Origin of the sequence: Leclercia sp. GLN_9 (genome assembly GCF_043105735.1) — a bacterium.
GTDB lineage: Bacteria > Pseudomonadota > Gammaproteobacteria > Enterobacterales > Enterobacteriaceae > Enterobacter > Enterobacter adecarboxylatus.
On sequence record NZ_JBICLV010000028.1, the window covers coordinates 1 to 53,447 of the forward strand.

50 protein-coding genes, 1 rRNA gene and 1 pseudogene are annotated in these 53,447 nt (G+C 57.3%); 17 read left to right on the forward strand and 35 right to left on the reverse strand.

The window, feature by feature from the left end:
• The first annotated feature begins 24 nt into the window (after nt 1-24).
• The 6 genes from rrf (at nt 25) to ACF8PE_RS18750 (ending at nt 7,640) form a co-directional block, all read left to right on the forward strand.
• Nucleotides 25-140 (forward strand): 5S ribosomal RNA (gene rrf, locus ACF8PE_RS18725).
• 211 nt (nt 141-351) lie between these two features.
• Entirely contained in the window at nt 352-1,380 is a 1,029-nt protein-coding gene (murB, locus tag ACF8PE_RS18730) for a UDP-N-acetylmuramate dehydrogenase (RefSeq protein ID WP_151586688.1), read from the forward strand.
• Nucleotides 1,377-2,339 carry a bifunctional biotin--[acetyl-CoA-carboxylase] ligase/biotin operon repressor BirA gene (birA, locus tag ACF8PE_RS18735; protein ID WP_032615053.1) on the forward strand — a complete coding sequence of 321 codons (963 nt, stop codon included), beginning with the start codon at nt 1,377-1,379 and terminating at the stop codon, nt 2,337-2,339. The genes murB and birA overlap by 4 nt, the downstream gene beginning before the upstream one ends.
• 196 nt (nt 2,340-2,535) lie before the next feature.
• A complete protein-coding gene (hmsP, locus tag ACF8PE_RS18740; RefSeq protein ID WP_392495165.1) occupies nt 2,536-4,542 on the forward strand; it encodes a biofilm formation regulator HmsP in 2,007 nt (668 codons plus the stop codon).
• Between the two features lie 158 nt (nt 4,543-4,700).
• Nucleotides 4,701-5,987, forward strand: a complete 1,287-nt coding sequence (gene dctA / locus ACF8PE_RS18745) for a C4-dicarboxylate transporter DctC (RefSeq protein WP_392495166.1) — start codon at nt 4,701-4,703, stop codon at nt 5,985-5,987.
• Between the two features lie 225 nt (nt 5,988-6,212).
• Entirely contained in the window at nt 6,213-7,640 is a 1,428-nt protein-coding gene (locus tag ACF8PE_RS18750) for a pitrilysin family protein (protein WP_051916086.1), read from the forward strand.
• A 71-nt stretch (nt 7,641-7,711) separates the two neighbouring features.
• Here ACF8PE_RS18750 and ACF8PE_RS18755 read toward each other — a convergent pair whose 3' ends face one another.
• Nucleotides 7,712-8,641 carry a sugar kinase gene (locus ACF8PE_RS18755; RefSeq protein ID WP_150872665.1) on the reverse strand — a complete coding sequence of 310 codons (930 nt, stop codon included), beginning with the start codon at nt 8,639-8,641 and terminating at the stop codon, nt 7,712-7,714.
• Between the two features lie 232 nt (nt 8,642-8,873).
• Here ACF8PE_RS18755 and pdeH point away from each other — a divergent pair, with 232 nt between their 5' ends.
• Nucleotides 8,874-9,644 (forward strand): cyclic-guanylate-specific phosphodiesterase, encoded by a 771-nt coding sequence (gene pdeH, locus ACF8PE_RS18760; protein WP_032615048.1) that lies wholly within the window; start codon nt 8,874-8,876, stop codon nt 9,642-9,644.
• A 116-nt stretch (nt 9,645-9,760) separates the two neighbouring features.
• Complete coding sequence (locus ACF8PE_RS18765; RefSeq protein ID WP_059307003.1) at nt 9,761-11,803, forward strand: AsmA family protein; 2,043 nt, start codon at nt 9,761-9,763, stop codon at nt 11,801-11,803.
• Between the two features lie 90 nt (nt 11,804-11,893).
• Here ACF8PE_RS18765 and ACF8PE_RS18770 read toward each other — a convergent pair whose 3' ends face one another.
• The 3 genes from ACF8PE_RS18770 to ACF8PE_RS18780 all read right to left on the reverse strand — a co-directional run bounded on the left by ACF8PE_RS18770 (nt 11,894) and on the right by ACF8PE_RS18780 (nt 15,483).
• Nucleotides 11,894-13,216 carry an MFS transporter gene (locus ACF8PE_RS18770; RefSeq protein ID WP_032615045.1) on the reverse strand — a complete coding sequence of 441 codons (1,323 nt, stop codon included), beginning with the start codon at nt 13,214-13,216 and terminating at the stop codon, nt 11,894-11,896.
• A gap of 272 nt (nt 13,217-13,488) precedes the next feature.
• Complete coding sequence (gene yhjD / locus ACF8PE_RS18775; RefSeq protein ID WP_032615044.1) at nt 13,489-14,532, reverse strand: inner membrane protein YhjD; 1,044 nt, start codon at nt 14,530-14,532, stop codon at nt 13,489-13,491.
• 51 nt (nt 14,533-14,583) lie between these two features.
• Complete coding sequence (locus ACF8PE_RS18780) at nt 14,584-15,483, reverse strand: LysR family transcriptional regulator (protein ID WP_059307004.1); 900 nt, start codon at nt 15,481-15,483, stop codon at nt 14,584-14,586.
• Between the two features lie 119 nt (nt 15,484-15,602).
• On the opposite strand from ACF8PE_RS18780, the gene ACF8PE_RS18785 reads away from it, so the two are divergent.
• The gene (locus tag ACF8PE_RS18785; protein ID WP_392495167.1) at nt 15,603-16,361 is read left to right on the forward strand and encodes an SDR family NAD(P)-dependent oxidoreductase; all 759 of its coding nucleotides are present in this window, start codon (nt 15,603-15,605) and stop codon (nt 16,359-16,361) included.
• 32 nt (nt 16,362-16,393) lie between these two features.
• Here ACF8PE_RS18785 and ACF8PE_RS18790 read toward each other — a convergent pair whose 3' ends face one another.
• Nucleotides 16,394-16,921 carry a GNAT family N-acetyltransferase gene (locus ACF8PE_RS18790; RefSeq protein WP_392495168.1) on the reverse strand — a complete coding sequence of 176 codons (528 nt, stop codon included), beginning with the start codon at nt 16,919-16,921 and terminating at the stop codon, nt 16,394-16,396.
• 153 nt (nt 16,922-17,074) lie between these two features.
• On the opposite strand from ACF8PE_RS18790, the gene ACF8PE_RS18795 reads away from it, so the two are divergent.
• Nucleotides 17,075-18,673, forward strand: a complete 1,599-nt coding sequence (locus tag ACF8PE_RS18795) for an STY4199 family HEPN domain-containing protein (RefSeq protein WP_155167518.1) — start codon at nt 17,075-17,077, stop codon at nt 18,671-18,673.
• Between the two features lie 12 nt (nt 18,674-18,685).
• On the opposite strand, the gene ACF8PE_RS18800 is transcribed toward ACF8PE_RS18795, so the two are convergent.
• Nucleotides 18,686-20,335: an alpha,alpha-trehalase gene (locus ACF8PE_RS18800; RefSeq protein ID WP_032615038.1), complete on the reverse strand. Its 1,650-nt coding sequence runs from the start codon at nt 20,333-20,335 to the stop codon at nt 18,686-18,688.
• A gap of 238 nt (nt 20,336-20,573) precedes the next feature.
• Nucleotides 20,574-21,290 carry a hypothetical protein gene (locus ACF8PE_RS18805; protein ID WP_336995206.1) on the reverse strand — a complete coding sequence of 239 codons (717 nt, stop codon included), beginning with the start codon at nt 21,288-21,290 and terminating at the stop codon, nt 20,574-20,576.
• Between the two features lie 188 nt (nt 21,291-21,478).
• Here ACF8PE_RS18805 and ACF8PE_RS18810 point away from each other — a divergent pair, with 188 nt between their 5' ends.
• Nucleotides 21,479-21,883: a hypothetical protein gene (locus tag ACF8PE_RS18810; protein WP_148569946.1), complete on the forward strand. Its 405-nt coding sequence runs from the start codon at nt 21,479-21,481 to the stop codon at nt 21,881-21,883.
• A gap of 16 nt (nt 21,884-21,899) precedes the next feature.
• Here ACF8PE_RS18810 and ACF8PE_RS18815 read toward each other — a convergent pair whose 3' ends face one another.
• The 3 genes from ACF8PE_RS18815 to ACF8PE_RS18825 all read right to left on the reverse strand — a co-directional run bounded on the left by ACF8PE_RS18815 (nt 21,900) and on the right by ACF8PE_RS18825 (nt 24,641).
• A complete protein-coding gene (locus tag ACF8PE_RS18815) occupies nt 21,900-22,169 on the reverse strand; it encodes a hypothetical protein (RefSeq protein WP_051916084.1) in 270 nt (89 codons plus the stop codon).
• Nucleotides 22,170-22,375: 206 nt separating this feature from the next.
• Nucleotides 22,376-23,728, reverse strand: coding sequence for a glutathione-disulfide reductase (gene gorA / locus ACF8PE_RS18820; protein WP_032615035.1), 1,353 nt, complete (start codon nt 23,726-23,728; stop codon nt 22,376-22,378).
• A 70-nt stretch (nt 23,729-23,798) separates the two neighbouring features.
• Nucleotides 23,799-24,641 (reverse strand): 23S rRNA (adenine(2030)-N(6))-methyltransferase RlmJ, encoded by an 843-nt coding sequence (locus ACF8PE_RS18825; RefSeq protein ID WP_032615033.1) that lies wholly within the window; start codon nt 24,639-24,641, stop codon nt 23,799-23,801.
• Between the two features lie 203 nt (nt 24,642-24,844).
• On the opposite strand from ACF8PE_RS18825, the gene prlC reads away from it, so the two are divergent.
• A complete protein-coding gene (prlC, locus tag ACF8PE_RS18830) occupies nt 24,845-26,887 on the forward strand; it encodes an oligopeptidase A (protein ID WP_392495169.1) in 2,043 nt (680 codons plus the stop codon).
• 7 nt (nt 26,888-26,894) lie between these two features.
• Nucleotides 26,895-27,659: a 16S rRNA (guanine(1516)-N(2))-methyltransferase RsmJ gene (rsmJ, locus tag ACF8PE_RS18835; protein ID WP_032615031.1), complete on the forward strand. Its 765-nt coding sequence runs from the start codon at nt 26,895-26,897 to the stop codon at nt 27,657-27,659.
• Between the two features lie 81 nt (nt 27,660-27,740).
• Here the strand turns inward: rsmJ and uspA are convergent, their stop codons facing one another.
• Entirely contained in the window at nt 27,741-28,178 is a 438-nt protein-coding gene (gene uspA, locus ACF8PE_RS18840; RefSeq protein ID WP_032615029.1) for a universal stress protein UspA, read from the reverse strand.
• A gap of 282 nt (nt 28,179-28,460) precedes the next feature.
• On the opposite strand from uspA, the gene uspB reads away from it, so the two are divergent.
• A complete protein-coding gene (gene uspB, locus ACF8PE_RS18845) occupies nt 28,461-28,796 on the forward strand; it encodes a universal stress protein UspB (RefSeq protein WP_032615027.1) in 336 nt (111 codons plus the stop codon).
• Between the two features lie 54 nt (nt 28,797-28,850).
• Here uspB and ACF8PE_RS18850 read toward each other — a convergent pair whose 3' ends face one another.
• From ACF8PE_RS18850 to pitA, 3 genes are all read right to left on the reverse strand, one after another.
• Complete coding sequence (locus ACF8PE_RS18850) at nt 28,851-29,258, reverse strand: hypothetical protein (protein ID WP_032615025.1); 408 nt, start codon at nt 29,256-29,258, stop codon at nt 28,851-28,853.
• Complete coding sequence (locus tag ACF8PE_RS18855) at nt 29,236-29,625, reverse strand: polymorphic toxin type 44 domain-containing protein (RefSeq protein ID WP_032615022.1); 390 nt, start codon at nt 29,623-29,625, stop codon at nt 29,236-29,238. The genes ACF8PE_RS18850 and ACF8PE_RS18855 overlap by 23 nt, the downstream gene beginning before the upstream one ends.
• 175 nt (nt 29,626-29,800) lie before the next feature.
• On the reverse strand, nt 29,801-31,297 hold the full coding sequence (gene pitA, locus ACF8PE_RS18860) for an inorganic phosphate transporter PitA (protein ID WP_392495170.1): 1,497 nt from the start codon (nt 31,295-31,297) through the stop codon (nt 29,801-29,803).
• A 230-nt stretch (nt 31,298-31,527) separates the two neighbouring features.
• On the opposite strand from pitA, the gene ACF8PE_RS18865 reads away from it, so the two are divergent.
• Nucleotides 31,528-32,724, forward strand: coding sequence for an NAD(P)/FAD-dependent oxidoreductase (locus tag ACF8PE_RS18865; protein ID WP_032615018.1), 1,197 nt, complete (start codon nt 31,528-31,530; stop codon nt 32,722-32,724).
• Nucleotides 32,725-32,900: 176 nt separating this feature from the next.
• The gene (locus ACF8PE_RS18870; RefSeq protein ID WP_392495171.1) at nt 32,901-33,926 is read left to right on the forward strand and encodes a TerC/Alx family metal homeostasis membrane protein; all 1,026 of its coding nucleotides are present in this window, start codon (nt 32,901-32,903) and stop codon (nt 33,924-33,926) included.
• 82 nt (nt 33,927-34,008) lie between these two features.
• Here ACF8PE_RS18870 and ACF8PE_RS18875 read toward each other — a convergent pair whose 3' ends face one another.
• From ACF8PE_RS18875 to ACF8PE_RS18975, 21 genes are all read right to left on the reverse strand, one after another.
• A complete protein-coding gene (locus tag ACF8PE_RS18875; RefSeq protein WP_072250917.1) occupies nt 34,009-34,671 on the reverse strand; it encodes an HAD family hydrolase in 663 nt (220 codons plus the stop codon).
• A gap of 95 nt (nt 34,672-34,766) precedes the next feature.
• On the reverse strand, nt 34,767-35,561 hold the full coding sequence (locus ACF8PE_RS18880; protein WP_032615014.1) for an SDR family NAD(P)-dependent oxidoreductase: 795 nt from the start codon (nt 35,559-35,561) through the stop codon (nt 34,767-34,769).
• 53 nt (nt 35,562-35,614) lie between these two features.
• The gene (gene acpT, locus ACF8PE_RS18885) at nt 35,615-36,196 is read right to left on the reverse strand and encodes a 4'-phosphopantetheinyl transferase AcpT (RefSeq protein ID WP_163604108.1); all 582 of its coding nucleotides are present in this window, start codon (nt 36,194-36,196) and stop codon (nt 35,615-35,617) included.
• A gap of 2 nt (nt 36,197-36,198) precedes the next feature.
• Nucleotides 36,199-37,428, reverse strand: a complete 1,230-nt coding sequence (locus tag ACF8PE_RS18890; RefSeq protein WP_163604107.1) for a beta-ketoacyl-ACP synthase — start codon at nt 37,426-37,428, stop codon at nt 36,199-36,201.
• Nucleotides 37,425-38,156 (reverse strand): 3-ketoacyl-ACP reductase FabG2, encoded by a 732-nt coding sequence (locus ACF8PE_RS18895; RefSeq protein WP_151586673.1) that lies wholly within the window; start codon nt 38,154-38,156, stop codon nt 37,425-37,427. The genes ACF8PE_RS18890 and ACF8PE_RS18895 overlap by 4 nt, the downstream gene beginning before the upstream one ends.
• A complete protein-coding gene (locus tag ACF8PE_RS18900) occupies nt 38,153-38,626 on the reverse strand; it encodes a 3-hydroxy-fatty acyl-ACP dehydratase (RefSeq protein ID WP_130588118.1) in 474 nt (157 codons plus the stop codon). Before ACF8PE_RS18900 ends, ACF8PE_RS18895 begins: the two co-directional genes overlap by 4 nt.
• Complete coding sequence (locus tag ACF8PE_RS18905) at nt 38,623-39,789, reverse strand: beta-ketoacyl-[acyl-carrier-protein] synthase family protein (protein WP_392495172.1); 1,167 nt, start codon at nt 39,787-39,789, stop codon at nt 38,623-38,625. Before ACF8PE_RS18905 ends, ACF8PE_RS18900 begins: the two co-directional genes overlap by 4 nt.
• A 1-nt stretch (nt 39,790) precedes the next feature.
• The gene (locus ACF8PE_RS18910; RefSeq protein ID WP_032615002.1) at nt 39,791-40,375 is read right to left on the reverse strand and encodes a DUF3261 domain-containing protein; all 585 of its coding nucleotides are present in this window, start codon (nt 40,373-40,375) and stop codon (nt 39,791-39,793) included.
• A complete protein-coding gene (locus ACF8PE_RS18915) occupies nt 40,372-42,693 on the reverse strand; it encodes an MMPL family transporter (RefSeq protein WP_392495173.1) in 2,322 nt (773 codons plus the stop codon). Before ACF8PE_RS18915 ends, ACF8PE_RS18910 begins: the two co-directional genes overlap by 4 nt.
• Nucleotides 42,662-43,267, reverse strand: coding sequence for an outer membrane lipoprotein carrier protein LolA (locus ACF8PE_RS18920; protein ID WP_103793275.1), 606 nt, complete (start codon nt 43,265-43,267; stop codon nt 42,662-42,664). Before ACF8PE_RS18920 ends, ACF8PE_RS18915 begins: the two co-directional genes overlap by 32 nt.
• The gene (locus ACF8PE_RS18925; protein ID WP_103793274.1) at nt 43,264-43,686 is read right to left on the reverse strand and encodes a thioesterase family protein; all 423 of its coding nucleotides are present in this window, start codon (nt 43,684-43,686) and stop codon (nt 43,264-43,266) included. The genes ACF8PE_RS18920 and ACF8PE_RS18925 overlap by 4 nt, the downstream gene beginning before the upstream one ends.
• Nucleotides 43,687-43,689: 3 nt before the next feature.
• Entirely contained in the window at nt 43,690-45,381 is a 1,692-nt protein-coding gene (locus ACF8PE_RS18930) for a glycosyltransferase (RefSeq protein ID WP_144884115.1), read from the reverse strand.
• Nucleotides 45,372-45,725: a hydroxymyristoyl-ACP dehydratase gene (locus ACF8PE_RS18935; RefSeq protein WP_103793272.1), complete on the reverse strand. Its 354-nt coding sequence runs from the start codon at nt 45,723-45,725 to the stop codon at nt 45,372-45,374. Before ACF8PE_RS18935 ends, ACF8PE_RS18930 begins: the two co-directional genes overlap by 10 nt.
• A complete protein-coding gene (locus ACF8PE_RS18940; protein ID WP_392495174.1) occupies nt 45,712-47,073 on the reverse strand; it encodes an AMP-binding protein in 1,362 nt (453 codons plus the stop codon). Before ACF8PE_RS18940 ends, ACF8PE_RS18935 begins: the two co-directional genes overlap by 14 nt.
• The gene (locus ACF8PE_RS18945; RefSeq protein ID WP_117386032.1) at nt 47,066-47,653 is read right to left on the reverse strand and encodes a hypothetical protein; all 588 of its coding nucleotides are present in this window, start codon (nt 47,651-47,653) and stop codon (nt 47,066-47,068) included. The genes ACF8PE_RS18940 and ACF8PE_RS18945 overlap by 8 nt, the downstream gene beginning before the upstream one ends.
• A gap of 6 nt (nt 47,654-47,659) precedes the next feature.
• Entirely contained in the window at nt 47,660-47,914 is a 255-nt protein-coding gene (locus ACF8PE_RS18950) for an acyl carrier protein (RefSeq protein ID WP_032614985.1), read from the reverse strand.
• A 13-nt stretch (nt 47,915-47,927) separates the two neighbouring features.
• Entirely contained in the window at nt 47,928-48,185 is a 258-nt protein-coding gene (locus ACF8PE_RS18955) for a phosphopantetheine-binding protein (RefSeq protein WP_032614983.1), read from the reverse strand.
• Nucleotides 48,166-48,981, reverse strand: coding sequence for a lysophospholipid acyltransferase family protein (locus ACF8PE_RS18960; protein ID WP_392495175.1), 816 nt, complete (start codon nt 48,979-48,981; stop codon nt 48,166-48,168). Before ACF8PE_RS18960 ends, ACF8PE_RS18955 begins: the two co-directional genes overlap by 20 nt.
• On the reverse strand, nt 48,978-49,700 hold the full coding sequence (locus ACF8PE_RS18965; RefSeq protein WP_032614979.1) for a beta-ketoacyl synthase chain length factor: 723 nt from the start codon (nt 49,698-49,700) through the stop codon (nt 48,978-48,980). Before ACF8PE_RS18965 ends, ACF8PE_RS18960 begins: the two co-directional genes overlap by 4 nt.
• Nucleotides 49,701-49,759: 59 nt before the next feature.
• Nucleotides 49,760-50,821, reverse strand: a complete 1,062-nt coding sequence (locus ACF8PE_RS18970; RefSeq protein ID WP_151586660.1) for a methyltransferase — start codon at nt 50,819-50,821, stop codon at nt 49,760-49,762.
• Nucleotides 50,822-50,932: 111 nt separating this feature from the next.
• Nucleotides 50,933-52,006, reverse strand: coding sequence for an AI-2E family transporter (locus tag ACF8PE_RS18975; RefSeq protein WP_051916081.1), 1,074 nt, complete (start codon nt 52,004-52,006; stop codon nt 50,933-50,935).
• A 108-nt stretch (nt 52,007-52,114) separates the two neighbouring features.
• Between ACF8PE_RS18975 and ACF8PE_RS18980 the strand changes: the two are divergent.
• A pseudogene (locus tag ACF8PE_RS18980) lies at nt 52,115-53,357 on the forward strand (MFS transporter).
• Nucleotides 53,358-53,447 lie beyond the last annotated feature (90 nt).

A 53,447-nucleotide genomic window follows, 5' to 3' on the forward strand; every position in this document is an offset into this window, starting at 1 on the left:
GAGGCGGCCCGGAAACAGAATTTGCCTGGCGGCTGTAGCGCGGTGGTCCCACCTGACCCCATGCCGAACTCAGAAGTGAAACGCCGTAGCGCCGATGGTAGTGTGGGGTCTCCCCATGCGAGAGTAGGGAACTGCCAGGCATCAAATCAGGAACCCCGTACCGCAAGGTACGGGGTTTTTTGTCGTCTGTACGAAACCCTCAGGCCATAAAACCCTGAAATACTGAAACCGGTCGGGTGGCAGCTCCGCCTTACCCGGCCTGCAGGTCCCGCCGTGCCGCCCGGCAATTCCAGCCGACAAAGATCACCCAATGGGGTAAACTATCCCGGTTTTTGCATCTGGATAGCGTCTATGAATCACTCCCTTAAGCCCTGGAATACCTTCGGTATCGACCGAAATGCCCGACAGATCGTGCGAGCCGACAATGCGCAGCAGCTGCTGGCCGCATGGAATCATGCAACGCAACACCACCAACCTGTTCTTATTCTGGGCGAGGGCAGTAACGTTCTCTTTCTGGAAGACTATTCCGGCACGGTGATCGTTAACCGTATCCGCGGTATTGCGGTTGAAGAGACGCAGGAATGCTGGCGACTGCACGTGGGTGCCGGAGAAAACTGGCACGATCTGGTGCAATTTACCCTCGAACACAACATGCCGGGGCTGGAAAACCTTGCCCTGATCCCTGGTTGCGCCGGTTCATCCCCTATTCAGAATATCGGTGCTTATGGCATCGAACTCAAAAATGTCTGTGAATATGTGGACTGCATCGAGCTGGCGACCGGTGAAACGCGTCGTTTACAAGCTGATGAGTGCCGTTTCGGCTATCGCGACAGCATTTTCAAGCATGAATATCAGGACAAATATGTCATCGTCGCGGTCGGTCTGCGCCTGACAAAAAACTGGCAGCCGGTCCTCTCTTACGGTGATTTAACCCGTCTGGATCCCGCTACCGTGACTGCAAAAGAGATTTTTGCGGCAGTTTGCCAGATGCGAATGAGCAAACTGCCCGATCCAAAAGTGAACGGTAATGCCGGAAGCTTCTTTAAAAACCCGGTGATTAGCGCCGAAAAAGCGCAAACTTTGCTGGCTCAGTGGCCAAATGCCCCCCACTATCCACAGGCGGATGGCAGCGTCAAGCTGGCTGCTGGTTGGTTGATCGATCAGTGTCAGCTTAAGGGCACCACCTGTGGCGGCGCGGCCGTGCATCGCCAACAGGCGCTGGTACTCATTAACGAAAACAATGCGACCAGCGATGATGTCGTGCAGCTGGCTCATCAGGTGCGCCAACGTGTGGGCGAGAAGTTTGACGTCTGGCTGGAGCCGGAAGTGCGCTTTATCGGGCATCATGGCGAAGTGAACGCAGTAGAGACCATTACATGAAAGATCATACCGTCCCCCTGAAGCTGATCGCCATTCTGGCCGACGGCGATTTTCATTCCGGTGAACAGCTTGGTGAACGGCTGGGAATGAGCCGCGCCGCCATTAACAAACACATTCAGACCCTGCGTGACTGGGGCGTGGATGTCTTTACCGTACCGGGTAAAGGCTACAGCCTGCCAGAGCCGGTTCAACTGCTGGACGAAACCTTTATCCACGGCCAGATCGCCGATAACAGCGTTGCCGTGCTGCCGGTGATTGACTCTACCAACCAGTATCTGCTCGACAGGCTCCCCGAACTGAAGTCTGGCGACAGCTGCGTGGCTGAGTACCAACATGCCGGACGTGGACGCCGGGGACGGAAATGGTTTTCGCCTTTTGGCGCTAACCTTTACCTGTCCATGTACTGGCGTCTGGAACAAGGTCCGGCTGCTGCCATCGGTCTTAGCCTGGTGATTGGAATTGTACTGGCCGAAGTGCTGCAATCCCTTGGTGCCGATGACGTACGAGTAAAATGGCCAAACGATCTCTATCTAAAGGATCGCAAACTGGCTGGTATTCTGGTTGAACTGACAGGTAAAACCGGCGATGCGGCGCAAATCGTGTTGGGTGCCGGGATCAACCTGATGATGCGTAACGTGCAGGCGGAGGACATCAACCAGGGCTGGATCAATCTGCAACAAGCGGGGATCGCCATTGATCGTAACGTCCTTGCGGTGCAGGTTATTAACGAACTGCGTCACTCGCTGAAAACCTTCGAACAGGAGGGACTCGCACCCTTCCTGCCTCGCTGGGAGAAGCTGGATAATTTTGTACATCGTCCGGTAAAGTTAATCATTGGTGATAAAGAGATCTACGGCATCTCGCGCGGTATTAACGAGCAAGGCGCACTGTTGCTGGAGCAAGAGGGAATCATCAAACCCTGGGTTGGCGGCGAAATATCACTGCGCAGCGCCGAATAAGGTGTCAGGCCACAGCCCTTGTCATTCGGGGCTGTAACCACCCTGAGCAACCGCTCCATACTCTATACGGAGCGGGAACCAGAATAATCCCTAAACGGTTGGTTACACTCTCTTAAACACATCACGATAAGGTATACTCTGAAAGCAGCGGGGTAACAGTTGATTAACCTGCGTTTCGCGTTTCTGGAGATTCATTTTGCGTGTCAGCCGCTCTTTAACTATCAAACAAATGGCGATGGTAACAGCCGTCACCATGGTGTTTGTTTTCGTCTTTTGCGTCATTCTGCTGTTTCATGCCATTCAGCAGAATCGCTATAACACGGCTACGCAGCTCGAAAGCATTGCTCGCTCTATCCGGGAGCCACTTTCTGCCGCCATTCTGAAGGGCGACATTCCCCAGGCAGAATCCATTATTAAGAGTATCAAGCCGGCAGGCGTTGTCAGCCAGGCGGATGTCGTGCTGCCCAATCAGTTCCAGGCGCTGCGCATGAACTTTATCCCGGAGCGTCCGGTGCCGGTAATGGTCAAGCGTCTGTTTGAGATGCCGGTACAAATCTCCCTGCCAGTCTATTCCCTGCAACGTCCGGCGAACCCACAGCCGCTGGCTTATCTGGTACTGCAATCTGACTCCTGGCGAATGTACAAATTCGTGATCAGTTGGGTCTCAACGTTGGTAACCACTTACTTATTGTTGACGCTGATGCTGACCGTGGCGCTGACCTGGTGCATCAACAGGTTGATCGTCCATCCGCTGCGCAAAATTGCTCGCGAGCTGGATACCCTTTCGCCGCAGCAACAGGTGGGGCATCAGTTACCCGTCCCGCGTCTGCACCATGACGACGAAATCGGCATGCTGATACGCAGTTATAACCTGAACCAGCAGCGCATGATGCGCCAGCACGAAGAACTCAACCACAACGCCACCCGCTTCGCGGTTTCAGATCTGCCCAACAAGGCGTTTCTGATGGCGCTACTGGAGCAGGCAGTGAAACGCCAGCAGACCTTCGCGCTGATGGTAGTGGCCTGCGAGACCTTACAAGACACCGCAGGGGTGCTAAAAGAGAGCCAGCGGGAAATGGTGCTGCTGACGCTGGTCGAAAAGCTCAAATCCGTGCTTTCGCCGCCGATGGTGCTGACCCAGGTAAGCGCCTATGACTTTGTCATTATCGCCAATGGCGTCAAAGAGCCGTGGCACGCCATTACGTTGGGTCAGCAAGTGCTCACTGTTATGAATGAACGGTTGCCGGTCCAGGGGATCCAGCTGCGCCCGAGCGCCAGCATTGGCATCGCCATGTTTAATGGCATCCTGACCGCCGAACAGCTCTTCCGTCGGGCCTTCTCCGCCGCGTTCACTGCCCGGCAGAAGGGTAAGAATCAGATCCAGTTCTTCGAACCCGAGCAGATGGAAAAGGCGCAGCAGCGACTGTCAGAAGAGAACGATATCCTGACCGCGCTGGACCACAACCATTTTGCTATCTGGCTGCAGCCGCAGGTCGAGCTGCATACAGGCAAGGTGAAGAGTGCTGAGGCGCTACTGCGGATGCGTCAGGCGGATGGTAGCTGGGAGTTGCCGGAAGGGCTGATCGACCGGATTGAAAACTGCGGCCTGATGGTGACGGTAGGCCAATGGGTACTGGAAGAGTCCTGCCGCGTGCTGTCTGCCTGGCAGTCGCGGGGGGTGATGATGCCGCTGTCGGTTAACCTGTCGGCGCTGCAGTTGATGCACCCGAACATGGTCCCGGAGCTACTGGAGCTTATCAAGCGCTACCGTATCCAGCCTGATACGCTGATTCTGGAAGTCACCGAAAGCCGCCGGATCGACGATCATAACGAAGCCGTGGCGATACTCCGCCCGTTGCGTAATGCCGGGGTGCGCATTGCGCTGGATGATTTCGGCATGGGGTATGCCGGGCTGCGTCAACTGCAGCATATGAAGGCCCTGCCGGTAGATGTGCTGAAAATCGACAAGGCCTTCGTCGACGGCCTGCCTGACGACAGCAGCATGGTTGAGGCGATTATCCAGATGGCGCACAGCCTGAAGCTGGAAATCATCGCTGAGGGTATTGAAACCGAAGCCCAGCGGAGCTGGCTGGCAAATGCCGGGGTTGAGTGCGGACAAGGGTATCTTTTTGCAAAAGCCGTACCGCACGATATTTTTGAAAGCCGTTATCTTCGCCAGAATGACCATCACACTGATGACTGAATTGTTGCTGGTTTGTGCGAGCCAGCTCAAATTTCTTAACATTTGTGTTTCAAATTCAGTATGAGCTTCTATTTGTCCTGATTATTGGGTGCTATTTTAAGGCCGCAGGTGAGCAGTAACCCTACACTGCCTGCGGTTTTTCTTCCCAAGGACATCTTATGAAAACCTCTCTCTTCAGAAGTCTTTATTTTCAGGTCTTAACCGCTATCGCCATCGGCATTCTGCTTGGCCATTACTACCCTGAATTAGGCGCCCAAATGAAACCGCTTGGCGATGCCTTCGTTAAGCTGATTAAGATGGTCATCGCTCCGGTTATTTTCTGTACCGTCGTGACCGGTATTGCAGGCATGGAAAGCATGAAAGCCGTAGGCCGCACGGGTGCGGTGGCGCTTCTCTATTTTGAAGTGGTCAGCACCCTCGCGCTGATCATTGGCCTGGTGATTGTGAATGTGGTGCAGCCGGGCGCAGGCATGAACGTTGATCCTTCCACGCTGGATGCAAAAGCGGTGGCGGTCTACGCCGATCAGGCGAAGGACCAGGGCGTGGTCGCCTTCCTGCTGGATGTGATCCCCGGCAGCGTAATTGGCGCCTTCGCCAGCGGTAACATTCTGCAAGTGCTGCTGTTCGCCGTGATGTTTGGCTTTGCCTTGCATCGTCTCGGCAGCAAAGGTCAGCTGATTTTCAACGTGATTGAAAGCTTCTCTCAGGTCATCTTCGGCATTATCAATATGATTATGCACCTGGCACCGATCGGGGCCTTTGGGGCGATGGCCTTTACCATTGGCAAATATGGCGTCGGCACCCTGGTGCAGCTCGGCCAGCTGATTATCTGCTTCTATATCACCTGTATCCTGTTTGTGGTGGTGGTGCTGGGCAGCATTGCCCGCGCGACGGGCTTCAGCATCTTTAAGTTCATCCGCTATATCCGCGAAGAGCTGCTGATCGTGCTGGGGACCTCCTCGTCCGAATCGGCGCTGCCGCGCATGCTCGACAAGATGGAAAAGCTGGGCTGCCGTAAATCGGTTGTGGGGCTGGTTATCCCCACCGGCTACTCCTTTAACCTTGATGGCACCTCGATCTATCTGACCATGGCGGCGGTCTTTATCGCGCAGGCCACGAACAGCCATATGGATATCTTCCATCAGATCACGCTGCTGGTGGTGTTACTGCTCTCCTCGAAAGGGGCGGCAGGGGTGACGGGCAGTGGCTTTATCGTGCTGGCGGCAACAATCTCTGCGGTAGGGCACCTGCCGGTAGCCGGACTGGCACTGATCCTCGGTATTGACCGCTTTATGTCCGAAGCGCGCGCCCTGACTAACCTGGTGGGTAACGGCGTGGCGACAATCGTGGTGGCGAAGTGGGTGAAAGAGCTGGACCATAAAAAACTCGACGATACGCTGAATAATCGTGCGCCAGACGGCAAAACACAGGGTTTGTCCTCCTAAAATCTTCCCTCAGGCCCGCATTCCCTTGTCGGGGTGCGGGCTCCTGCGCATAATGGCCCTGAATACTTGTCATAATTGGATAAGATTTATTTCGGGTATATTTCACTTCTTGCCGTGACGTTTCGCTTCACGCGCGGTCTAATCGGAGTGTTTTGAACATTATCTTTAGAGTGCGACAGGGCGTGTGGCACTCTTTGTAACCAGGAATGTTGATCAGGGGTTCACATGCAGGGCACAAAAATTCGACTCTTAACCGGCGGTTTGCTCATGATGGCAGCAGCCAGTTATGTGCAGGCTGACGCGCTCCAGCCTGACCCGGCCTGGCAACAGGGTACGCTGGCGAACGGTTTTCAGTGGCAGGTTTTAGCCACCCCCCAACGCCCCAGCGACCGCATTGAAATCCGCCTTTCCGTCAATACCGGCTCCCTGACCGAAAGTACGCAACAGAGCGGTTTCAGCCATTTTCTTCCCCGTCTGGCGCTGACCCAAAGCGGAAGCCTGCAGGCCGTACAGGTCCGTTCATTGTGGCAACAGGGTATCGATCCTAAGCGCCCTTTGCCGCCAGCCGTCGTCTCCTATGACTACACCATGTTTAACCTCAGCCTGCCAAACAACCGTAACGATCTGCTCAAAGAGGCATTAACCTGGCTGTCGGATACGGCCGGTAAGGTTTCGATTACGCCTGAAACGGTGAATTACGCCCTGAGCAACAGCGATATGGTGGCGACATGGCCGGCAGATACCAAAGAGGGCTGGTGGCGCTATCGACTGAAAGGCTCTGCGCTGCTGGGCCACGATCCGGCGGAGCCGCTGAAACAACCGGTTGATATTGAGCAGGTGAAATCGTTCTACCAGAACTGGTACACCCCGGACGCCATGACCCTGATTGTGGTCGGCAACGTTGATAGCCGCGCGGTGATTGAACAGATTAGCAAAACCTTTGGCGAGCTGAAGGGCAAACGCAGCACCCCTGCGCCAGTCCCCACCCTGTCGCCGCTGCGCGCAGAGCCGGTCAGCATCATGACCGATGCCGTGCGCCAGGACCGACTCTCTATTATGTGGGACAGTCCGTGGCAGCCGATTCGTGAATCTGCTGCGCTGCTGCGCTACTGGCGTGCCGATTTAGCCCGTGAGGCGCTGTTCTGGCATGTTCAGCAAAGCCTGAGTAAGAGCAACGTCAAGGACATCGGTCTCGGCTTTGATTGCCGGGTGCTGTTCCAGCGCGCCCAGTGCGCCATTAACGTAGAGTCGCCGGGCGACAAGCTGAACGCCAATATGGCGTTGGTCGCTAAAGAGCTGGCGAAGGTACGCGATAACGGCCTGAGCGAAGAAGAGTTCAACGCGCTGGTGGCGCAGAAAAACCTCGAGCTGCAAAAACTGTTCGCCACTTATGCCCGTACTGACACCGATATTCTGATCAGCCAGCGTATTCGCTCCCTGCAAAACCAGGTGGTGGATATCGCACCGGAGCAGTATCAGAAGCTACGTCAGGACTTCCTTAACAGCCTGACCGCGGAGATGCTGAGCCAGGATCTGCGTCAGCAGCTTTCTCAGGATATGTCGCTGATTCTGATGCAGCCAAAAGGCGAGCCGGAATACGATATGAAGGATCTGCAGGCGACCTGGAATGGGATTATGGCGCCAGCGCAATAAAAGCAAAAAGGCAACGTAAGTTGCCTTTTTTTATGCTCCCTCTCCCTGTGTGAGAGGGCACTAGACCGCAGTTATTGTGGCATCGCTTCCCGCGGGATGATCGCGCCGCGATACTGAATCACCGTGCTGGCGGTCAGATGGCCGCGTTGCGCTGCCGCTTCCGGCGTACCACCCGTCAGACGAACCGCCAGATACCCGGCGCTGAAGGAATCACCCGCCGCGGTAGTATCAATTACTTTCTCTTTTGCCAGCTTCACTGCAGGCACCTCCACAGTCGCTTCACCGGCAACGGCCACCAGGCAAGAGTCTGCCCCGCGCTTAATGACCACTTCAGATACACCCGCCGCCTGAGTACGGGCAATCACCTCATCAACCGGCTTTTCGCCCCACAGGGCATCTTCGTCGTCGAGAGTCAGGAAGGCGATATCAGTGCATTCCAGCATCCGGGTATAGACCTGCTGCGTCTCTTCGCGGCTGACCCACAGGCGTGGACGGTAGTTGTTATCGAAAATCACCTTCCCGCCATTAGCGCGGCATTCGCGCAGCAGCGAGAAGAGTTTTTCACGGCTTTCAGGGCTAAGGATCGCCAGGCTAATGCCGCTCAGATAGAGATAGTCAAAGTGGGCCAGCGTTTCGCAGATATGGGCAGCGCTGTCGCTCTCCAGCCAGAATTTAGCAGCCGCCTCGTTACGCCAGTAGTAGAAGGTACGCTCGCCGGTGCTGTCGGTCTCAATGTAATAGAGACCCGGCAGGCGGTTTTCCATCCGCTGAGTCAGGGAGATATCCACGTTTTCGCTCTGCCAGGCGTCCAGCATCTGCTGGCTGAAATTGTCTGTGCCCAGGGCAGTCACGTAGTTAACTGCCAGCGCGTCAGCATCAACCTGACGGGCAATATATACCGAGGTGTTTAACGTATCGCCACCAAAGCCACGGTTCACTTCCGCGCCTTTCTGGGACAGTTCGATCATACATTCGCCGATCACGGCAATTTTCCTGGACATAGTCATGAACCCAAATAGTGAAATTGGCGTTAGTTTGCGCTGGCAGTCGGGAGTGGTCAACTGTATTAAAACGACGTTCCATTATTTTTTTGAACCCGGACAAGTTTTGGGTGAGTTTCAGATCTCAGATTTTCATTTTCGTCCACAACCGAACATAAAGTTCTCTTATCCGGGGCCGATAATCCTTTGACCAGTCCCGACAGGCTCTCCCCCATTCAACAGGATATCTGAAATGAAGTTAAGGCAGGACATCCAGCTGCTGAGCATCCCTGAGGCAAGTATTGAGAACTTACAGGAGCATCGCTACTGGCTGCAATGCGAGCGTGCTTATACTTTTCAGCCCATTTACCGCACCGACGGTAAACTGATGGCGATCGAGATCCTGACCGTCGTGACCCATCCGTCAAACCCGACACAGCGGATCGCCCCGGATCGCTATTTTGCGCAACTGCCCGTGCGCCACCGTCTGGATATCCTCGAAGAGCAGCTCAGCATGCTGGCGGCAAAACAGGACTTCTTTGACGAGAACAGCATTCTGGCCTCGGTCAACGTCGATGGCCCAACCCTGCTGGCGTTGCGTCAGGACGAGAGCCTGCAGAAGCTGATCCAGAATCTGCCGTGGCTGCGCTTTGAGCTAGTGGAGCATGTACGTCTGCCGCAGGACTCTTCGTTTGCCAGCATGTGCGAATTTGGTCCTCTGTGGCTGGACGATTTTGGCACCGGCATGGCGAACTTCTCTGCCCTGAGCGAAGTGCGTTACGACTACATTAAAGTGGCGCGGGATCTGTTCATTATGCTGCGTCAGACCCCGGAAGGTCGCAACCTGTTTACCCTGCTGCTGCAGCTGATGAACCGCTACTGTCAGGGCGTGATCGTCGAAGGCGTTGAGACGCTGGAAGAGTGGCGCGATGTGCAAAACTCACCTGCCGCCGCCGCGCAGGGCTATTTCCTCTCCCGCCCGGTGCCAATGGAGACGCTCGACAACGTTATCATCACCCTGTAACCCCGGCTGCTTCCCATAATAGCGCGTGGTTAACGCGTTATTACCGGACGCTGCCGCTCCTTTTTTCCTCGTCTAAACTATATTCATGACTGGCAAGGTAAAAAAGGAATTATGGGATGACAAAAACAGCGAAGATTATCACCTGGTCCGGGGGGGTCTTCTTGTTGCTGATTGTGGTGCTCATTGTCGTGATCGCGACATTTGACTGGAACCGCCTCAAACCGACCATCAACCAGAAAGTCTCGACTGAACTCAACCGCCCATTTGCCATTCGCGGCGATCTGGGTGTGGTATGGGAACGTCAGAAAGACGAAACGGGCTGGCGTAGCTGGATACCCTGGCCGCATGTTCATGCCGACGACGTGATTCTCGGCAATCCGCCCGATATCCCTGCCGTGACGATGGTACATCTGCCGCGCGTCGAAGCCACCCTGGCCCCGCTGGCACTGCTCACAAAAACCGTCTATCTGCCATGGATCAAACTCCAGAAACCCGATGCCCGGCTCATCCGCCTGTCGGAAAAAACCAACAACTGGACTTTTGATTTCGCCAAAAGCGAAGACAAAGATGCCGCCGCGCAGCCCTCATCCTGGTCGTTCCGCCTCGACAACATTCTTTTTGATCGCGGGCGTATCGCCATTGACGATGCGGTGAGCAAAGCCGATCTCGAGATCTTCGTTGATCCGCTGGGTAAAGCGCTGCCTTTCAGCGAAGTCACTGGCGAGAAAGGCAAAGATGAGAAGGGCAAGCCAGGCGATTACGTCTTTGGACTGAAAGCCGAGGGGCGCTACAACGAACAGCCTCTGACAGGGAGCGGAAAAATTGGCGGCATGCTGGCGCTACGTGGCGACGGCACACCGTTCCCGGTACAGGCAGATTTCCGCTCCGGCAACACCCGGGTGGCCTTTGTCGGCACGGTGAGCGATCCCATGAAAATGGGTGGGGTCGATCTGCGCCTCAAGTTCTCCGGGGATTCGCTGGGCGAGCTGTACGAACTGACCGGGGTACTGCTCCCGGATACACCACCGTTTGAAACCGATGGTCATCTGGTGGCGAAAATCGATCCTGAAAAGTCGTCTGTCTATGATTACCGTGACTTCAAGGGCCGGATCGGTGACAGCGATATTCATGGCTCGCTGACCTACAGCACCGGCAAACCACGGCCGAAGCTGGAAGGCGACCTGGAGTCACGTCAGCTGCGTCTGGCCGATCTGGGGCCGCTGATTGGCGTAGACTCCGGTAAAGGCACTAAGGCGCAGAAAGTCAGAAAAGAGGCGCCGCCGTCAGGGAAAGTGCTGCCTAACGACCGCTTTGAAACGGACAAATGGGACGTGATGGATGCGGATGTCCGCTTCAAGGGACGCCGAATCGAGCATGGCAGCAGCCTGCCGTTGAGCGATCTCTCGACCCATATCATTCTTAAAAATGCCGACCTGCAGCTGAAGCCGCTGAAATTTGGCATGGCGGGCGGGACGATCTCGTCCAACATCAGGCTGGAAGGGGATAAGAAGCCGATGCACGGCCAGGCGGAGATCCAGGCCCGGCGGCTGAAGCTTAAAGAGCTGATGCCCGATGTGGAGCTGATGCAGAAAACCCTCGGGGAGATGAACGGCGATGCCACCATCCGCGGCGTGGGTAACTCGGTCGCGGCCCTGCTGGGCAACGGTAACGGTAACCTGAAGCTGCTGATGAACGATGGACTGGTCAGCCGCAACCTGATGGAGATTCTGGGGCTTAACGTCGGCAACTTCCTGGTTGGGCAGATTTTTGGTGACGATGAGGTGCGGGTCAACTGTGCGGCGGCCAATATCGAGCTGGTAAATGGCGTCGCCCGTCCGCGGATCTTTGCCTTTGATACTGAAAATGCCGTTATCAACGTTACCGGCACGGCCAGCATGGCTTCGGAGCAGTTGGATCTGACCATCAACCCAGAAAGTAAAGGGATTCGCATTGTTACCCTGCGTTCACCGCTATATGTGCGTGGTCCATTCAAGGATCCGCAGGCTGGGGTGAAACCGGGGCCGTTGATTGCACGCGGTGCGGTGGCGGCGGCGCTGGCAACACTGGTGACGCCAGCGGCGGCCCTGTTGGCGCTTATCTCCCCATCCGAAGGGCAGGCCAATCAGTGTCAGGTCATTCTGTCGCAGATGAAGAAATAGTGCGGGATAGAACCCGGCGGCGCGATGCTTGCCGGGCCTGGGAATGAATCAATGCCGGGTAAGGCGTAACCGCCGCCCGGCATTTTCACATTAAAGGGACTGATGGCGGGTTTCGTGGGTCAGCAGCAGGGCAATCAGCGTCAGTGCCGCCATTGCCGCGAGGTAGAATCCAACATAAGCCAGACCGTAATTCGCCTGCAGCCAGGTGGCAATATACGGTGCCACAGAGGCACCCAGAATCGAGGAGACGTTATAGGAGAATGACGCTCCGGTATAACGCACTTCCGTCGGGAACAGCTCTGGCAGCAGCGCGCCCATTGGGCCGAACGTCAGCCCCATCAGGCTCAGACCAATCAGCAGATACGCCATCACCAGTGCCGGATTACCGGAACCGAGCAGCGGCGGGAAGACGAACAGCGCAAAAAGAATAATCAGTGAGGTGATGACAATCATGCTCGGGCGACGACCAAAGCGGTCAGCCAGCAGCCCGGCAATCGGCACCATCACGCCAAAGCCAATCACCGCCATCATCAGCATCCACAGCACTTCGTTACGCGGCAGACCCAGGCCCACCGGCGCTGGCGTGGTGCTGAAGGTCATGGAGTAGACGGTCATGATATAGAACAGCGTATAGGTCGCCAGCATGATGAAGGTACCCAGCACCGTCACGCGAACGTGTTTGGTCAGCAGGGTGCCAAGCGGGATTTTTACCTGTTTCTTCGCGGCGGCCACTTTGGCGAACACCGGGGTCTCATGCAGGGAGACACGCACATACAGGCCGATCAGCACCAGCACAGCCGAGAAGATAAACGGAATACGCCAGCCCCAGGTCATGAACTGCTCGTCGGTCAGCAGCCAGGAGAGCAGCAGGAAGGTGCCGTTGGCAAAGAAGAAGCCAATTGGCGCGCCCAGCTGTGGGAAGGAGCCATACAGCGCACGCTTGCGCGGTGGAGCATTCTCGGTCGCCAGCAATGCCGCGCCGCCCCATTCACCGCCCAGACCCAGACCCTGACCAAAACGGGCCAGCGCCAGCAGCAGCGGAGCCAGAATACCGATGGTCTCATAGGTCGGCAGCAGGCCGATGGCGACGGTGGAGATGCCCATGGTCAGGAGCGAGGCGACCAGCGTCACCTTGCGCCCGACGCGATCCCCGAAGTGGCCGAACAGCGCCGAACCAATAGGACGTGCGATAAAGGCGATAGCAAAGGTTGCCAGCGATTGCAGCGTGGCGGCCGTCGGGTCGCCCTGCGGGAAGAAAATATGCGGGAAGACGATGACCGCAGCGGTAGCGTAAATATAGAAGTCGAAGAATTCGATGGCGGTGCCAATCAGCGATGCGACGACGACTTTATTGCGCGAGTTAACCGGGGCGTTTTCCTGCTCTGAATTGAGTGTTGTGGCTGTGGCTTGCATAATCTTTTCTTATTTTTGGCGAACGAAAGGCCATATTACGCACAGCAAAAGCGACATTTCAATCTGTAACAAACGCAGCCACAGGCGAAAAAAGAAGCAAAAAGCGAATAATTTTCAGACCAGGAAAATCACATCTATGAAATGCTTCACAGAAATTAATACTTAGAGGATAAAACTGGTTTTTGGTTAAATAAAAGTTACAGGCTGGATTTATATGCTGAAATGATGAATCGGGCTGAAATATTGCATTCTTATCCAGCCCGATGGGGTGCTTAACGGTGTGTTTTACCGGGCATTCTCCGGTCATCCGGGTACTCGGCGGTGGCGATCCACGCCGCACAGAACAACGTCAGTCTGGCGAAGAAGTAGAAGAAAGCCATCAGCCCCAGCACAGAGCCGAATGCCGCCCCAGACGGCGAGGAGACGAGGGACGGCAGCGTGTAGGTCATCACGATTTTAATCACCTCAAAACCGATAGCGGCAATAAAGGTACCGCGGATCAGCGCCTTGCGGCGTGGCCTGTGGCGCGGCAGTCGCCAGAAAATCCAGAAGAAAAGCAGATAGTTAGCCAGCATCGAAATACCTAACCCTACCAGATGCCAGACGGGTTTCAGCCACTCAATGGTGTCGAGATAGAGCGCGGAGATAATCATCTGCTGCGCCGAGCCTGCCGCAGAGGTGATAGAGAGGGTGATAACCAGCGCCACCAGCAGACCAATCAGCGAGACGAAGTCGCGCAAATATTTAATCCAGAATTTCTCCTCATCCTGCGGCTTGCGCTCCCAGACGTCGCGCGACTGAGCGCGGATTGCTTCACGCAGGTTGCCCATCCAGTTAATGCCGGAGTAAAGCGCCACGAAAAGCCCGACAATCCCCACGGTGGTACGCTGCTCGACGGCGGTGCGGATAGTGCTTTTCAGGGTGGTGGCCAGCGTCGGATCGCTGACGTTCTGCAAAATTTTATTGAAGATATCCTGCAGCAGCGTCGGGTTGGAGACCAGAAAGAAGCCCGCTGCGGCAAAGGAGAGCATCAGGATCGGGATCATCGATAAAAATGAGAAGTAGGTGATCGCCGCGCCAAACTGATTGCCGAGCCGGTCGTTGAACCGCTCGGTGGCACGCAGCAGGTGGGCAATCATCGGCTGCTGCTGAATCAGCTGGAAGGCGTCCTTCGCCTTGTCCAGCAGGCTCCCCGTTTTACGTATGGAGGTGATTTTAGGTTCAGCCGGCGGCTGGGGTGGACTGGTTTCCAGTTTTTTAATCGGCTCGAAGTCCAGATCATGGGTGGGGCGTTGCTCACTATTTTCCGGCGTCACGCGCACTTTCCTTATTGATTAGCGGGAGGTCCTTAAAATTATAGCCTGCGCTCAGTCAACGTAGGCTTTCATGATGTCCGTGAGCCAGGCCATAAACAGATGTACCCGGCGGGAGAGGTTACGGCGGTGGGGATAGATAAGCGACACCGGCATCGGTCTGGCGCGGTACTGCGGCAGGATCTCCAGCAGCTTTTTAGCGCGCAGCGCGTCACGCACGCCCACCCGCGGAACCTGAATAATCCCCAGCCCGGCGATGGCAGAGGCGTGGTAGGTCTCGGTGCTGTTGACCGTCAGCACGCCACCGGTCTTGACCCAGTGGGTCGATTCGCCGTCGTAATATTCGAACCCCTGGGGCCGGGTGCCGAGATGCGTCGCATAGTGCACCACGGCATGCGAGGCTAAATCATCCAGCCCGTCGGGGTAGCCAAAACGCGACAGATAATCCGGGCTGGCGCAGTTGACGACCGACAACCTGCCGAGCGGGCGGGCAATTAAACCGGAATCTTTTAGAGTGCCGACGCGCACCACGCAGTCAAACCCTTCCCGAACCACATCCACCAGCCGATCGCTGCTGCTCAGTTCCAGTTCAATGCCGGGATACTGTTGTAAAAATAGCGGCAGGCGGGGGATGACTAAATTTCGCGCAACGCCCGTAGGCATATCCACCCGGATCCTTCCGCTGACGCTGGCAGGGTCGTGCAAAAAAAGACCATCCAGTTCATCCATGTTAGCCAGCAGATCTTTGGCTCGCTCGTAATAGACCATCCCATCCTGTGTGAGGCTGACGCGCCTTGTGGTGCGGTGCAATAGCTGGGTGCCCAGCCCGTTCTCCAGGGCCTGGATCTGACGGGATACACTACCTTTAGGAAGGCCCATAGAGTCTGCTGCGCGGGAAAAACTCTCCAGTTCAGCGACGCGAATGAACAACTGCATTGCCTGAATTTTATCCATAGGAAGCGCTCATTGTTGTTAGCAGTGAAACAGTGAAGCGTTTTTAGCTACCTTTATTGATTTTCTATCACCTAATAAGCTCTTTCTCAATCACCACAACAGCCGAAATGAGGTTTCTTATGACTGAACGTATTGCATTAGTGACTGGCGGTAGCCGCGGGCTAGGTAAAAACGCGGCGCTGAAGCTGGCAGACAAAGGTGTCGGGATCCTTCTGACCTGGAACAGCAGCCAGCAGGAAGCGCTCGATGTTGTACGCGAAATTGAGCAAAAAGGGGTGAAAGCAGCGGTATTACAGCTGAACGTCGGGGATGTTACTTATTTCGATACTTTTGCCAGACAAGTGGAAGAAAAGCTGCATGAAGTATGGCAACGCAGCAGCTTCGATTATTTGTTGAACAACGCAGGCGTCGGTTTATATGCCCCCTATGTTGAGACCACCGAAGCGCAATTTGATGAGGTCATGAACATCCATTTCAAAGGCCCCTTCTTCCTGACCCAGCGCCTGTTACCGCTGATGAATAACGGCGGGCGGATCCTGAATGTCTCCTCCGGCCTGGCGCGGTTTGCCCTGCCTGGCTCCAGCACCTACGCGGCGATGAAAGGGGCGATGGAGGTGCTTACCCGCTACCAGGCGAAAGAGCTGGGCGCGCGCGGGATCACCGCCAATATTATTGCCCCGGGTGCCATTGAAACCGACTTCGGCGGCGGGCACGTGCGCGATAACAAGGAGATTAACCAGCAGATTGCCTCGCAGACGGCGCTGGGGCGCGTCGGATTGCCGGACGACATCGGCGATGCGATTGCGGCCCTGCTCAGCGATGAGCTGGGCTGGATGAACGCGCAGCGGATTGAAGTCTCCGGGGGCATGTTCTTCTAAAGCGTCGCCGGGGAGGGATCCCCGCGGCACGCTTAGCGGTACTCGTGCTTTAACAGCCCAAACAGCCAGTCGTTGTGCCATTGGCCTGCCAGCCAGTAGCTTTCGCGCAGTTCCCCTTCCAGCACAAACCCCACTTTTTCCAGCAGGCGTTTCGAGGCCACGTTGCCCGCCGTCACCGTGGCGGTTAAGCGGCGTATGCCTCCCTGGCCGAAGGCGTAATCGCAAACCGCCTGCAAGGACTCAAAGCCGTAGCCTTTTCCCTGGGCCTGGGGGGCAAATAAGAAGCCCACTTCGGCGCAATCATCATCATGATGAATATACCCGGTGACCCCGAGCGGCATCTGGCTGAGGTTATCGCGTACCACCAGGCACAGCCAGTGGTCGCTGCCCGGCGTCCAGGTGGGCAGACGCGCGGTAAAGGCTTCGCGAATGGCCTCCTCCGGGCGGGCTTCGGCCACGAAGCGCATCACATCGGGGTGCTGCTGAAGCGAGAGAAAAAAGGGCCAGTCTTCTTCCTGCACAGGGGAGCAGGTCAAACGCGGGGTATGTAATACGGGCATACCAGATCTCCACGAGCTTTTGTAAATGATTTTAACATTATCACTGAAATAGTACCCATTATCGGGTATGTTTAATCTGGTATAACCACTTGAAATAACAACCACTCTCCGACAGCTGCCTCTGCCTGGGTGCGCAGCCTATAAAGGAATATGATGACCCTCAGTAAATCGCATGTGATCCGCGAGCAGTTTGAACGCTGTCTGGGAATTATTCGTCAGGCCTCGGTGGAGATCCTGCTCCTGTTAAAGGTGCGCGTTGCCGAAGGCAAAGATCCCCGTTGGTTCCTTGAGCAGCTCGACTCCGCCAGGCTGGCGCTGGGGGGCTGGGCGAGGGTGGCTAAGCAGCTTAACCTGAATGATGCGGAGCTGTCGCAGTTTACCCTGCAACTGCGGCTATTACAGCAGCGCGTGCCGCAATATGAGAGCGGGCAGGATGTGAGCGACAATCAGCTTATCGCCGCGACGCGCTTTGTGACGGCGCTTGAGCATTTGCGTCTGCAGCAGCCGCTGCTGACCTACAGCACGGACATGGGCCCCAGCGATGAGTCCCGCCAGCAGCACGCGCAGATGCAGGTGCGCACGCTGGAGCTAATGATTAAAGGGCTGATTATGCAGGCGTGGCCGGATCCGACACGCCTGAATAACCACCTGAAAACGCTGTTCAACGCCGATCGGGTGCGCAACTGGATGCAGCAGGGTGAACGTAACGACGCCCTCGGCGGCATGATGTTCAGCGAGCTGGCCCTGATGCTGGTGGATAAAAAAGAGTACTCCCGCTCCTACTCGTCGTTGTTCAGCGATCCGTCTCTGCTGACGCTGATGGTGGAGCCGCGTAAAACGCTACAGACCTTCCTCGATGATATCCGGCTGATCCGCAATAGAATTATTGCCCAACAGCCGCTCACCTCCACACAAATCCTGCTCCTGGATAATTACTACACCCAGATCGCCACCCCCGTTCAGCGCGCATTTAATGAGGGCCGCACCGCCGTGAACCCGGCGGGACTGATGGCCGAAAGCGTTAATGAGCTGGAAAGCTTCTGGGAGAATGCGCGAATAAAAAACAACGCCACGGGTGACGACATTTTTGAGGTGCGTGACACCATCGATAAACCGAACCGTCGCCCTGCGCGCACGCCGGAGCAGCGCGATTACTTAATCTCGGTCGTGCTGTGGGGCGCGGTGGGGGTCATGGTGATGGGGATTATGATGATGGGTGCCTGGCTTCTTATTGAGAGCAGCGCCCCGACGCAGGCGGCCAACACACCGCCGCCCGTGAAGACGGCGGTGGCGGAAGAGATGCGCGAGACTCCTTCCTCACGTGAAACGCTGACGCGGATGGGAGTGACCTGGGATGAGAGTAACTTCCGTTCGGCGATAGACCGCAACGACACCCGGGTGGCGTTGCTGTTTCTGAAAGCGGGGATGGACTGGAAACTCTCCTGGACGGAGCATGCGCTCTCCGCCAACCATCGCGAGGTGCTGGATGTGCTGATGCGCTATCGCCTGCAAATGACCCAGGAGAAGCCCTGTCGGCGGTTTATTACCAACCTCGGCCATGTGATGGCAACAGGCGAAACGCTGACGAGCCTGCGTAAAGACTATCTCCAGGCTTTTTGTTCCGTACCTGCGGTGGTTGAACGCCAGCGGCGCGAGATGGAGCAGGCGACGCGGCGGGCAGAGGCGCAGCCGAACGAGAGCACCAAAAAATGGCAGGCGATCCAGACAGCGATTTATGACGTGATCCGCTGACAGAACGGGGAGCTACGGCTCCCCGTACAGGCCGATCAGGCGGCGTACCACGCCGTTTGTCCAGCCAAAACCATCCTGCAGGGGGTACTCACCCCCGCCCCCTTCACGAGGCTGGCTGCTGGCGATGTGGTACTTCTCAATCAGCTTGTAGTGCGTCTTGTAGAAATGGTTAACCGTCTGCAGCCAGCTCCAGGCGATTTCGTCCCCCAGGGAGTCGTTTCCGTATTGCTTGAAGCCCTGGATCGCCATCCACTGCAAGGGCGCCCAGCCGTTGGGTCTATCCCACTGCTCGCCGGTTTCGTATTCGGTAGCCAGAATACCGCCCGGCGTCAGCAGGCGGGCTTTTACCGCATCCGACAGGCGTTCAGCCTGCTCATGGGTAGCCATACCGACATAGAGCGGCACGATGCTGGCGGCAGAGAAGAGCGCCAGCTCCTCACGACGCCAGTCGTAATCGCGATAACAGCCGTTTTCGTCATCCCACAAATAGCGGTTGACCGCCGCGCGGCGATCGCTTGCCTTCTGACGGAAGATCTCTGCCGTCTCTTTATCCCCCTTCGAGGCCGAGATATTGGCGATGGCGCTCTCCAGCTTAAACAGGAAGGCGTTAAGATCGATTGGGATAAATTGGGTGGTGCGAATACTCGCCAGCCGGCTCGGATCCCGCAGCCAGCGCGAGGAGTAGTCCCAGCCTGAGGCAGCCCCGGCGCGCAGATCACGATAAACCTCGTTGGGTGGACGACCAGAGTGACGCGCGGTCTCGACGTCCTCTATCCAGGATTCGTCCCGCGGGGTATCGCGGTCATCCCAGTAGCGGTTGAGCAGAGAGCCGTCCGGCATGCGCACCGCGCTGCGATAAGCCTGGTTGAGCAGCAGCGACTCGGCGCCGTCCATCCAGAAGGCATACTCCATTTTCAGGTGATCCAGATAGCGCTTGGCCCCGCGCACGCCGTCCTCTTCAAACAGCTCAACCATCAGGGCAAACACCGGCGGCTGGGAGCGGCTCAGATAGTAGGTACGGTTGCCGTTAGGAATATGGCCATAGCGTTCGATCATCCACGCAAAGTTATCCGCCATGCATTTGAGCATGTCGTGGCGTCCGCTCTCGGCCAGCCCCAGCATGGTGAAATAGGAGTCCCAGTAGTAGGTTTCGCTAAATCGCCCGCCGGGCACAATATAGGCCTGCGGCAGCGCCAGCAGCGATGACCAGGGGATGTGATCCTGCGGCTCGCGGGTCAGCACCGGCCACAGGTTGTCGATATGTTCCTTCAGCGAGAGGGAAGGATCGGACACATACTCGCTCGACAGGACTTCCGGCAGCCAGAAGTGTCTTTCGACAAACTCGCGCAGGTCGAAGTCCCGGTGACGTCTCACCTTACGGTAGCGGATGAGAATATCCAGCGGATCCATCTTTGGTGCGCAGTCAGGGAAGGTTTTGCTGTCAGCAAACAGTCGTGTCGACTGCACGTGCTCAAAGAGTTCAAGGTAGCGATCGGCAGGGGTGAGCGCATCAGATGCGGGCAGCCCTTCAATCATTTCAGGTTCCGGCTCCGCCTCGAGCATTTCATCCAGTTTTAACTCGCAGGGATCGATTTCGTAGAGAAGTTCTTGTTCTATATCGAACTCTACGGTCTCTACAGTGCGTAATGTCTGGTTGAACATGGTGGTCAGGACCTCCAGTTAGCGTTGTCTCGGGTCTGTTTTTATCCGGTTACCTACTAAGCTTAGACATTCGCTTCGGTCTGTGAAGAGGTATATGTGCGGTAGATCACACTTTTCCGCCAGTGAAAAACGGCCACTGCTAGTGGCATGTTGCTGTTATTACAGGCAATAAACAGCCAATCCAGCAGTTTGTCGGCGATCTAAAATTCGGATCATTCGCTTTGCAACAGAGTATGAATCAGAAGGCGCCTTCTTCACTATAGCGATGACCTTCAGCACGTTCAAAAATGTCTTCAGATGAGAGACGGGCGCGGAAACCTCTCCCTTCTGGCTGAATCACGATTTGCAATGAGTCGGACAGCGCCACGGATTGATCTTCACTGTCAGTACCGATGATGCCATTTGGGGCGAAAGGCGCAACGGCTTCAGCAAAGGCCTCCTGCATCTCTTCATGCGTTTTATACGCCGCGTCCTGAATGTTGAGGGCGCTATGAATAAGCGCGCAGTCAAGCATTGTCCCCGGCAGCCAGTAGCAGGATGAAGAGTATGCCGCGCACCACGTCAGCTTGCTGTCCTCGGTGAGGGCCTCCAGCAGATGAGTTTTGCTTCCTGCAAAGCAGGAACCCAGCATTAATCCCTTGATGTTAAATTTGCGGGAATTTTCATTAATCCGGTAAAGAATATGCTTCAGAGAAACATCCCCAATATGGGTTTTGCTGCCATGCGCCGCAACATAAACGATAGTGTTGTCAAACTTCTGCCGACACAGGCACTCCAGCGCTAAATCAAAGCTGCTTTTATTGTAGAAGTTCAGGCAGTAAACCTCGGTATTACCATGCATCTTTGCGATCCCCTGCACAAACGGCAATACCGACGAGCGGTGAGCATCATGATCGTCCAGTTTCCACGGGGATTCCAGAACCAGAATAGCGTTCTTGTTATTGCTTTTTGACATAAATATCACCTAAGTGAAATTAATTATATTTTTGATTAATAACGCTGTGTCTTCGAACTTTTATTTCGTAGGCTAACTCTGCAAATAATTGTCCAAAATCGATATTGTTTTGCTACGCGCAAATAAGTCATTAAGGCATTCCACGCCGTCGTCATCGCTTCCGATGACAACCTCAAACAGGAATCCTTATGAACCTTAACGCGAAGCGTCAGGGCGTTACGCCTTTTTCTTTTACAAAGCCAGCTGACGATAAATCCACTATAACAGAACTGCAGGGGCTGCTGGAAAGCCGCCATTTTACGCGGCTGGATATTTGTGAAGGAGAGAACAAAGCCATTATATTCCGCTGTAATCTGAAGCTAAGTGTATTCCGTAATATTCAGTTCAGCAGTTTATTGATTAACCGTTGTTATATCGATGGGCTTGTTTTCGACAATTGCGATATGCGGAATGTCTTTTTCTCGAATAGCGTGGTTACGCAGCCGATCCGCTTACGGCGTTGTCAGGTGGCGGGAATGCGGCTGTTAGATATGCCGCGCAGAATGTTTATTTTTGAAGGGTGTACCGGCGTCGGGCAGATTGTGTTTGCCTGACACCGGCCGGGCACCATCAGTGCGCCTGGTGTGGATCGGCAGCTATTTTCTCGGTTTTTTGCTTGGTCTCTTCGCTTTGATTCAGGGCGTTGTTGGCCGCTTTTTCCGCATGGGCCGCGCTATAGGCCGCCAGGTGCGAAACCACGATGGCATAAATACTCATCAGCGAGACCCAGAGGATACTGTTTTTCCACCACAGGAGCGTAGGTATGGTTAACATCGCCCAGACAAGGGCAAGTATGAGATGGAATTTCGCCAGGCTTTTTGCGTTGATCTTCACTTGCATTGTCTATTCTCTAATCTTAATTAATCGATCCAGGTAAGCGCTTAACACTTATTAAGATTAGCCAGGTCTGCCGTCGTTTCTGGGGAATTTTGTTACCGTTTGTACAGCGTGGCCAGCAGCCGCGAGATTTCTGGCAATGAAACATAAAAAAACCGGCCACTGAGGACCGGTCTTTATAAGCGCAACATCGCGAGTGGCAAGGCGTATTAACGCATGGTCACAAACTCTTCTGCCGCGGTTGGGTGGATCGCCACGGTGTTATCAAAGTCTTTCTTGGTGGCACCCATTTTCAGCGCCACGGCGAAGCCCTGCAGGATCTCATCCATACCGAAGCCAATACCGTGAATGCCGACAATCTTCTCTTCCGGGCCGACGCAGACTAACTTCATGCGGCACGGCTGACGGTGAGCGGTGACGGCGGTATACATGGCGGTGAAGGCAGATTTATATACCTTCACCTGATCGTCGCCATACTGCTCGCGCGCCTGCGGTTCGGTTAAACCGACGGTGCCGATTGGCGGGTGGCTGAAGACCACGGTCGGGATATTGCTGTAGTCCAGATGCTCGTCCGGCTTGTTGTTAAACAGACGTTCGGAGAGACGACGACCTGCGGCCACCGCCACTGGGGTCAGCTCAACGGCACCGGTGTTATCGCCCACGGCATAAATGCCCGGCACGCTGGTGTTCTGGAACTTATCGACAACGATATAGCCCTTCTCATTGGTTTCCACGCCTGTAACGGACAGGTTGAAGTTGTCGTTTGCGGGTTCACGACCAATGGCCCAGATCAGGCAATCAACGGTCTGGCTGCGACCATCTTCCAGCTCCAGGGTCAGGCTGCCGTCGGCGTTCTTCACGACCGCTTTCGGAATGGCTTCCGTGTGCAGATGTGGGCCTTCAGCGTTCATCACTTCGACCAGCGTATCGACGATCAGCGGGTCGAAGCTGCGCAGCGGGGCGTGTTTACGCACAAACAGATGCGCTTCCGCGCCCAGGCCGTTAATCACGCCAGCGAGTTCTACAGCGATATAACCCGCGCCCACAACGGCAACGCGTTTCGGCAGGGCAGGCAGCTCAAAGAAACCGTCGGAGTCGATACCGTATTCCGCACCCGGGATCGCCGGATGGCTCGGACGACCGCCGGTCGCGATCAGGATATGATCCGCAGTGATCGTCTCGCCATTCACTTCAATGGTTTTCGCATCAACAAAACGGGCGAAGCCACGGATCACATCGACGTTGTTCTTACCCAGCACGTTGTCGTAGGAGGTGTGGATTCGGTCAATATACGCAGTGCGGCTGGCGATCAGGCGATCCCAGTCGAAGTTATTGATAGTGGTGTCAAAACCATAATCCGGGCCATAGAGATGGATGGCCTCACGGATCTGCGCTGCATGCCACATCACTTTTTTCGGTACACAACCGACGTTGACGCAGGTGCCGCCGAGGTCTTTTGCTTCAATCAGTGCGCACTTCTGGCCATACATGGCCGCACGGTTAATCGAGGCGATGCCGCCGCTGCCGCCGCCGATCGCGATGTAATCATAATGCTTAGTCATGGTCTTATCCTTAATCGTTAATTGCCGCGATTGTATACCTGAAATCAATAGTTTCCATCGATGACTGCGATTACTCAGGCACGATCCAACTGACGGTGGCGTGGCCAGTACCGGCTGGCACCAGCGTTTTATGCAGCCACGGCAGAACGTTGTTCATCTGCGCTTCCAGCTTCCACGGTGGGTTAATCACAATCATGCCGGAGGCGGTCATGCCGCGCTGGTCGCTGTCCGGGCGTACGGCCAGTTCAATTTGCAGGATCTTACGGATGCCGGTTGCTTCCAGATCTTTGATCATGCGTTTGATTTGCGAACGCAGCACCACCGGATACCACAGAGCATAGGTACCCGTGGCAAAGCGTTTGTACCCTTCGTGAATGCCCGCGACAACCGCCTGATAGTCGCTTTTGATCTCATACGGCGGGTCGATCAGTACCAGGCCGCGACGGGATACCGGCGGGAGCTTCGCTTTAAGCTGCTGGTAGCCGTCCGATTTTTCCACGCGTGCGCGGCTGTCTTTCTGGAATTCAGAACGCAGCAGCGGGTAGTCGCTCGGGTGCAGTTCGGTCAGCTGAATGCTGTCCTGCTCGCGCAGCAGCTGACGGGCAATCAGTGGAGAACCAGGGTAGTAACGTAGCTGGCCGCCACGGTTGAAGTGGTTAATCACGCTGATGTAGGGTTCAAGCTCGGCTGGCAGGTCGTCCTGCTGCCAGACACGGGCGATGCCCTCGAGGTATTCCCCGGTGCGCTCGGCGTGTGCACCGCTCAGCTGATAGCGGCCCGCGCCAGCATGGGTGTCCAGGTAGAGAAACGGCTTATCTTTCTCTTTGAGCGCCTCGATAATCAGGCTCTGAACGGTATGTTTAAGAACGTCGGCGTGGTTGCCCGCGTGAAAGCTGTGGCGATAACTGAGCATGGGTAAATGTGTTCCGATAATGGCGATTGGCCACAGTTTACAGCAGAAAGGCACAGATTACCCGCAGGCCCGGAAAGCGCAGCGCCACCGGGCGTTTTTCTGTCACCTCAGCCATTGAAATTCACTACACTTAACCCCATCCTGGAAACAATATGCTCGCGCAGGATGCGCGCTTCATTCACTCATTTAACAGGACAGTGCTTATGACCAACCCATTACTGACGCCTTTTTCGTTGCCACCGTTTTCCTCTATTCTGCCTGAACATGTTGTCCCCGCTGTCACCAAAGCACTGGACGATTGCCGTACCGTCGTCGAGAGCGTGGTTGCGCAGGGTGCCCCTTATACCTGGGAAAACCTGTGTCAGCCGCTGGCGGAAGTGGATGATGTGCTTGGCCGCATCTTCTCCCCGGTCAGCCACCTGAACTCAGTGAAAAACAGCCCGGAACTGCGTGAAGCCTACGAACAAACCCTGCCGCTGCTGTCGGAATACAGTACCTGGGTTGGGCAGCACGAGGGGCTGTACAAAGCGTACCGCGACCTGCGTGATGGCGATAACTATGCGACGCTGGACATCGCGCAGAAAAAGGCTGTCGATAACGCCCTGCGTGATTTTGAACTGTCGGGCATTGGCCTTGCGAAAGACAAACAGCAGCGCTACGGCGAAATCGCGACGCGCCTGTCCGAGCTGGGGAATCAGTACAGCAACAACGTGCTGGATGCCACCATGGGCTGGACGAAGCTGATTACCGACGAAGCGGATCTGGCAGGTATGCCGGAGAGTGCTCTGGCGGCAGCCAAAGCTCAGGCCGAGGCGAAAGAGCAGGAAGGCTACCTGCTGACCCTGGATATCCCGAGCTATCTGCCGGTGATGACCTACTGCGACAACCAGGCCCTGCGCGAAGAGATGTATCGCGCCTACAGCACCCGCGCCTCCGATCAAGGTCCGAATGCCGGTAAATGGGACAACACCCCGGTGATGGCCGAAATCCTCGCCCTGCGTCACGAGCTGGCACAGTTGCTGGGCTTTGACAGCTATGCGGATAAATCCCTCGCCACCAAAATGGCCGAAAATCCACAGCAGGTGCTGGATTTCTTAACCGATCTGGCCAAACGCGCCCGTCCTCAGGGTGAGAAAGAGCTGGCCCAACTGCGCGCCTTTGCAAAAGCAGAGTTCGGCGTTGATGAGCTGCAGCCATGGGATATCGCGTACTACAGCGAGAAACAGAAGCAGCATCTTTACAGCATCAGCGATGAGCAGCTGCGCCCGTACTTCCCGGAAAACAAAGCCGTTAACGGCCTGTTCGAAGTGGTGAAACGCATCTATGGCATCACTGCCAAAGAGCGCCACGACGTGGAAGTGTGGCACGACGACGTGCGTTTCTTCGAGCTGTACGACGACCAAAATGAGCTGCGCGGCAGCTTCTATCTGGATCTCTATGCCCGTGAAAACAAACGCGGTGGGGCATGGATGGACGACTGTGTAGGCCAGATGCGTAAAGCCGACGGCTCGCTGCAAAAGCCGGTGGCATACCTGACCTGTAACTTTAACCGTCCGGTAAACGGCAAACCTGCGCTCTTTACCCATGACGAAGTGATCACCCTGTTCCACGAGTTCGGTCACGGTCTGCACCATATGCTGACCCGTATCGAAGCGGCGGGCGTGGCGGGTATCAGCGGCGTGCCGTGGGATGCGGTCGAACTGCCGAGCCAGTTTATGGAAAACTGGTGCTGGGAGCCGGACGCGCTGGCGTTTATCTCCGGCCACTACGAGACCGGCGAGCCGCTGCCAAAAGCGCTGCTGGATAAGATGCTGGAAGCGAAAAACTACCAGGCGGCGATGTTTATCCTGCGCCAGCTGGAGTTCGGCCTGTTCGATTTCCGTCTGCATGCCGAGTTCAGCCCGGAGCAGGGGGCGAAGGTCCTCGAAACCCTGGCGGAGATCAAAAAGCAGGTTGCCCTTATTCCAGGCCCGGCCTGGGGTCGCTTCCCGCACGCGTTCAGCCATATCTTTGCCGGCGGTTATGCGGCGGGTTACTACAGCTACCTGTGGGCCGATGTGCTGGCGGCAGACGCGTACTCCCGTTTCGAAGAAGAGGGCATTTTCAATCGCGAAACCGGCCAGTCTTTCCTCGATAACATCCTGACCCGCGGCGGCTCCGAAGAGCCAATGGAGCTGTTCAAACGCTTCCGTGGTCGCGAGCCGCAGCTGGACGCGATGCTGGAGCATTACGGGATCAAGGGTTAGTGGATTCGTGAAGATTCGCTTAGTAGATGAAACAGGCGCCGGAGACGGCGCCTTATCTGTTCTTGCCGCCCGCTGGGGACTGGAGCACGATGCGGATAACCTGATGGCGCTGGTGATGACCCCGGACCATCTGGAGCTGCGCAAGTGCGACGAACCTAAACTCGGCGGCATTTTTGTCGATTTTGTCGGCGGGGCGATGGCGCACCGGCGTAAGTTCGGCGGCGGGCGCGGTGAAGCGGTCGCTAAAGCGGTCGGCATCAAAGGCAGCTATCTGCCGGACGTGGTGGATGCCACCGCCGGGCTAGGACGCGATGCCTTTGTGCTGGCGTCGGTGGGCTGCCGGGTACGAATGCTGGAGCGCAATCCGGTGGTTGCCGCCCTGCTGGATGATGGTCTGGCCCGCGGCTATGCCGACCCGGAAATCGGCGGCTGGTTGCAGGAGCGGTTACAGCTAATCCACGCGTCGAGCCTGACGGCACTGACGGATATCACGCCGCGTCCACAGGTGGTCTATCTCGACCCGATGTTCCCGCATAAGCAGAAAAGCGCCCTGGTGAAGAAAGAGATGCGCGTGTTTCAGTCGCTGGTGGGGCCGGATTTGGACGCAGATGGTCTTCTGGAGCCTGCCCGACGGCTGGCAACGAAGCGGGTAGTGGTGAAACGTCCTGATTATGCGCCGCCGCTGGCAGAAGTCGCGACGACCAATGCGGTGGTGACCAAAGGGCACCGTTTCGATATCTATTCCGGCACGCCGGAGGAAGAGGCGGTCTGATGCCTCAACCGGACCCTCTCCCATAAGGAGAGGGCACAAACCTCAGGCCGGGCAAGCGTAGCGCCGTCCGGCACTTCTGCATTACTCGTCGTCTTCGTCGCGCAGCGGCACAATCAACATATCCACATGCACAGTATTAATCAGCTGACGCGCGGATGACATCAGCTTGCTCCAGAAGTCCTGATGATGACCGCACACCACCAGATCCATATCGTATTTCTTAATCGCATCGACCAGCACCTGGCCCAGATCGCCGCTGCCGCTCAGGGTTTCGGTGATTGGATAGCCCGCGTTGGTGGAGAGTTCGGTCAGCGCCTGGTGAGTCTCTTCGGAGATACGCTTCTGCATATCGCCCAGATTCACGTCAATCAGGCCGGTATAGAGATCGGAGTAATTAACGTCCACGTGAATTAATGAAACTTTCGCATTGTAAGGACGTGCCATGGATACCGCTTTATCAACCAGCACCTTGCTCTCCGGGGAGAGGTCAACCGCGATAAGAATATGTTTATAAGCCATAGTGTTACTCCTTCCATAAGTTATCGATGACCAATGCGTGTAGCAGTCGTCTACCTGCCTTCATTACGGCCCAGTTGAGCAAAATTTTCAAGCATTGGTGTTGATAACGATTAACCTTGTGGCAAAAAAATTAGGGGATCTCCTACACTATTGAATAAGCCGTTCGGATATTAAAATGTGAAGCCGATCGGCTTTTAGTCTCTCTTTCACTGAACCGTCTGTCAGGGCATGGGTGCGGTAGTCCCGAAGCATTGCTTCGTGGGCGGACGCCGGGGAGGAAGTATGATTAGCACCGTCGCATTATTTTGGGCGTTATGTGTGGTTTGCATCGTGAATATGGCGCGTTATTTCTCGTCCTTACGCGCGCTATTAGTGGTACTTCGTGGCTGCGATCCGTTGCTTTATCAATATGTCGACGGTGGAGGCTTCTTCACCTCGCATGGGCAGCCCAGCAAACAGATGCGCCTGGTGTGGTATATCTACGCCCAGCGCTATCGCGATCATCATGACGATGAGTTTATCCGCCGCTGTGAACGCCTGCGCCGTCAGTTCATTCTGACCAGCGCGCTGTGCGGCCTGGTGGTGGTGAGTATGATTGCTCTCCTCATCTGGCATTGAGCGCGATTGAGCGCAAAGGAAGGCGGGTATAGCTCGCCTTCCTTTTGCCACCCATCAGGGTGAAACCGTAAACCGAAGGTTAGAGATATCTTTCTGCACGGAAAATACCTTCCCGCTGTAGGAGATGCTGACCTCGCCGTTACTGCCTATCCTGGCATCTGTGATAGTACCTGTTCCTTCCAGAACAGGCGTCCGTGTCGCGAGTTCCCGTATGATGTCCCTGCTTTGCCCGGGTATCTCCCTGGAGAGATAGTAACGGTAGAGCACAGGTACCGTTGCGCCCCCTTTATCGTTAACGGTCATATAGAGCCAAAGGCTGTCAGATAATTTGTAACTCCGCTGTAGCTCGTCATCCTTTCGCGGATCTGGCGCGGAGTCCAGCCATACAAAACCGATAACCACAATAAATAGCGCCAGCGTGGCGGCCCGGTGGAGCCATTTAATAGCCGTTCTGAATGGCATATTCTATTCCTTCCTTGATATTGCGCTGGTCTGTAGGATCATCACCGTAAGGGGGTTTTTCATACCATTTCCCCCATCCAGGTTTCGATGTACCCGCACGGCCCTGAGCCCAGCCTGCACCCATTAGCAGGATGTTTGCAGGGATACCTGCAGCTGTACCGGCGGCACCGAAATTGAAATTGCCAAATGCTGCATAGTAAGGATCGAATTTTTTGTAATCCCATGGTCCACCATTTCTGACTTTTTGATAAAACCAGTAATAGGTCGAAGCCGTCGCCATATTGCGCGACATTCCGTGTCGACGCGCTTCGCGCATATTGTTAGCGATGATGATTGAGCCAGGGCCAGGGGTAGGCACAGAAGCCATACATTCTCCTTTGCATGATAATTAATCGCACCCGATATGGTACTAATTCCCCTATAAACGCGATGAACAAAAAATGTTCAGACTTTCCTGATGCTTACAATGGCATCGGCTCAAATTGCAGGCAAAAAAAAGCGGGCCAGTGACCTGACCCGCTTTTCGCGTTATCTGCCTGCGATTACAGGAATTGCAGGGAGATCCAGTAAAGACCGCCAGACAGCAGAATGGAGGCTGGCAGGGTAAACACCCAGGCCATCAGAATGCTGGTGACGGTTTTGCGTTGCAGACCACCGCCATCAACCAGCATGGTACCCGCCACGGAGGAGGAGAGAACGTGGGTAGTGGATACCGGCATACCGGTGTAGCTGGCCAGACCGATAGAGACGGCTGCCGTTATCTGAGCAGACATCCCCTGAGCATAGGTCATGCCTTTCTTACCGATCTTCTCGCCGATGGTGGTTGCCACACGACGCCAGCCAATCATCGTACCCAGACCCAGCGCCAGTGCGACCGCCATGATGATCCAGATCGGTGCGTACTCGATGGTATTCAGCATATCGACTTTCAGTTTCTTCAGCAGACGTTGGTCGTCAGCAGAAACTTCAGGCAGTTTGGATACTTTCTCGGTCACGTCAGAGATGCACAGCATGATGCGACGCATCTGGCCACGCTGCTCAGGTGTGAGCTTTTCGTAGCTTTCGACATCGGTCAGCATGCCTTTCGCCCGCTCCAGTGCGTTGATCGCATTGGCCGGATGGCAGTGGAACTGCGCCGGTTCAGTCGCGCCTGCTTCTGGAGAAGGGATCAGCTGATCAACGCCGGTAGCTTTTTTCAGCAGATCAGGACGCTGCTGGAAATAGGTTTCGACGTTGTTGATTGCATCGCGGGTACGGGTAATTTCGTAACCGGTAGCATTCATATTTACCACGAAGCCCGCAGGTGCCACGCCGATCAGGACCAGCATGACCAGACCAATCCCTTTCTGGCCGTCGTTCGCGCCATGAGAGAAGGCCACGCCGATAGCAGAGATGATCAGGGCAATACGCGTCCAGAATGGCGGCTTTTTCTTACCGTCTTTCTTTTCACGCTCGGCTGGCGTCAGGTGGATACGGGCACGTTTTTTGGTGCCGCTCCAGTAACGACGCAGCAGGAAAATCAAACCCCCTGCTACAACCAGACCGACAATCGGAGAAATAATCAGTGAACCGAAGATCCCCAGAACTTTAGGAATATTCAGCGCGTCCACCACAGACGTACCGGTCATCAGCGCATTGGTTAAACCAATACCGATGATGGCGCCGATCAGCGTGTGAGAACTGGATGCTGGCAGGCCGAAATACCAGGTACCGAGGTTCCAGATAATTGCAGCAAACAGCAACGAGAACACCATGGCGAGGCCATGGCCGGAACTGACATTGAGTAGCAGATCCGTTGGCAGCATATGCACAATGGCGTAGGCTACGCTCAGACCTCCCAGAAGGACACCAAAGAAGTTAAACACCGCGGCCATCACAACCGCAACTTGCGATCGTAAAGCACGAGTGTAGATAACGGTTGCGACTGCGTTCGCAGTGTCATGGAAGCCGTTAATCGCTTCGTAGAACAATACAAAGGCCAGAGCAAGCAAGAGTAAAAGCCCGGTATGGAAATCCAGGCCGGCAAACAAATGTAGCATAGGACGTTACGCCATCTTGAGGACATGAACGCGGCGCATTATCCAGGACAAATGCGCAACGGGCAAAGTGAAATATAGACTTTTTTTGATTTGCCTACTGACATAAGCGTAGCAACAAAAGAATTATTTTTTAAATTTCAATTAAATGAACGAGATCGCGCATATTTGCTCTGGCACGCTTCTTGAGGAAACTTTACAATTCGCGCCCTCAAAACCAGGAGGATCGAGACGTGGAAAAGTATGATGCCATCATTATCGGCGCAGGTGCGGCGGGTTTATTCTGTGCGGCGATGGCTGGACAGGCAGGACGCCGGGTTCTGCTTCTCGATAACGGAAAAAAACCTGGGCGTAAGATCCTGATGTCTGGCGGGGGTCGCTGCAATTTTACTAATCTTTATATCGAACCCGCGGCCTATTTGAGCCAGAACCGTCATTTTTGCAAATCTGCTCTTGCCCGCTACACCCAGTGGGACTTTATTGACCTGGTCGGTAAGCACGGTATCGCCTGGCATGAGAAAACCCTGGGCCAGCTGTTTTGCGACGATTCGGCGCAACAGATCGTCGATATGCTGGTGGCAGAGTGCGAAAAAGGTCAGGTTACCTTGCGTCTGCGCAGCGAAGTCCTGGAAGTGGCACGCGATGACGCGGGCTACACCTTGCAGCTGAATGGCGAAACGGTAAGTGCGGAAAAGCTGGTGATCGCCAGCGGCGGGCTTTCAATGCCAGGGCTGGGCGCGTCGCCGTTTGGCTATAAAATTGCCGAACAGTTTGGCCTGAAGGTCCTCCCGACCCGTGCCGGTCTGGTGCCCTTCACTCTGCATAAGCCTTTGCTGGAGCAACTGCAAACCCTCTCCGGCGTCTCGGTGCCTTCGGTCATCACTGCTGAAGACGGCACCGTATTCCGTGAGAACCTGCTCTTCACCCACCGTGGTCTTTCCGGCCCGGCAGTGCTGCAAATTTCCAGCTACTGGCAGCCGGGGGAGTTCGTCACCATCAATTTAGTACCGGACTGCGATCTGGCGAGCTTCCTTGATGAACAGCGCGCGGCACACCCTAACCAGAGCCTGAAAAACACCTTAGCCATGCAGCTGCCGAAGCGGCTGGTGGAGTGCCTGCAACTGCTGGGGCAAATTCCCGACGTGTCGCTGAAGCAGCTCAACAGCCGGGACCAGCAGGCGCTGGTTGAGACCTTAACCGCCTGGCGCGTGCAGCCGAACGGCACCGAAGGGTATCGCACCGCGGAAGTGACCCTTGGCGGCGTCGACACCAACGAACTCTCCTCGCGCACCATGGAGGCCCGCCACGTGCCGGGGCTCTATTTTATCGGTGAGGTGGTAGACGTGACCGGCTGGCTGGGCGGCTACAATTTCCAGTGGGCGTGGGCCAGCGCATGGGCCTGCGCAGAGGCGCTGGCGGCCAAAGAATAAAAACTGACCGGGCATGCTGAACCGCGTAAATGTGCGTTAAAATAGTCCATCCGGCGCAGGGAGATCCTGCGCCGGTTTACTTCTTAAGGGGAGAAGGCTGTTAACGGTCCCCCCTTTTTCTTTACTGGCTCTGCCAGTCTGCATGGTTTGTATTTTGTCTTCAAAAAGGGTTGTGTATGTCATCTGCTCATCTCGGTTTCCCGACGGAAACCGTTGTTGTATTCGTGGTCATGGCGGTGGGGGCGATGTTTATCGACCTCTTTATGCATCGGCATGACAAACCCATTTCACTGAAAAGCGCCTCGCTCTGGTCAATCTTCTGGGTGATGATGGCGATGGCGTTCGCCGGGTTCCTGTACGTTCATCACGGTGCCGAAGTGGCGAGCCTGTTCCTCACCGGTTACGCGCTGGAGGAGGTGCTCTCCGTCGATAACCTGTTCGTGATGATGGCGATCTTCGCCTGGTTCGGCGTGCCGGATCAGTATCGTCACCGGGTACTCTACTGGGGGGTGATTGGCGCTATCGTCTTCCGTGGGATCTTCGTTGCCATCGGTACCAGCCTGCTGAGCCTCGGGCCGTACGTCGAGGTGGTCTTTGCCCTGATTGTGGCCTGGACGGCGGTGATGATGCTTAAGCGCGGCGAAGAGCAGGACGAGATCGAGGATTACTCCCAGCATCTGGCCTATCGCGCGGTTAAACGCTTCTATCCCATCTGGCCGAAAATCACCGGCAATGCCTTCCTGCTGAGCCAGAAAGAGGTCGATGCCGAGCTTGCCAAACCGGAGAACGAGGATGTGATGGTGGGGCGGGTGAAGAAGGCGAAGCGCTATGCCACGCCGCTGCTGCTCTGCGTGGCAGTGGTGGAGCTGTCAGACGTGATGTTCGCCTTTGACTCGGTGCCGGCGATCATCGCCGTCAGCCGCGAGCCGCTGATTATCTACAGCGCTATGATGTTCGCGATCCTCGGCCTGCGTACTCTCTATTTCGTGCTGGAGGCGCTGAAGCAGTATCTGGTGCATCTGGAGAAAGCGGTGATCGCGCTGCTGTTCTTTGTGGCCTTTAAGCTCGGACTGAACGCCACGGATCACTTCTGGCATCACGGCTATGGCATTGGTGCCACCGCGAGTCTGTTAGTGGTGCTGGGCGTGCTGGCGGCGGGGATTGTGGCGAGCCTGCTGTTCCCAGGGAAACGGGAAGTCTGAGAAGCATTGCCCGGCGGCGCTGCGCTGGCCGGGCCTGCACTCTTCATAAACCGGGTAAGGCGAAGTCGCCACCCGGTTTATTTTACGGCTTGAGGGGCGAATTGCGGCGCGCGCGAGGCGGGTGGAAATGCCGCCAGTGCGGATCCTGCGCGGCAGCCAGCAGCTCGTGATCGCCGCGGGTATCACCCCAGGCGCGCACATGGTAGTTGGTCAGGCTGCCGTACACGTGCTCCAGGCGGGCCACTTTCTGCGCACAGCGACAGTTATGGCCGGTGATCCGCCCGGTCAGTTTGCCGTTTTTCACTTCCAGCTGGGTGCCGATAAGCTTAATGCCGAGCTTGTCGGCCCAGGGCTGCAATACCAGCGCCGGCGATGCCGAACAGATCGTCACCTCTGCACCGGAGTTCACTTCCGCAGCCACCGCCAATACGCCCTGCGGACGCATCAGTTTGTCCCAGTATTTCTCGCAGAACAGCTCTGCCTGCTGACGCAGCCAGTGCTCATCCACGCCGGTCAGGAAGGTTCTGATCAGCACCTCTTTCAGCTCATCACGGGTCAGCTTACGGCGCACGCAGTGCAGGGTGGGCAAGGCCATCCGTACCAGCCGTCCGGCAAAGTAGCGTTTACCGAACGCAAAGCGTAAGAAAGGGATAAAGCTGTCGTGATGCGTCAGCGTGCCGTCGAAGTCGAACACCGAAAGTACGCTGGATTTTGCTACTGCCTCATCGGCAATCATATTGGTCATAACCGGGTCTTAGCTTAAATACATATTCTGTCCATCAGTTTACCTGCTTTAGCGTCAGATGCCACCCGCCTGCAGGCGGGCGGCCATCGGCATGGCTAGATAATATCGTCCACCACGCCGCCATCGACGCGCAGCGCTGCGCCGGAGGTGGCAGACGCCTGCTGTGAACAGACATAGACCACCATGTTCGCCACCTCTTCTACCGTGGCGGCCCGCTGAATGACCGAACTTGGGCGGTTAGCCATAACGAACTCTTTCGCCAGCGACTCCAGCGATTTGCCGGTTTTTTCCTGCTCGTCTTTCATCATCTCCGCAAAGCCGTCCGACATCGTCGGGCCTGGCAAAACGCTGTTTACGGTGACGCCGCTACCCGCGGCAAATTTTGCCAGCCCGCGCGCCAGCGACAGTTGGGCTGTTTTGGTTACCCCATAGTGGATCATGTCTGCCGGAATATTGCAGGCCGACTCCGAGGAGATAAACACCACCCGGCCCCAGCCTTTTTGCACCATGCCAGGCAGCAGGGCGCGCGATAGCCGCACCCCGGACATCACGTTAGTTTGCCAGTAGTTATTCCAGGTCTCGTCATCGGTAGCGTAAAAATCCTTTGGTCCGTAAATCCCGGCGTTATTCACGAGGATATCGACGCCAGAGGCAACCTTCAGCAGGGCATCCACGCCATCAGCGGTGCTGAGATCGGCGATCGCCGCCCGTACCTTCACGCCGGGTATCACCTGCTGGAGCTTTTGAATTCCCCGGTTGACCGAGTCGATGCTGCGTCCGTTAACAATCACTTCAGCGCCGCTTTCCGCCAGTCCTCTGGCGATGGCAAAGCCAATACCGCCCGTTGAGGCGGTCACTAACGCCACTTTCCCGGTAAGATCGATTTTCATGGTCTGCTCCATGTTGATAGCAAAGTCAGACCATTAAGCGTAGCAGTTATGCGTTACAGCACCTGAAGCGCGTCGTGGCGCAGGGTGAAGGGGGTGGGGGTACAGACTGCAAGGCTCAGCGAGCCGTGCTGGACGTGGCTGACGCTCAGCGCAGAGGTAAAAGTGCTGTCGACGCTGACAATCTGCCAGGCACTGCCGCCGCGCTGTTTAACAATCGCTTCCTTGCGTGTCCAGATGCGCCAGAAGGCTGCCAGTTTGACCTCTGGCTCCTCCCGTTCCAGCTCCGCATGCTCTGCGAGGCTAAAGACGGCATTGGCCAGCGCTTGCCAGTTATCCCGGGGGCGGATCACTTCGATGTCGCAGCCCACTTCGCCCTCATCGCTTAACAGCAGGGCAATATCATCTCCGCTGTGGCTCAGGTTAAACCAGTACGGATACCCATCGACGAAGGCCGGTTTTCCCTGCTCTCCGAAGATGATTTCCGGCACAGGGGCGGGCGATAACGCCCGGGCGAGCAGGGTTCGCCCGGCCAGCCAGGGGAGGCGGCGCGCGCCTTGGGGCGCCTGTTCGGCCAGCGCTGACGCCAGAGGGTCAGCGCTGAGGGTAGAAATTTTTCCCAGCAGGAACTGGTACATAGTCACGCCCAGCGTTTAATGATAAGAGAAGTATTAATGCCGCCGAACGCGAAGTTGTTGCTTTGTAGATATTCGCAGTCAATATGACGGACTTTTCCCATAATATAATCTAATGCGCCGCATTGCTCATCCGGTTGTCTTAAATTGATGGTCGGCACGAACCACCCCTCGCGCATCATCTCCAGGCTCATCCATGCCTCCAGCGCACCGCAGGCACCCAGCGTATGGCCGAAATAGCTCTTCAGTGATGAGACGGGAACGCTGTCGCCAAACACCGCGGCGGTGGCCTGGCTTTCGGCAATATCACCCCGGTCGGTGGCGGTGCCGTGCGCCGAAATGTAGCCAATGTCCTGCGGCTTTAGCCCGGCTATTTTCAGCGACTTCTCCATACAGATTTGCATCGTCTCCCGCTGCGGCTGGGTGATATGCGCTGCGTCGCAGTTGGTGGCGAAGCCGACAATTTCCCCGTAAATCGTCGCCCCGCGCGCCTTCGCATGTTCCAGCTCCTCCAGGATCAACGTCCCGGCCCCTTCGCCAATTACCAGCCCGTCGCGCTGGATATCGAAGGGTGACGGCGTGGCCTCCGGGGCGTCGTTACGCTGGCTGGTGGCGAACAGGGTATCGAATACCGCCGCTTCTGATGGGCACAGCTCCTCTGCGCCGCCCGCCACCATCACCGTCTGATAGCCGTGGCGAATCGCTTCCCACGCATAGCCAATCGCCTGGCTGCCGGACGTACAGGCGCTGGACGTCGGGATCACCCGGCCACGCAGCCCGAAGAACAGACCGGTATTTACTGCCGTGGTGTGCGGCATCATCTGCACATAAGTCGTGCCAGTGATGTTGTTGGTGTGTTTCTCGGTGAGCATGGTGGCAAACTCGCTGACCGGCCCGGTGCTGCCAGTGGACGAGCCATAGGCAATGCCGGTTTCGCCCTGGGTCAGAACCGGATCGTCAATCAGCCCCGCCTGCGTTAGCGCCAGTTCGGTAGCGCGGGTCGACAACAACGACACGCGGCCCATGGCGCGGATACGCTTGCGGGTATAGTGATCCGGCAGAGTAAAATCGTCGATCGGCGCGCCCAGCAGGGTGTGTAGCCCCTCATAGACCGTCCACTCCGGCATCTTACGTACCGCGTTTTTATATTGCAGTAAGCGGGCAGAAACCGACTGCCAGTCTTCACCGAAGGCGGTGACGCCGCCCATACCGGTAATCACCACGCGGCGCGTCATAGCATTCCTCCATTAATGGAAATGACCTGACGTGTCACATACCCCGCAATATCCGACATCAGATAGCTGGCCAGCCCGGCCACCTCGTCTGCCTGACCCATCCTTTTCATGGGGATGATGGCCATGGCCTCTTTCAGCGCGGCCTCTTCCATCTCGATCATGCCGGTATCAATCAGCCCAGGCGCAATGCAGTTGACGGTGATGTTGCGCTTTGCCAGCTCAATCGCCAGCGCTTTGGTGGCACCGATAATGCCTGCCTTGGCCGCGCTATAGTTCACCTGGCCCCGGTTGCCCATCACCCCGGAAACGGATGACAGGGTGATAATGCGGCCGCCCTTGCGGGTGCCAATCATCGGCATGATGCAGGGGTGAATAACGTTGTAAAAGCTGTCGAGGTTGGTGTGGATCACGCTGTCCCAGTCCTCTTCACTGAGCGCCGGAAAGGCACCATCCCGTGCGATCCCGGCGTTACTGACCACGCCATACCAGGGGCCGTTCACTTCCATATCCTGCTCCAGCACCTCGCGGCACTGGGCGCGGTTACCCACGTCAAACGAGAGCAAACGCCCGTTGCCGCCCGCCTGTTCGATGGCGTTCAGGGTGTCCTGTGCCCCTGCGGCGTCGCGGTGGTAGTGCACCCCGAGCGTAAATCCGTCAGCGGCCAGTTTAAGGGCGATGGCCCGGCCAATGCCTTTGCTGGCGCCGGTGACCAGAACGGAACGACTCATTGACTTACCCCCTGCTTAAAAAGTGATGCCAATTCCTCTTTGCCGGGCTGGAAGGTATTCACCCGCCCGGTTGCCAGCGTAACGTTATCGGCAGTGATCGCACACTCGAAGCTGCTAAAGCGTTCATCCTGCATCAGCAGGGTGACGGTGACCGTTAAGTCGCTGTTGGCCGGGAAGATCCCTGCCGCACACACCAGCTCCCGCGCCCCGAGCACCATGCCGAGCGACAGATTTTCCTGCCCCTGCTGCTGGCGATGCCAGCCTGACCAGACGCCAACCGTCTGGGCCATCAGTTCAAGGGCATACCATCCCGGCAGATCGCCCGCGGCGTTCAGGAACGGTGCCAGCACGCCCTGTGAATTGACCGTGACGCGGCAGACGGCAGACTCATCGGTCACGCTCTCTACCGACGCCAGCAGCAGCATAGGCGCATCGTGAGGCAGGTAGTCGGTGGGGGATAAATAACTCATGACACTCTCCCCAGCAGGATGCTGGCGTTATTGCCGCCAAAGGCGAAGGAATTGGACAGGATCACCGCTTTTTTCAGCGCGGTGGGCTTATGCAGCACACCGCAGGCGGCGAGGGTAGGATCGGGCGCATAGCGGCTGAAATCCTGAGCGGGCAGCGGCAAATCATGGGTCAGGATCAGCCAGCTTAGTGCGGCTTCGGTGATCCCTGCGGCACCCAGCGTGTGGCCGGTCAGGTGTTTGGTTGAGCTGCAGGGCACGGCCTCGCCAAACAGGTCATGCACCACCTGCGACTCAATCTGGTCATTGAGCGGCGTCGCCGTACCGTGCAGGTTGATGTAACCCACATCGTCCGGTTTTAATCCCGCGGCGTTCAGCGCCTGGTTAATGGCGTTGATGGCTCCTTCGCCCTGAGGGTGTGGGGCAGAAATATGGTACGCATCGCTCGACTCGCCAGTTCCCAGCAGCGCCACCGGCTGCGGCTCGCGGGTCAGCACTATCAGTGCCGCCGCTTCGCCAATGGTGATCCCCCGACGATCACGGCCAAACGGCTCGCACAGGGTGGTGGAGAGCGATTCAAGGCTGCTAAAGCCATTCACCGGCATCCGGCTCAGCGTATCTGCGCCGCCGACCAGGGCGATATCCACCAGCCCGGCCTCAATCAGCCGACGCCCGCTGATGATCGCCCGCGCGCTGGAGGAGCAGGCGGTAGAGAGGGTATAAGCCGGGCCGTCCAGATTCAGCCAGTTGGCCAGAAAGCGCGACGGATCGCCCAGCTCCTGCTGCGCGTACCGCCAGTTAACGCTGGTTTCGCCGTTCATCGACAGGCGCACATGCTCGTCGCCCTCGTCCAGGCCCGAGGTGCTGGTGCCCATGACCACCGCCACCCGGTCGCGGCCATAACGGGCAATGGCTTCATCGACCACAGGCTGGATCTGCGCCAGCGCCGCCAGCAGAAGCTGATTATTCCGCGAGCGATGCAGGGCCGCGCTATCCGGGATGGCAGGCAGCTCGCCATCGACGCCGCCCAGCACCGCATCCTGGCCCTGCAGCCAGCCGCTGCGCAGACGCATGCCCGGGGCCACGCCGCGCGTCAGGTTAGCGGCTATCTCATCGGGCGCGTTGCCCAGGGCATTGATCAGGCCAACGGCAGAAATATAAATCATCTCAGTCATCCAGATATTGAATGGTGATGTGGTAGTGGAACGCCTGTTGTTCAATGCTGATTGGCTGGCGTTTGCCCTTGCGTTGCAGGTAGACGATCTCCGTCACCAGCGCGCCGTCAGCATTGCGCAGCTCGCGTCGGTCGCCGCGATCCCGCAGCGTCCAGCCCTTCGGCAACTGCGGCAGCCAGGCGTCGATCGGCCAGTGGCTGAGCATCACATCCGCCAGCACCTGGCTGGCCGGAGGCAGCTGCGGGACGACAATAGACTGTTCAGTATGGATGCCCGTGGCATCGTAGGTGGCGAGGAACAGTCGAATGCCGACCGATGACAGCCCGGCGAGCGTCACCTTCTGCGCATCGGCATTCAGCATCACCAGCAGCGACTGGGTTGTGCCGTTAAAGCGGCCGGTCAGCAACTGCTGCGACGACAGCGCCGGGGTGATGCCCGGCGGCGGCAGCGTCACCCGGGTGCCCGGCTGTAACCAGGCCTGCGGGCGCGTCGCGTCACTGTTTTGCGTGGTGTGGCTACAGCCAGCCAGCAGCAGCGCGCCGATCAGGGCGGCGGCGCGGTAAAAAGGGGTGATCATCGTTTTCTCTCTTTTTTAGCCGGCATCGCCAGCGGTGCCAGCAGGAAGGCGGTGAAAATACCGCTGACCAGCACAATTCCGAAACTGCTGATCGCCTGCGTGGCGCTGAACACCAGCATACCGAGGGTCAACAGGGTGGTCATCATCGCCAGGGTGATGGCCAGCATGGAGGTCAACGGCGTACCACGCGGGTTGTTGAAGAATAGCGTGTAGTTGATACCAATGCCGAGCACCAGTACCAGCGCCAGCAGCGAGAACAGGTTAACCGGATGGCCCGTGGCCGACAGGGCTGCCAGGCCACAGCCCAGCGACAGCAGCGAGGGCACCAGGGTAATCAGCCCCTTACGCCAGCCGAGGCGCAGCATCGCGCCACAGGCGATCACGGCCAGAGCGACAGCCAGCAGAACGGTAAGCACGGTGCGGTAGAGGGCAAACAGGCTGTCGAAACTCGCCTTGCGATCCACCCAGACCACGCCCGGATGTTTATCCGCCAGTACGCGCAGGGCCAGGCTGTTTTTCACGCCATCCACCGGCACCAGCACGCCGCTTTCGCCGTCGGGCAACGTTAGCCACAGCAGGCGCCAACCTTCACTGGCGGGGCTGGCAAGCCAGGCTTCCACCTCCACTGACATGGCATTCAGATCCGGCGACACCGTGGTCAGCCCGGCGTTTTGCAGAACCTTCGTCACTGCCGGGGCCGCCTTTTTCAGCAAATCCAGGTCGCTTTCCTGCCGCGCCAGCGAGTTCAGCGGCAGGGTGCGCCAGGATTTCAGGTCACCCGCCTGCTGCGCCTGGGCCAGCGCGGGAGTGAAGGCTTCCAGCCGCTCCAGCGTCTGCTGGGCCGACGCGCCATGCACCACAAACCATTTCTGATCGACACCCTGGCCGGTCAGGGCGGTGATGGTTTTTTCCTGGGCCAGAATATCCTGCGGCAGAGCCTGCAACTGGGCGATATCGTCATCCACCCGCAGCGTGGTGAGGCCAGCCAGGGCCGTCAGGGCCAGCACTACCGGCAGCCCCACCGACACACGCCTGTCATTGCGCCAGGCCGACAGCCAGCGCAGCATCGGCACACTGGCCGGAACCGGGCGCACCGGTAAGCCGCGGCACAGCCATGGGTGCCAGAAGATCACCGTCAGGCAGGCGGCGCTCAATCCTGCGGCGGCAAACACCGCCATCTGGCGAATGCCCGGGAACGGGGCCAGCATCATAATGAGATACGCCACCACCGTGGTGAGCAGCGCCAGCAGCAGCGCGTTACGCACTTTCGCCAGGCTCTGCCAGGGGGAGTTCTGCCCGCCGTGAACCATCCGCTCGGTCAGGTAGTAAAGCGTGTAATCCGCTGAAATGCCGATAATGCTCATGCTCATCACCAGCGTCATCAGATGCAGCTCGCCAAACAGCAACAGGGTGGCGACGGTGCCCGCCAGCGCGCCCATGGCGATGGAGACGAGGCACAGCAGCAGCGGACGCAGGGAGCGGAACACCGCCACAATCAGCAGGATCACCCCCAGAATAGTGGCGACGCCGAGGGTCGAAATATCCCGTTTCGCCTGCTGGCTGGCGTAGTCGCTGTAAAACACGGTGCCGCGCGACAGCAGCTGCGCATGGGGATAACCTGTTTTGAGCTGATTTTCCAGGTCATGGAGCCGGGTCACCAGCTGGTGGGTTTGCTGCATATCAAACGACGAACCGGCCAGTTCGCCGTGCAGCAGATACCAGTAATTGCCGGCATCGTCTCTGGTCACCAGCCAGCCGTCCATCAGCCGCAGCTTCTGGCTGTTTTGCGCCAGCGCCAGCTGCGAGCCGCGCATCAGCATCAGCGGATCGTTTTGCAGCTCTTTGCCGCTGACGCCAGAAAAGGCGGAGTAAAGCTGGGACAGGATCCACTGGGCCTGCGCCTCGCCACCGCTTTGCAGGCGCGCGCGGGTGGCAGGGTCAATCAGGCCGTTGCGGTGCTGCCAGAAAAATTCTCCCCAGGCCTTCTGCCCGGCGGCATCCATCGGCCCTTTTACCTCGTGCAGGGAGCCTGAGGCTTGCAGCAGGCTCAGCCACTGCTGCGCCACCTGCGGATCGGGGTGTTTTCCTGGGCTGACCAGCCACACCAGCTGGCGGTCAAGCCGTTCGATAAAGCCGTCGTTCAGCGCCGGGGGGATGGCCCCGAGGCTCTGTTTGGGCAACATCGCCAGTACGCTGCTGTTCAGCCGCGCTCCGGGCAACAGCGCCAGAAACATGCCCAGCAGCGCCAGGCATACCACCGCCCACACCAACGCCGGACGGCGGGTGTTACGGTGCGGCAAAGCGTTGGCGTTCGGCATCGGTCAGGCTGGCGGGGGTCAGTTGGTGGCGGGAGAGGGCGATAACCGTCCGGTCACCCTGTTTGTCGTTCAGCACAATAGATTCAAGAAAGGTCGCGCCACCCAACTCCAGCGAGGCGAAAATCTTATCCAGCGGCGTGGTGGTGGGCGTCAGCACCAGCGACCAGCGATCGTTGCCGAGGTCTTTAAAGTCGATGCGGAAATTCTCCTCCAGCACCTTGCGATCGGCCTGGAACAGGGCGCGCAGCAGGTGGTTGAACTGGAACATCTGTGGATTATTATCGGCGGTGATGATCTGCGGCGGCTGGCCATTGATGATTTGCATCATCCGTTTGTCATCCAGCAGCAGCGTCATCGGGAAGGGCGCTTTTTGGTCCCACAACAGGCCGTTGTCGCGCGCGATCAGCATCTCGCCGTTGGATCGCAGCGACTGGGGCAGATCCTTAATGGTGCGGGTCTGCTCAAAGTGGGCGCGCACCACTGGCTGTTCGGTAAAGCGCTGCTGTAACGCGTCCAGCGTGACGGCGTTGGCCCACGGACCGATCAGCAGGGCAAACAGCGGTAACCACTTCATGGCGTCACTCCCATGCGCTCAAACAGGATCGCCGGGCTGACAAAACACAACTCGCGGCTTTTTTCTTCCACGGCCACCTGAATGGTGTAGCCGGTGGTGGTACGTTTGCCGCTGGTGGCGTCAAAAATCTGATAGGCGATACGCAGGCGGTTTTCATACTCTTCGATATGGGCCTGGACGCGGATCCGTTGCTCAAAGGTCAGGACATCGCGGTATTTCACCCGGGTATCCACCACCGGCCAGAGATAGCCAGATGCCTTCATCTGGCGATAGCCATAATCAAACTGGTTGAGCAGGGCCTCGCGGGCAATCTCAAAATAGCGGAAGTAGTTGCCGTGCCAGACCACGCCCATCATATCGACGTCGTGAAACGGCACAGTCAGCTCTACTTCGGTCGTAAAGCGGGGATCGGTCAGCACCCTTTACTCCTTCTCTTTAGTATCCGGCAGACGCCAGAAATCGAAAAAATTGAACCAGTCGAGCGGCGCTTGTAGCGCGTAATGTTCCAGCCGCTGCGCGTAACGATCGACGGTCTGTTGTAACGCCTGCTGGCGCTCGCCACGGGGTAACAGCAGCGGATCGGCAAACTCTTCGCAGTGGATATGCAACTTCTCCTGCTGGCGCAGGGCGAAGATCAGCATCACCGGGCAGCGCATCAGCGAGGCGAGAATAAATGGCCCCTGGGGGAAAGGCGCAGGCTGACCCATAAAGTCGCTCCATACCACGCGCCAGCTGCCGCCGCGCTGCGGATCGACGGCGATCCGATCCCCGACGATCGCCACCCACTCCCCGCGATCTATCTTCTCTTTCAGGAGGATAGCGGTGTCAGGGCCGATACTTGTGACCGGGATCAGGTTCAGACCGGCCTGCGGCGCCATCTCCTGCATAATCTGTTTAAACCGCTGGGCGTTATCGGTGAACACCAGCGCATTAATGGTTTTACCGCCTTTCTGTTGCGCCATGGCGCGACACGCCTCCACATCACCCAGATGGGAGGCCAGCAGCAGCTTGCCCTGCGGCACGGTAAGATCCAGTTTTTCCCGCGCGCCGGGAGCGAAGATCACGTCCCGATCCAGCCGGAGCTCGCCGCGCCAGCTGGCGACTTTATCCAGCATCGCATTGCCAAAACGCAGGAAGTGGAAAAAGCTGTTCAGGCGCGCAGGTTTTGGCTGCTGGCGCTGCGCCAGCACCTCACTGACGCGGGCGATCCACTGCTGCGATGCCTGCCGCGCCGGACGCGCCGTAAGCCAGTACACGGCAACCACTGGCCACAGCAGAACGGTAAAGGCTCTGCGTCCGAGCAGCTGCCAGACCCGCAGCATCAGGCGCATACCGAGGAGACCTTTCACTTCCTGCTGCTGCGCCCAGTGCTGGCTGCGGCGGCGAAACAGCAGCGAGGGGATGCGCGGTAACATGCCGAAAAACAGCCGGGTGTGCATCCAGGAGATCAGCAGGTTGTCTTTCAGGGCATCGAAATGGGAAATGCCATCCTGCGGATAGGTCACCCGGGTGGGCAGAAAATAGCTGGTGTGGCCCTGCCAGTAGAGGCGCACCATCACTTCCGTATCAAAATCCATCCGCTTGCCGAGCGACACGCGGTTTACCAGTTGCAGCGTGGGCGCGACCGGGTAGACGCGAAAGCCGCACATGCTGTCTTTAAGCTGCAACGACAGAGTTTCGATCCACACCCAGACATGGGTGACCCAGCGGCCATACCGGCGCGAGCGGGGGATAGAGTCGTCGTAAATCGGCTGGCCGGAGATCAACGCCTGGGGGTGGCGTTCTGCCAGCGCCAGCAGCTGCGGAATATCCTCAATCGCATGCTGTCCATCGGCATCCACCTGCACCGCATGGGTATACCCCGCCCCGGCGCACACTTTCAGCCCGCGGATCACCGCCGCGCCTTTACCGGCGTTGTGCGTCAGCCGCACCAGGGTGACATGGGCATTGTCAGTAGCCAGCTGGTCCAGCGTCTGCCGGGTACTGGCGTCGCTGCCATCGTCGACCACAATAATCGGCAGCTGAAACGGTGCCAGGCGCGTCAGCACGTTCGCCATCATTGCCCCGTGGTTGTAGCAGGGGATCAGGATGCAGGGGCGGAAGGTTAGCGACACAGGCGAATCTTCCCGGTGCTGGCGGTGTGGCGTTGTTCGCCGTCGTGACGCTGATAGCGAAAAGTGAGCATCTCGCGCCCGGCATCCCAGTCGAGAGTGAGGGTCACCGTGGCATCAGGGAGCAGCGGCGCCTGGAATTTAACGTTCTGAATACTGTGAAAGCGATAGTCTGGCACCAGCAGCGTGGTGGCGTAGTGCATCACCCAGTCGAGCTGGGTGATGCCGGGCAGCAGGGGCTGGACGGCAAAATGGCCCTGGAACCAGAACAGGGCCGGATCCAGATGCAGGACAATCTCCAGCTGCTGCGGTTGTGCCTGATGGCGCTCGATTTCATGGATTTTCATGAAATAATTCCTGTAACTGCGCATAGACACGCTTGTTCATACTGTTCACCGGCATTTCATCAACAATGCGCCAGTGACGGGGAATGGCGACGGGTTCTAGCCACGGTTGCAGGGCGCGTCGCCAGGCCAGAACCTGCGCTTTACGCCCACGCTGGCAGAGCTGCTGACGCCCGGCGTCACTCAGCACCAGCAGCACGCCAATCGTCTGGCGTCCGTCCCGCCTGACCGGCAATGCCGCCGCTTCGCATATGCCCTCCAGCGCCAGCAGCCGCTGCTCAATTTCAGTCAGCGAGATACGTTTGTCTTCGATTTTCACCACCCGGCCCCGGCGACCGACGATACTGAACTGACCGTTATCCTCAATGTGCAGGATATCGTCGAGCAGCAGACCTTCAGGCGCGCGGATCAGGGGGGAGGTGACGTGAAAGGCGTCATCAACGCGGCTAATTTTCACGCCCGGGAAGGGCTGCCAGAGGCGCGCGTCCGCCTGACGATGACGCCAGGCGAGAACGCCGGTTTCGCTGCTGCCATAAATTTCATCCGGCCACAGCCCCAGCCAGCGATGGGTCGCGCAAGCTGACTCCCATGCCAGCACGCCACCGGCGGAGATCAGTATGGCGACGGGGGGTGGGGCGAGCCGGGTATCAAGCCGCTTCAGGAACGCCGGGCTGCTGATAAACAGATAACGCTTAGTGTGATCCAGCGCCGCCAGTTGCTCGGCATAGGTCAGCATCTCCGCATGCAGCGGCAGCCCCAAAGACAAGGGTAGCAGGATACGAAACGTCAGGCCGTACAGGTGCTGTGGCACCACAGAGGCCACCACGCAGCAACCGGGGAGGCGCTCGCCAAACCGTTCAGCCAGCAGCCTGGCCTCCCGATCGAGCTGGGCGATGTGCTTGATAATACGTTCAGGCTTGCCGGTGGAACCGGAGGTAAACAGCTCGATAATGCGGGAGTCATCAATGGCCGGCAGCGGCGTGAACGGGGTGGCGCTACGACGGGCCGAGCTGACGATGATCAGGCGGCCCCGGACGTTCAGCGTCCTGTCGCTCAGCACGCCGTTGAACAGTTTCTGCTGCTCTTCCAGCAGCGATTCGCGGCTGTGGCCCGGCAGCACCGGGGTTTTGCCCGCATGCAGCGTTGCCAGCAGGGCGACGATAAACAGATAGCTGCTGTCAAAACAGAGCGCCCAGCGATCGCCTTCCTGCTGCCGTAAAATGGCCATCAGCCCGCTAACGTCGTCGCGCAACTGCCCCAGCGTCCAGCAGCGATCGCCTGACCAGGCGACGGGCGTGTCGTCCGGGCGGGGAGGATTCAGCCACTGGCTCAAAGGAAGAGGGTTACGCATTATGCTGCTCTTTTTTTATCCGTCGCTGGCGCACCAGCCATTCGGTCGCCATCAACGCGCCCATCAGGATATAGGCGATCATGCCGTTCCACAGCGTCCAGAGCCGCATATCGCCCCGTAACGCGGTGAACAGCGCAATGCCGCCGTTCAAAATGAAAAAGCCGCACCATACCCGGGTGACCACGCGGGTATAGCGCACCCCTGAAGGGGGTAAGTTCGGTTCGCGCAGCCGGGCCAGCCGTTCAACGATGGGCATTGTCGTCCACAGCGATCCGCCAAAGACGGCCAGCATCACCAGATTCACCACCACCGGATAGAACAACAGCCACTGATGCGCTTTCAGCAAGTAGCTGGCGGTACACAGGGCGATGCCCGCCAGCGCGACGGTTTGCACGGCATAGCGCATTGGCCCGGCGTTATGCCGCGCCTGACGAAAGCGCAGCAGCAGCAGGACCGCCAGCAGCGGCAGCAGCCAGTGCAGGCTGTTATGCATCAGCCCGAAGCCAATCAGAAAGGGCCATGCGACCAGCATCAACCCCGTCAACAGGGGGATCGCCGGAAATGACCGTCCGCCACGCATGGTGTCTTACGCTTCGCGCAGGAGTTTTTCTACCGCATCCACTACGTCCTGAACGGTACGTACAGACTTGAAGGTTTCCGGTTTGATCCGGGCACCCGTTTTCTTCTGCAGGTGAACAACCATATCGACGGCATCGATGCTGTCCAGCTCCAGATCTTCATACAGGCGTGCCTCTGGGGTGATGGCTTCCGGGTCAATCTCGAACAGGGTGATCAGGAGCGTGGTCACTTCCTGATAAACGGATTTGTGTTCTGTAGTCATGATAAATTCGGTCTCAGGCGCGATGGGCTGTGATAAAAGAGGCCAGAGTGGCAACGGAGTAGAAATGCTGACGCATCTCTTCGCTTTCGGCAGATAACACCACGCCGTACTGGTTTTTTACCGCCAGGCCCAGTTCAAGGGCATCGATCGAGTCAAGGCCCAACCCATCGCCAAACAGCGCGGCATCCGTATCGATATCCTCTGCGGTCAATTCGTCCAGATTCAGGGTAGTAATTATAAGATTTTTAATTTCAAGGTAGAGCGCTTGCATCATTAATTCCTGACAAAGATTGAAGACCGGATGTTAAGCGATGCTGCAGGTGCCGGTTAAGTTCTCTTGCTGCCAGAGCCGGTTCCTGTACTGCTGCATCGTAAAAATCGTCAATACCTATTCGCTCACGGACATCGACCGTGAAGAACGGTTTTTTCGGCGGTATGTTATACCAATGGCTCTGTTTATCGAGCAGATGCTCGCTACAGTGGATGATAACCACCCGCAGATCGCTGTTGCAGCGCACGGCAATATTGGCCGCGCCGCGTTGTAGCTTGATGGCTTTTCCCACCTGCGTGCGCGTGCCTTCCGGGAAAATCAGTAACGTATCACCCTGCGCCAGCCGCTGCTGACAGGCGCTTAGCAGGGTGTCAGCTTCGCTGTTGATCAGGTAATCCGCCGCGCGGATCGCCCCGCTGACAAAGGGGTTACGCAGCAGGGCGCTTTTAACCAGACAGTCGGTTTCTGGCATCACCGACGCAATCAGCACGTAGTCGATAAGTGTCGGATGGTTCGCCACTACCAGACAGCCGCGCTCATGGCGCAGCACGTCGGGATTATCGAAGCGGTAATCCAGCACGCCCAGGGCACGGGCGACGGTTAAAAAAGCCCGAAAGCTCGCGGCAATACCGCGCCGGGCGAGACGACGGCGACGCGCCCGGTCGCGCTGGAACAGGTTTAACAGGTTGAACCACACCAGCGACAGCATCAACCCGCCTACGCCAAACAGCACGAAGCATGCGCCGGTCATCAGCATTCGCCAGCCGCGGTTGAGGGTTGCCATGAGACTTGTCATGCACGCGTCCACCGCCACAGCAGGCGCTCGCCGGGCACCGCAAATTGCTCATCGTGACGCAGGAAGTGGCGCAGGAACTGCAGGCTCTGCGGCAGCGATGGCTCGTCGGGGCACCGGACCGATTCCGTTTCGCAGCGCAGGGCGTCACCGGCCTCGATGACCAGCGCCATGGCATAGGGCCAGGTCGGCATCTGAGCCGGCAGTGCGGAGCGGTAAAAATCGGGCAGGGTGCCATCAAAATCGACCAGTAACACCCGCGTATATCCGGCATGCAGCAGGCTCAACACCTCGCAAAGACCCTGCTGAAAAGTATCCATTCCGGCGGAAAGAGATGACGAAACAATCGGCTGACGCGCCGCGATAGTCAGGTTGCCCACCGCAGAGTTGTGGACCGACATGGCAAAGTCGGTCGGGGAAACATCCTGCCCGGTCGCCAGCGCGTGCAGGAGGCGATAGTTACGCTCCAGCTCGCCATGACGGCTGGTATAAACCACGGCATCAATGGCATGTTTTCGCACCATCGCAAGGCCGCAATCGACCGCCAGCTTACTGCCTGAACTGAGGCGGCGGGCGGTCATCATCGGCAGATCGGTCAGTTTGGCCTGCGGCGCAGCAGGATCGATGGCGTGCAAACCCTGCGACCATGCCTGCCACTGATCGGCATCGCTAAGCCCTGGCGCTCTGGCATGCCAGTCGAGAATGTTAAATGCAAATTTCATCTGCGCGCGTCCGCGATCAATCCGTCTTTCAATAACGCAGCAAAAATCAGGCCGCGTTATTATTCATTTTTCTGACAAATCAATAAGGTGTGGCCCACCCCGAGATTGTCATGCCGTTGTTCTACCCGGAATCCTGCTCTCTCCAGATAGTGGTAAAATTTCTCTACGCTATAAAAACGGCTGTTGCCGTTCGCCATACAGGTGAAATAGAGCGAGGTTGCGTTCAGGCTGAAGGAGGCCGCTTCGAATTTTTGCGCATCCCAGAAGGGTTCCAGAATGCATAAGCGCGCGCCTGGCTTCATCACCTTCGCCACGTTGCCCAACAGGGTAACAATCTGATCGGGAGAGAAGCAGTCCAGGAACTGGCTCATCCACCAGATATCAGCGTCACCCGGCAGAACAGCGTCGCTAAGCATATCGACAGGATGAAACGCAATACGATGAGATAATCCTGCATTTGCAATATTTTCCCGGGCCAGTGCAATTTGCTGCGGCAGATCGAGCAGCGTCACGGTGATATTTTCATCGTATCTGCAGCAGCGTAGCGCCCATTTACCCGTATTGCCGCCGACATCGTACAATTTTGTCGGCGAGCTTGCGAATATAAGGGGTAATGCGGCGTCGAATGCGCCATCGGAATAGAAATGATCGAAAGCAAACCAGCTTCGCTGCGCCTGTTCAGGCAACGCAGACAGTGCCGGATAAATGGTTGGCCATTCGCCAAAGACAGATAGGCCAGCCGGTTTCGCCGTGCTCAGTGACTCGGCAAGGTGAAACAGGCCCTGATAGCAAACATCCTGGGTGAAATCCATGTTGATGCGGGTCATGCTGTCATGCAGTAAATAATGCCCAATTTTGGCCAGATAGTATCGCCCCTCCCGGTGCGTCACTATGCGCCCGCTTAATCCCATATCCAGCAATACCCCAGCGCCATATTCACTGAGCGTGCTGTTTACCACGATCTCATCCACAGTAGCGCCATGCGCTCCCTGCTTATCCAGCCAGGCGAGCACGCCAGTGTTACGCAGACAGAGGGCGGTTTGAAAAAGCATCGGGGCAAAAGCGATACGTTGCGCTTCGGTGATGGCCTCAAGCGCGCTGAGCGTGTCCTTTTCGTACATGAAATGCGTAACCTTTTGCCGGTTGAAACAGAGAGCGTCGGGCCAGGCTGACCCGACGAGTATAAAATTTACCGCGCAGCGCTCGCTGAATGGGGTGGCGGGGTGATGCCGTTATCCCGGCAGGCGGCTTTTGGGTCGGCCCGGCCCGAGCAGGATCGCCAGCTTACTTCCTCCCTTGGTGGTTTCCATCCAGATCTTACACACGCTGGTAAGCGGAACAGACAATAACATCCCGACCGGGCCAAGTAACCAGCCCCAGACCAGCAACGACAGGAACACCACCAGGGTGGACATTCCCAGCCGGTGGCCCATCATCCGTGGTTCCACGATATTGCCCAGCACCATATGCACGATCAGGAACAACGCCCCCACCATGGCACACTCATAGAAGCCATTAAACAGAAACGCCTGGATCATCGGCGGTACGGCGGAGATCACCGCGCCGATATTGGGCACATAGTTCAGCAGGAAGGCCAGCACGCCCCACATCAGGGCGAACTGCACGCCCAGCAGCGCCAGCCCCAGCCAGACGATGGCACCCGTCCACAGGCTTAACAATGTTTTCAGCGCCAGATAATGGGAGACGCCCTTCAGCGCCCGGTGCAGACCGGCGATGTGGATCTGCGGATTATTCAGGGCAAAACGCATTTTATAGGGCACGTGGCGTACTTCAAACAGCATGAAGACCACCGTCATCACCAGCAGCAGGACGCTGGCCATCGCCCCGGAAAGCTGGGTCATTAGCGCGGTGGCAAAGGTCATTACCTTTTCCGAGTCCATCCGTCTTAGCATTCGCTCCGGGGAGATGTGCAGGTTGAGGAAGGGGAACATCTCCTGCAGATCGATAAGTTTGCGCGTCAGCTCTTTATTGTATTTCGGCAGCGTGGCGGCAAATTCATTGAGCGAGGCCGCCAGCACCCCGAACAGCGCCGTCATGCCTATCAGCATCACGACCACCACAATGGTGATGGCCAGGGGACGACTCACCCCTCGGCGCAAAAACCAGGTGACGAGGGGGTTAAGGACGATAGCGAAAAAGAGTGCCAGCAGCAGCTGCACGAGAATATCCGCGGCGGCGTGGATACCGGCAAGGATCACCACCAGACAGGCCATTTTAAGCAAAATATGGAGGCCTGCTTTATCAGGTTGCGTAAGACCCGTTTTATCGGGTGGCGTGATTAACATAATATTTCCTCTTATGAGATGCTCATAAGTGTAGTGCGCGCATCGCGCTTCGGCTGAGGCCTTTAATCTTAAAGTCGCTGCTGCAATTCACCCCTTGTCATGGTAATAGTGAAACACTGTTGTAAAAATTCTGGTGAACCTGATGCCCGAACCTGCCGCCGAACCGGCACTGAGTGGATTACGCCTCAACCTGCGTATTGTTTCCGTCGTTATTTTCAACTTTGCCAGCTACCTGACCATCGGCCTGCCGCTGGCCGTGCTGCCCGGCTATGTCCATGACGTCATGGGATTTAGCGCCTTCTGGGCCGGTCTGGTGATCAGCCTGCAATACTTCGCCACGCTGTTAAGCCGCCCCTATGCCGGGCGCTACGCCGACCTGTTTGGCCCAAAAAGCATTGTCGTGCTGGGGCTGTGCGGCTGCTTCCTGAGTGGAGTGAGCTATTTCCTGGCCGGGTTAACCAGCGCCTGGCCGATAGTGAGCCTGGCGCTGCTCTGTTTTGGGCGGGTGATCCTCGGCGTCGGGCAAAGCCTCGCCGGAACAGGTTCCACGCTGTGGGGCGTGGGGGTCGTGGGGGCGTCGCATATCGGGCGGGTGATCTCCTGGAACGGGATTGTCACCTACGGCGCGATGGCGATGGGTGCTCCCCTCGGCGTGCTCTGCTACCGCTACACCGGCCTGAGCGGGCTGGCGCTGACCATTATGGCGGTGGCGCTGCTGGCGATTTTATTTGCTCTGCCGCGACCGAAAGTTAAAGCCAGCAAAGGCAAACCGATGCCGTTTCGTGCGGTGCTGGGGCGCGTCTGGCCTTACGGTATGGCGCTGGCCCTCGGCTCGGCAGGCTTTGGGGTGATCGCCACCTTCATTACGTTGTTTTATGCCGATAAGGGCTGGGACGGCGCGGCCTTCGCGTTGACCCTGTTCAGCTGTGCCTTCGTCGGAACGCGACTTCTGTTCCCGAACGGTATTAACCGGTTGGGCGGGCTGAACGTGGCCATGATCTGCTTTGGCGTGGAGATTATCGGCCTGCTGCTGACCGGCATCGCCGATGCGCCCTGGGTGGCGCGGATTGGGGTCTTCCTCGCGGGGGCTGGGTTCTCGCTGGTCTTCCCGGCGCTGGGCGTCGTGGCGGTGAAAGCGGTGCCGCAGCAGAATCAGGGTGCAGCGCTGGCGACCTATACGGTATTTATGGACATGTCACTGGGGATCACCGGGCCGCTGGCCGGGCTGGTGATGGCGTGGGCCGGGGTGCCGGTTATTTATCTGGCGGCTGCGGGGCTGGTGGCGGTGGCATTACTGCTGACGTGGCGGCTAAAAAAAAGGCCTCCAGAGGAGGTAATGCCAGTCAGTTAAGCCATTCAGTATTTCTAAATGACTGAAGTGGAAGAGTTCCGTTCACTACAGCACCTCTGCTTTATGCCCCCTCCGCTGCGGTGAACGTGC

Excerpts from the sequence above, each read along its gene's own strand:
- ACF8PE_RS18780 (WP_059307004.1), bottom strand. The coding sequence starts at position 15,483 with ATGGATAAAATTCAGGCAATGCAGTTGTTCATTCGCGTCGCTGAACTG.
- ACF8PE_RS18880 (WP_032615014.1), bottom strand. The coding sequence starts at position 35,561 with ATGAAAATCGATCTTACCGGGAAAGTGGCGTTAGTGACCGCCTCAACG.
- ACF8PE_RS18810 (WP_148569946.1), top strand. The coding sequence starts at position 21,479 with ATGAACCTTAACGCGAAGCGTCAGGGCGTTACGCCTTTTTCTTTTACA.
- ACF8PE_RS18890 (WP_163604107.1), bottom strand. The coding sequence starts at position 37,428 with ATGACGCGCCGCGTGGTGATTACCGGTATGGGCGGCGTCACCGCCTTC.
- dctA (WP_392495166.1), top strand. The coding sequence starts at position 4,701 with ATGAAAACCTCTCTCTTCAGAAGTCTTTATTTTCAGGTCTTAACCGCT.
- ACF8PE_RS18935 (WP_103793272.1), bottom strand. The coding sequence starts at position 45,725 with ATGAAAATCCATGAAATCGAGCGCCATCAGGCACAACCGCAGCAGCTG.
- ACF8PE_RS18945 (WP_117386032.1), bottom strand. The coding sequence starts at position 47,653 with ATGCGTGGCGGACGGTCATTTCCGGCGATCCCCCTGTTGACGGGGTTG.
- ACF8PE_RS18850 (WP_032615025.1), bottom strand. The coding sequence starts at position 29,258 with ATGCCATTCAGAACGGCTATTAAATGGCTCCACCGGGCCGCCACGCTG.
- ACF8PE_RS18805 (WP_336995206.1), bottom strand. The coding sequence starts at position 21,290 with ATGTCAAAAAGCAATAACAAGAACGCTATTCTGGTTCTGGAATCCCCG.
- gorA (WP_032615035.1), bottom strand. The coding sequence starts at position 23,728 with ATGACTAAGCATTATGATTACATCGCGATCGGCGGCGGCAGCGGCGGC.
- ACF8PE_RS18940 (WP_392495174.1), bottom strand. The coding sequence starts at position 47,073 with ATGCGTAACCCTCTTCCTTTGAGCCAGTGGCTGAATCCTCCCCGCCCG.
- ACF8PE_RS18920 (WP_103793275.1), bottom strand. The coding sequence starts at position 43,267 with ATGAAGTGGTTACCGCTGTTTGCCCTGCTGATCGGTCCGTGGGCCAAC.
- ACF8PE_RS18770 (WP_032615045.1), bottom strand. The coding sequence starts at position 13,216 with ATGCAAGCCACAGCCACAACACTCAATTCAGAGCAGGAAAACGCCCCG.
- ACF8PE_RS18950 (WP_032614985.1), bottom strand. The coding sequence starts at position 47,914 with ATGACTACAGAACACAAATCCGTTTATCAGGAAGTGACCACGCTCCTG.
- pitA (WP_392495170.1), bottom strand. The coding sequence starts at position 31,297 with ATGCTACATTTGTTTGCCGGCCTGGATTTCCATACCGGGCTTTTACTC.
- ACF8PE_RS18875 (WP_072250917.1), bottom strand. The coding sequence starts at position 34,671 with ATGACCAATATGATTGCCGATGAGGCAGTAGCAAAATCCAGCGTACTT.
- acpT (WP_163604108.1), bottom strand. The coding sequence starts at position 36,196 with ATGTACCAGTTCCTGCTGGGAAAAATTTCTACCCTCAGCGCTGACCCT.
- ACF8PE_RS18795 (WP_155167518.1), top strand. The coding sequence starts at position 17,075 with ATGACCCTCAGTAAATCGCATGTGATCCGCGAGCAGTTTGAACGCTGT.
- uspB (WP_032615027.1), top strand. The coding sequence starts at position 28,461 with ATGATTAGCACCGTCGCATTATTTTGGGCGTTATGTGTGGTTTGCATC.
- murB (WP_151586688.1), top strand. The coding sequence starts at position 352 with ATGAATCACTCCCTTAAGCCCTGGAATACCTTCGGTATCGACCGAAAT.
- ACF8PE_RS18870 (WP_392495171.1), top strand. The coding sequence starts at position 32,901 with ATGTCATCTGCTCATCTCGGTTTCCCGACGGAAACCGTTGTTGTATTC.
- ACF8PE_RS18800 (WP_032615038.1), bottom strand. The coding sequence starts at position 20,335 with ATGTTCAACCAGACATTACGCACTGTAGAGACCGTAGAGTTCGATATA.
- ACF8PE_RS18965 (WP_032614979.1), bottom strand. The coding sequence starts at position 49,700 with ATGAAATTTGCATTTAACATTCTCGACTGGCATGCCAGAGCGCCAGGG.
- ACF8PE_RS18825 (WP_032615033.1), bottom strand. The coding sequence starts at position 24,641 with ATGCTCAGTTATCGCCACAGCTTTCACGCGGGCAACCACGCCGACGTT.
- ACF8PE_RS18895 (WP_151586673.1), bottom strand. The coding sequence starts at position 38,156 with ATGAGTCGTTCCGTTCTGGTCACCGGCGCCAGCAAAGGCATTGGCCGG.
- birA (WP_032615053.1), top strand. The coding sequence starts at position 1,377 with ATGAAAGATCATACCGTCCCCCTGAAGCTGATCGCCATTCTGGCCGAC.
- ACF8PE_RS18815 (WP_051916084.1), bottom strand. The coding sequence starts at position 22,169 with ATGCAAGTGAAGATCAACGCAAAAAGCCTGGCGAAATTCCATCTCATA.
- ACF8PE_RS18855 (WP_032615022.1), bottom strand. The coding sequence starts at position 29,625 with ATGGCTTCTGTGCCTACCCCTGGCCCTGGCTCAATCATCATCGCTAAC.
- ACF8PE_RS18900 (WP_130588118.1), bottom strand. The coding sequence starts at position 38,626 with ATGAGTTATTTATCCCCCACCGACTACCTGCCTCACGATGCGCCTATG.
- uspA (WP_032615029.1), bottom strand. The coding sequence starts at position 28,178 with ATGGCTTATAAACATATTCTTATCGCGGTTGACCTCTCCCCGGAGAGC.
- ACF8PE_RS18765 (WP_059307003.1), top strand. The coding sequence starts at position 9,761 with ATGACAAAAACAGCGAAGATTATCACCTGGTCCGGGGGGGTCTTCTTG.
- ACF8PE_RS18750 (WP_051916086.1), top strand. The coding sequence starts at position 6,213 with ATGCAGGGCACAAAAATTCGACTCTTAACCGGCGGTTTGCTCATGATG.
- ACF8PE_RS18970 (WP_151586660.1), bottom strand. The coding sequence starts at position 50,821 with ATGTACGAAAAGGACACGCTCAGCGCGCTTGAGGCCATCACCGAAGCG.
- ACF8PE_RS18790 (WP_392495168.1), bottom strand. The coding sequence starts at position 16,921 with ATGCCCGTATTACATACCCCGCGTTTGACCTGCTCCCCTGTGCAGGAA.
- ACF8PE_RS18975 (WP_051916081.1), bottom strand. The coding sequence starts at position 52,006 with ATGTTAATCACGCCACCCGATAAAACGGGTCTTACGCAACCTGATAAA.
- ACF8PE_RS18910 (WP_032615002.1), bottom strand. The coding sequence starts at position 40,375 with ATGATCACCCCTTTTTACCGCGCCGCCGCCCTGATCGGCGCGCTGCTG.
- ACF8PE_RS18785 (WP_392495167.1), top strand. The coding sequence starts at position 15,603 with ATGACTGAACGTATTGCATTAGTGACTGGCGGTAGCCGCGGGCTAGGT.
- ACF8PE_RS18955 (WP_032614983.1), bottom strand. The coding sequence starts at position 48,185 with ATGCAAGCGCTCTACCTTGAAATTAAAAATCTTATAATTACTACCCTG.
- pdeH (WP_032615048.1), top strand. The coding sequence starts at position 8,874 with ATGAAGTTAAGGCAGGACATCCAGCTGCTGAGCATCCCTGAGGCAAGT.
- ACF8PE_RS18755 (WP_150872665.1), bottom strand. The coding sequence starts at position 8,641 with ATGTCCAGGAAAATTGCCGTGATCGGCGAATGTATGATCGAACTGTCC.
- ACF8PE_RS18905 (WP_392495172.1), bottom strand. The coding sequence starts at position 39,789 with ATGATTTATATTTCTGCCGTTGGCCTGATCAATGCCCTGGGCAACGCG.
- prlC (WP_392495169.1), top strand. The coding sequence starts at position 24,845 with ATGACCAACCCATTACTGACGCCTTTTTCGTTGCCACCGTTTTCCTCT.
- ACF8PE_RS18915 (WP_392495173.1), bottom strand. The coding sequence starts at position 42,693 with ATGCCGAACGCCAACGCTTTGCCGCACCGTAACACCCGCCGTCCGGCG.
- ACF8PE_RS18960 (WP_392495175.1), bottom strand. The coding sequence starts at position 48,981 with ATGACAAGTCTCATGGCAACCCTCAACCGCGGCTGGCGAATGCTGATG.